The sequence below is a fragment of the Microbacterium sp. SWDP-B6 genome, from assembly GCF_059803615.1.
Genome location: NZ_JAPFGV010000003.1, coordinates 1 through 57671 on the forward strand (window position 1 = coordinate 1; position 57671 = coordinate 57671).

47 protein-coding genes and 1 rRNA gene (1 of these 48 running past the window's edge) are annotated in these 57671 nt (G+C 69.1%); 13 read left to right on the plus strand and 35 right to left on the minus strand.

The annotated features are described in order from the left end of the window. The 9 genes from OPU70_RS06030 to OPU70_RS06070 form a co-directional block, all read right to left on the minus strand. Positions 1-293: ribosomal RNA gene (locus OPU70_RS06030) — 16S ribosomal RNA — on the minus strand; the annotation flags it as partial. A 599-nt stretch (positions 294-892) separates the two neighbouring features. After that, positions 893-2092, minus strand: a complete 1200-nt coding sequence (gene rocD / locus OPU70_RS06035) for an ornithine--oxo-acid transaminase (protein ID WP_498557337.1) — start codon at positions 2090-2092, stop codon at positions 893-895. Then, entirely contained in the window at positions 2089-2976 is an 888-nt protein-coding gene (gene ddaH / locus OPU70_RS06040; RefSeq protein ID WP_042541439.1) for a dimethylargininase, read from the minus strand. Before ddaH ends, rocD begins: the two co-directional genes overlap by 4 nt. 164 nt (positions 2977-3140) lie before the next feature. Then, entirely contained in the window at positions 3141-4187 is a 1047-nt protein-coding gene (locus tag OPU70_RS06045; protein ID WP_231567594.1) for an NAD(P)-dependent alcohol dehydrogenase, read from the minus strand. A 1-nt stretch (position 4188) separates the two neighbouring features. Next, complete coding sequence (locus tag OPU70_RS06050; RefSeq protein ID WP_042541438.1) at positions 4189-4419, minus strand: helix-turn-helix transcriptional regulator; 231 nt, start codon at positions 4417-4419, stop codon at positions 4189-4191. Continuing rightward, positions 4419-4865, minus strand: coding sequence for a hypothetical protein (locus OPU70_RS06055; RefSeq protein WP_228385585.1), 447 nt, complete (start codon positions 4863-4865; stop codon positions 4419-4421). The genes OPU70_RS06050 and OPU70_RS06055 overlap by 1 nt, the downstream gene beginning before the upstream one ends. Positions 4866-5097: 232 nt before the next feature. Next, a complete protein-coding gene (locus OPU70_RS06060; protein WP_498557338.1) occupies positions 5098-8808 on the minus strand; it encodes a proline dehydrogenase family protein in 3711 nt (1236 codons plus the stop codon). Between the two features lie 132 nt (positions 8809-8940). Further along, positions 8941-9765, minus strand: a complete 825-nt coding sequence (locus OPU70_RS06065) for a Rossmann-fold NAD(P)-binding domain-containing protein (protein WP_194285964.1) — start codon at positions 9763-9765, stop codon at positions 8941-8943. A gap of 4 nt (positions 9766-9769) precedes the next feature. Then, the gene (locus OPU70_RS06070; RefSeq protein ID WP_042541436.1) at positions 9770-10330 is read right to left on the minus strand and encodes an acyl-CoA thioesterase; all 561 of its coding nucleotides are present in this window, start codon (positions 10328-10330) and stop codon (positions 9770-9772) included. Between the two features lie 130 nt (positions 10331-10460). Between OPU70_RS06070 and OPU70_RS06075 the strand changes: the two genes are divergently transcribed. Further along, the gene (locus tag OPU70_RS06075) at positions 10461-10967 is read left to right on the plus strand and encodes a GNAT family N-acetyltransferase (protein ID WP_042541435.1); all 507 of its coding nucleotides are present in this window, start codon (positions 10461-10463) and stop codon (positions 10965-10967) included. A 113-nt stretch (positions 10968-11080) separates the two neighbouring features. On the opposite strand, the gene OPU70_RS06080 is transcribed toward OPU70_RS06075, so the two are convergent. From OPU70_RS06080 to OPU70_RS06090, 3 genes are read right to left on the minus strand one after another with little or no spacing between them, the layout of a single operon-like run. Next, positions 11081-12832, minus strand: a complete 1752-nt coding sequence (locus OPU70_RS06080) for a cytochrome b/b6 domain-containing protein (RefSeq protein WP_498557339.1) — start codon at positions 12830-12832, stop codon at positions 11081-11083. Positions 12833-12834: 2 nt separating this feature from the next. Then, positions 12835-13806 carry an electron transfer flavoprotein subunit alpha/FixB family protein gene (locus tag OPU70_RS06085; RefSeq protein WP_498557340.1) on the minus strand — a complete coding sequence of 324 codons (972 nt, stop codon included), beginning with the start codon at positions 13804-13806 and terminating at the stop codon, positions 12835-12837. A 1-nt stretch (position 13807) separates the two neighbouring features. Beyond that, positions 13808-14584 (minus strand): electron transfer flavoprotein subunit beta/FixA family protein, encoded by a 777-nt coding sequence (locus OPU70_RS06090; protein ID WP_079113604.1) that lies wholly within the window; start codon positions 14582-14584, stop codon positions 13808-13810. A 131-nt stretch (positions 14585-14715) separates the two neighbouring features. Between OPU70_RS06090 and OPU70_RS06095 the strand changes: the two genes are divergently transcribed. From OPU70_RS06095 to OPU70_RS06105, 3 genes are read left to right on the plus strand one after another with little or no spacing between them, the layout of a single operon-like run. After that, positions 14716-15252, plus strand: coding sequence for a MarR family winged helix-turn-helix transcriptional regulator (locus tag OPU70_RS06095; RefSeq protein WP_309691505.1), 537 nt, complete (start codon positions 14716-14718; stop codon positions 15250-15252). A gap of 1 nt (position 15253) precedes the next feature. Continuing rightward, a complete protein-coding gene (locus OPU70_RS06100; protein WP_079113606.1) occupies positions 15254-15736 on the plus strand; it encodes an SRPBCC family protein in 483 nt (160 codons plus the stop codon). Continuing rightward, the gene (locus OPU70_RS06105; RefSeq protein WP_309691509.1) at positions 15733-16176 is read left to right on the plus strand and encodes a YdeI/OmpD-associated family protein; all 444 of its coding nucleotides are present in this window, start codon (positions 15733-15735) and stop codon (positions 16174-16176) included. The genes OPU70_RS06100 and OPU70_RS06105 overlap by 4 nt, the downstream gene beginning before the upstream one ends. 127 nt (positions 16177-16303) lie before the next feature. Here the strand turns inward: OPU70_RS06105 and OPU70_RS06110 are convergent, their stop codons facing one another. From OPU70_RS06110 to OPU70_RS06125, 4 genes are all read right to left on the minus strand, one after another. Further along, on the minus strand, positions 16304-17080 hold the full coding sequence (locus tag OPU70_RS06110) for an enoyl-CoA hydratase (RefSeq protein ID WP_042541428.1): 777 nt from the start codon (positions 17078-17080) through the stop codon (positions 16304-16306). 46 nt (positions 17081-17126) lie between these two features. Continuing rightward, positions 17127-18014: a 3-hydroxyisobutyrate dehydrogenase gene (mmsB, locus tag OPU70_RS06115; protein ID WP_311877967.1), complete on the minus strand. Its 888-nt coding sequence runs from the start codon at positions 18012-18014 to the stop codon at positions 17127-17129. After that, positions 18011-19216 (minus strand): acyl-CoA dehydrogenase family protein, encoded by a 1206-nt coding sequence (locus tag OPU70_RS06120; protein WP_042541426.1) that lies wholly within the window; start codon positions 19214-19216, stop codon positions 18011-18013. Before OPU70_RS06120 ends, mmsB begins: the two co-directional genes overlap by 4 nt. A 68-nt stretch (positions 19217-19284) precedes the next feature. Further along, on the minus strand, positions 19285-20787 hold the full coding sequence (locus OPU70_RS06125; RefSeq protein WP_042541425.1) for a CoA-acylating methylmalonate-semialdehyde dehydrogenase: 1503 nt from the start codon (positions 20785-20787) through the stop codon (positions 19285-19287). A 170-nt stretch (positions 20788-20957) separates the two neighbouring features. Here OPU70_RS06125 and OPU70_RS06130 point away from each other — a divergent pair, with 170 nt between their 5' ends. Together OPU70_RS06130 and OPU70_RS06135 are read left to right on the plus strand one after the other, a co-directional pair. After that, complete coding sequence (locus tag OPU70_RS06130; protein WP_498557341.1) at positions 20958-23018, plus strand: beta-galactosidase; 2061 nt, start codon at positions 20958-20960, stop codon at positions 23016-23018. Further along, the gene (locus OPU70_RS06135; protein WP_498557342.1) at positions 23018-23983 is read left to right on the plus strand and encodes an aldo/keto reductase; all 966 of its coding nucleotides are present in this window, start codon (positions 23018-23020) and stop codon (positions 23981-23983) included. The genes OPU70_RS06130 and OPU70_RS06135 overlap by 1 nt, the downstream gene beginning before the upstream one ends. A gap of 57 nt (positions 23984-24040) precedes the next feature. On the opposite strand, the gene pulA is transcribed toward OPU70_RS06135, so the two are convergent. Continuing rightward, complete coding sequence (gene pulA, locus OPU70_RS06140; protein ID WP_498557343.1) at positions 24041-30073, minus strand: pullulanase-type alpha-1,6-glucosidase; 6033 nt, start codon at positions 30071-30073, stop codon at positions 24041-24043. 498 nt (positions 30074-30571) lie between these two features. After that, positions 30572-31756, minus strand: coding sequence for a thiolase family protein (locus OPU70_RS06145; RefSeq protein ID WP_498557344.1), 1185 nt, complete (start codon positions 31754-31756; stop codon positions 30572-30574). Between the two features lie 200 nt (positions 31757-31956). On the opposite strand from OPU70_RS06145, the gene OPU70_RS06150 reads away from it, so the two are divergent. After that, positions 31957-32544: an antibiotic biosynthesis monooxygenase gene (locus OPU70_RS06150; protein WP_042541421.1), complete on the plus strand. Its 588-nt coding sequence runs from the start codon at positions 31957-31959 to the stop codon at positions 32542-32544. Between the two features lie 129 nt (positions 32545-32673). On the opposite strand, the gene OPU70_RS06155 is transcribed toward OPU70_RS06150, so the two are convergent. Continuing rightward, entirely contained in the window at positions 32674-33573 is a 900-nt protein-coding gene (locus OPU70_RS06155) for a LysR family transcriptional regulator (RefSeq protein WP_042541420.1), read from the minus strand. Positions 33574-33667: 94 nt separating this feature from the next. Here OPU70_RS06155 and OPU70_RS06160 point away from each other — a divergent pair, with 94 nt between their 5' ends. Beyond that, positions 33668-34333 (plus strand): type 1 glutamine amidotransferase domain-containing protein, encoded by a 666-nt coding sequence (locus tag OPU70_RS06160; protein WP_455903691.1) that lies wholly within the window; start codon positions 33668-33670, stop codon positions 34331-34333. Positions 34334-34446: 113 nt separating this feature from the next. Here the strand turns inward: OPU70_RS06160 and OPU70_RS06165 are convergent, their stop codons facing one another. From OPU70_RS06165 to OPU70_RS06185, 5 genes are all read right to left on the minus strand, one after another. Further along, the gene (locus OPU70_RS06165) at positions 34447-35406 is read right to left on the minus strand and encodes an aldose 1-epimerase family protein (protein ID WP_498557345.1); all 960 of its coding nucleotides are present in this window, start codon (positions 35404-35406) and stop codon (positions 34447-34449) included. Next, positions 35406-36929 carry an L-arabinose isomerase gene (gene araA / locus OPU70_RS06170; RefSeq protein ID WP_042541418.1) on the minus strand — a complete coding sequence of 508 codons (1524 nt, stop codon included), beginning with the start codon at positions 36927-36929 and terminating at the stop codon, positions 35406-35408. Before araA ends, OPU70_RS06165 begins: the two co-directional genes overlap by 1 nt. An 89-nt stretch (positions 36930-37018) precedes the next feature. After that, positions 37019-38650, minus strand: a complete 1632-nt coding sequence (locus OPU70_RS06175; RefSeq protein ID WP_498557346.1) for a xylulokinase — start codon at positions 38648-38650, stop codon at positions 37019-37021. Beyond that, positions 38647-39366, minus strand: a complete 720-nt coding sequence (locus OPU70_RS06180; protein WP_079113620.1) for an L-ribulose-5-phosphate 4-epimerase — start codon at positions 39364-39366, stop codon at positions 38647-38649. The genes OPU70_RS06175 and OPU70_RS06180 overlap by 4 nt, the downstream gene beginning before the upstream one ends. 217 nt (positions 39367-39583) lie before the next feature. Beyond that, positions 39584-40600, minus strand: coding sequence for a LacI family DNA-binding transcriptional regulator (locus tag OPU70_RS06185; RefSeq protein ID WP_498557347.1), 1017 nt, complete (start codon positions 40598-40600; stop codon positions 39584-39586). Positions 40601-40657: 57 nt separating this feature from the next. Here OPU70_RS06185 and OPU70_RS06190 point away from each other — a divergent pair, with 57 nt between their 5' ends. Then, the gene (locus OPU70_RS06190) at positions 40658-41503 is read left to right on the plus strand and encodes an NAD-dependent epimerase/dehydratase family protein (RefSeq protein WP_042541414.1); all 846 of its coding nucleotides are present in this window, start codon (positions 40658-40660) and stop codon (positions 41501-41503) included. A 37-nt stretch (positions 41504-41540) separates the two neighbouring features. Here OPU70_RS06190 and OPU70_RS06195 read toward each other — a convergent pair whose 3' ends face one another. Then, on the minus strand, positions 41541-42563 hold the full coding sequence (locus tag OPU70_RS06195) for a LacI family DNA-binding transcriptional regulator (RefSeq protein WP_367824267.1): 1023 nt from the start codon (positions 42561-42563) through the stop codon (positions 41541-41543). Positions 42564-42753: 190 nt separating this feature from the next. On the opposite strand from OPU70_RS06195, the gene OPU70_RS06200 reads away from it, so the two are divergent. The 4 genes from OPU70_RS06200 (at position 42754) to OPU70_RS06215 (ending at position 47790) form a co-directional block, all read left to right on the plus strand. Next, complete coding sequence (locus OPU70_RS06200; protein ID WP_498557348.1) at positions 42754-44049, plus strand: ABC transporter substrate-binding protein; 1296 nt, start codon at positions 42754-42756, stop codon at positions 44047-44049. A gap of 69 nt (positions 44050-44118) precedes the next feature. Beyond that, positions 44119-45024 (plus strand): carbohydrate ABC transporter permease, encoded by a 906-nt coding sequence (locus OPU70_RS06205; protein WP_498557349.1) that lies wholly within the window; start codon positions 44119-44121, stop codon positions 45022-45024. A gap of 10 nt (positions 45025-45034) precedes the next feature. Next, positions 45035-45925, plus strand: a complete 891-nt coding sequence (locus OPU70_RS06210) for a carbohydrate ABC transporter permease (RefSeq protein ID WP_079113626.1) — start codon at positions 45035-45037, stop codon at positions 45923-45925. Further along, complete coding sequence (locus tag OPU70_RS06215) at positions 45922-47790, plus strand: glycoside hydrolase family 127 protein (protein ID WP_498557350.1); 1869 nt, start codon at positions 45922-45924, stop codon at positions 47788-47790. The genes OPU70_RS06210 and OPU70_RS06215 overlap by 4 nt, the downstream gene beginning before the upstream one ends. A 16-nt stretch (positions 47791-47806) precedes the next feature. On the opposite strand, the gene OPU70_RS06220 is transcribed toward OPU70_RS06215, so the two are convergent. The 10 genes from OPU70_RS06220 to OPU70_RS06265 form a co-directional block, all read right to left on the minus strand. Next, positions 47807-48091 carry a WXG100 family type VII secretion target gene (locus OPU70_RS06220; protein WP_052492986.1) on the minus strand — a complete coding sequence of 95 codons (285 nt, stop codon included), beginning with the start codon at positions 48089-48091 and terminating at the stop codon, positions 47807-47809. Beyond that, positions 48091-48486, minus strand: a complete 396-nt coding sequence (locus OPU70_RS06225) for a hypothetical protein (protein ID WP_231567592.1) — start codon at positions 48484-48486, stop codon at positions 48091-48093. Before OPU70_RS06225 ends, OPU70_RS06220 begins: the two co-directional genes overlap by 1 nt. Positions 48487-48587: 101 nt before the next feature. Then, positions 48588-49898, minus strand: a complete 1311-nt coding sequence (locus tag OPU70_RS06230) for a putative T7SS-secreted protein (RefSeq protein ID WP_498557351.1) — start codon at positions 49896-49898, stop codon at positions 48588-48590. Further along, positions 49898-50188, minus strand: coding sequence for a type VII secretion target (locus OPU70_RS06235; RefSeq protein ID WP_042541407.1), 291 nt, complete (start codon positions 50186-50188; stop codon positions 49898-49900). The genes OPU70_RS06230 and OPU70_RS06235 overlap by 1 nt, the downstream gene beginning before the upstream one ends. Before the next feature lie 175 nt (positions 50189-50363). Further along, positions 50364-51401 carry an ABC transporter permease gene (locus tag OPU70_RS06240; RefSeq protein ID WP_498557352.1) on the minus strand — a complete coding sequence of 346 codons (1038 nt, stop codon included), beginning with the start codon at positions 51399-51401 and terminating at the stop codon, positions 50364-50366. Beyond that, positions 51398-52465 (minus strand): ABC transporter permease, encoded by a 1068-nt coding sequence (locus tag OPU70_RS06245; protein ID WP_042541406.1) that lies wholly within the window; start codon positions 52463-52465, stop codon positions 51398-51400. The genes OPU70_RS06240 and OPU70_RS06245 overlap by 4 nt, the downstream gene beginning before the upstream one ends. Continuing rightward, complete coding sequence (locus tag OPU70_RS06250; RefSeq protein ID WP_042541405.1) at positions 52462-54069, minus strand: sugar ABC transporter ATP-binding protein; 1608 nt, start codon at positions 54067-54069, stop codon at positions 52462-52464. The genes OPU70_RS06245 and OPU70_RS06250 overlap by 4 nt, the downstream gene beginning before the upstream one ends. Positions 54070-54164: 95 nt before the next feature. Beyond that, positions 54165-55163, minus strand: a complete 999-nt coding sequence (locus tag OPU70_RS06255) for a substrate-binding domain-containing protein (protein WP_498557353.1) — start codon at positions 55161-55163, stop codon at positions 54165-54167. A gap of 180 nt (positions 55164-55343) precedes the next feature. After that, positions 55344-56891, minus strand: a complete 1548-nt coding sequence (locus tag OPU70_RS06260; protein ID WP_042541403.1) for a sugar ABC transporter ATP-binding protein — start codon at positions 56889-56891, stop codon at positions 55344-55346. Then, a protein-coding gene (locus OPU70_RS06265; RefSeq protein ID WP_042541402.1) for a LacI family DNA-binding transcriptional regulator crosses the window boundary here: on the minus strand, positions 56888-57671 show its 3' portion. Its footprint extends 236 nt past the window's final position; only the last 784 of its 1020 coding nucleotides appear in the window; the start codon falls outside the window, past its right edge; its stop codon occupies positions 56888-56890. The genes OPU70_RS06260 and OPU70_RS06265 overlap by 4 nt, the downstream gene beginning before the upstream one ends.

Sequence of the window (57671 nt, forward strand, 5' to 3'; positions counted from 1 at the left end):
GCCGGCTACCCGTCGACGCCTTGGTGAGCCATTACCTCACCAACAAGCTGATAGGCCGCGAGCCCATCCCCAACCAACAAATCTTTCCAGTAGCTGACCATGCGGTCGCCACTCGTATCCAGTATTAGACGCCGTTTCCAGCGCTTATCCCAGAGTCAGGGGTAGGTTGCTCACGTGTTACTCACCCGTTCGCCACTGATCCCACAGAGCAAGCTCCGTGTTCACCGTTCGACTTGCATGTGTTAAGCACGCCGCCAGCGTTCATCCTGAGCCAGGATCAAACTCTCCGTAAAAAAGAAATGCATACGACACCGGGAAAACGGTGACGCAGCGAGTTTGATGCTGACCAAAGAGACAAATTCATTGCTGACTTCATCCGAATGCCAACCCCACAAGGAGGTTGGTCTTTGATCCAAAGGAATTCTCACCCAGCCGAAGCTAGACGAGGATAATTTGGCATTTGACAAGTGCACGCTGTTGAGTTCTCAAGGATCGGATGCTCCCACGACCCAGTCATCACAACCAGGCCCGAAGGGCAACTTTTCTATCTTATCTTCGCATTTCCGGCTGTCAAATCGACACGCCGTGATGTTCAGAACCAGATCTGCAGCTCGGGGCTCAAGGCCGCCGAGGCAACTTCACTAGCTTATCCGTTCCGGACTAGCTGTCAAATCGACCGCTTGTCCGTAGTGGAAGCTCCAGCTCAGACAGAAGTGTGTCTGCGATCTGCTCCGAGGAGCTGATCGAGTGGAGGTGGTTCTCCGCTTGAGGGGGGTGAAGCTCTCGGCCTCTCCGCTTCCCTGTGGGGCGAACAAGTAATAAGTTACGTGGGTTCCGGGGTTCCGGCAAATCCGGGTTGTCCGCCGGGCGTGTCGCCCGGCGGACAGGGGAATCAGGCTCCGAGGACCAGCTTCAGCTGCTCGACCGCCCAGTCGAGCTCGGTCGCCCGGATGACGAGCGGCGGCGCGATGCGGATGGTCTGCCCATGCGTGTCTTTCACCAGCACCCCACGGTCGAGCAGCTTCTCGGCGATCTCACGCCCGGTGCCCTTGGCGGGGTCGATGTCGACGCCTGCCCACAGGCCGGCGATGCGCACCTCGGTGACGCCATGACCCTTCAGCGGTTCGAGAGCGGCTCCGAGGTGAGCGCCGAGTGCGCGAGCGCGCTCCTGGAACTCCCCCGATTCGAGCATCTCGACGACCCGCAGCCCGACGGCCGCGGCGAGCGGGTTGCCTCCGAAGGTCGAGCCGTGCTCGCCCGGACGGATGACTCCGAGCACGTCGGCATCGCCCACCACAGCGGACACCGGCAGGATGCCGCCGCCCAGCGCCTTGCCCAGCAGGTACAGGTCGGGCACGACACCCTCGCGGTCGCACGCGAAGGTCTCGCCGACACGTCCGAGCCCGGACTGGATCTCATCTGCGATGAACAGCACGTTCTTCTCGTCGCAGATCTCGCGGATGCGGCGCAGGTATCCCTCCGGCGGGATCACCACCCCGCCCTCACCCTGGATCGGCTCGATCAGCACGGCGGCGGTGTCGTCGGTGATCGCCGCGGCGACGGCATCCGCATCCCCGTAGGGGACCACGTCGAAGCCCGGCGTGTAGGGACCGAAGTCCGCCCGCGCCTGCTCGTCGTCGCTGAAGCTGACGATCGTGGTGGTGCGGCCGTGGAAGTTCCCGGCGGCGACGATGATCCGCGCCCGGCCGTCCGCGATGCCCTTGACGCGGTACCCCCAGGCTCGGGCGACCTTGATGCCCGTCTCGACCGCTTCGGCGCCCGTGTTCATCGGCAGCACCATGTCTTTGTCCGCCAGCTTCGCGAGCGCCGCCGCGAACGGCTCGAGCCGATCGCTCTGGAATGCCCGGCTGACGAGCGTGACCCGACCGAGCTGCTCGGTGAGAGCAGCCACGAGCGCGGGATGCCGGTGGCCGAAGTTCACAGCCGAATAAGCGGCGAGCAGGTCGAGGTAGCGCTTGCCCTCGACATCCGTCACCCAGGCTCCGTCACCGCGGGCGATGTTGACCGGCAGGGGGTGATAGTTGTGGGCGACGTGCGGCTCAGCCGACACCTCGGCGTCGACCGCGGTCACGCCTCACCGCGCAGTTCGAGGGTGCAGCACTTGATGCCGCCGCCGCCGAGCAGCAGCTCGGAGAGGTCGATCATGATCGGGTTGTAGCCACGCTCGCGCAGCTGCTTCTCGAAACCGAGGGCGCGCGGCGAGATGACCACGTTGTAGCCGTCGCTCGCGGAGTTGAGACCGAACACCGATCCGTCTTCGTCGGACACGAGGATCGCATCCGGGAAGCGCTCCTCGAGGACGGCGCGGCTCTCGTCGTCGAAGGCGCCGGGCAGATACGCGATGTTCGCGCGCTCGGGGCCGCCGTTCTCGACGCCCTGCACGGGGTCGAGCACCGCGATCGCGGTGTCGAGGTGATAGAAGCGCGGGTCGACGAGGTTGAGAGACACGACCTCGCGGCCGAACACCTCCCCGACCTCGCGGTGGCTGTCGCCGGTCGAGCGGAACCCGGTGCCCGCGAGGATCACATCGCCGACGAGCAGGAAGTCACCCTCGCCCTCGTTGACCTCTTCGGGGAGCACGGTGTCGTAGCCGGCACCGCGGAACCAGTCCGCGAACGCGGGGGCCTCTCCCTGACGCTCGACGAAGCGGAACTTCGGCACATAGGCGCGGCCGTCGATCAGGAACCCGCCGTTCGCGGTGTAGACCATGTCGGGATACCCGGCGAGGGGCTCGATCAGCTCGACCTCGTGGCCGAGCTCGAGGTAGAGGTCGTGCAGCTTCTGCCACTGCTCGACGGCCCGTGCGGTGTCGGTCGGCTTCGCCGGCTCCATCCACGGGTTGATCGAGTAGTTCACCGTGAAGTGCGACGGCTTGCACATCAGATAGTGACGGTGGTGTGCGGTGCGGACCGGGGTTGCGGTCTCGGATGCCGGCGCGGTGGTTTCGACAGACATGGGGCTCCTCGAACGGATGCGGCGGACGCTGTCCAGGGGCCCGGCGGTCCTTCGACCCGCGTCGCTCGGTGAGAGCCGACGCCAGGGGGAAGATGCGACTCGGGCACGCCAGCATCCATTCTGTCATCCGCCCCTGAACGCCGCCAGAGCGCGGCCCGTCGCGGTCAGGGTCCGTGCACGACCACCTTGCCCACCGTGTGGCCCGCTTCGAGGTGGGCCAGGGCGGCGGATGCCTCGTCGAAGGGGTACTCCCGCTCGACGACCGGCGTGATGCGCCCCTCAGCGGTGAGCTCGAGCAGCTTGGCGAGGATCTCGGGGCGCGGTGTCGCCGCCAGCGGGCGGATGCGGCGACGCGACCCGATCGACAGGAACACCGCCTTGAGGATGCGAGGTATCGGCCCGAGGACGTGCCCTCCGTCGCCTGCCACGAGCACCACCGAGCCGCCGGGCACGACGAGGCGCTGCAGTTCGCGAAGGCCCAGGCCGCCGGCGATGTCGATCACCGCGTCGAAATGCGCGGCCGGCAGGTCGGCCAGCGGTGAGGTGCGGTGGTCGAGGGTGCGCACGGCGCCGAGGTGCTCGACGAGCCGGAAGTTGCGTTCTCCGCACGTGGCCCAGACCTCGGCCCCGCGCAGCGCTGCGAGCTGCACGGCGAATGTGCCGACTCCCCCGGACGCACCGATCACGAGAACGCGCGGGATGTGTCCGGCCGCAGTGCCCTTGGCGGCACGGAAGCCGATCCCCGCACGGTCGAGTGCCTGCCAGGCCGTGCCCGCCGAGATCGTCAGGCACGCGGCGGTCTCGGAGGTGACGTCGGGCGGGATCGGCACGAGACGCGCAGCGGACGCAGCGACATGCGACGCGAGTCCCCCGCCCCCGGTGAGCTCGCCGACGACACGCTCTCCGAGCTCGGCGCCGATCGCGTTCGGGCCCACTGCCACGACGGTTCCGGCGACCTCCATCCCGCGCACCGGGTACTTGGGGCGCGTCAGCCCGAAGATGGGGCGCACGAGCAGCGGATCGCCGAGCATGAGACGCACGTCGCCGGCGTGGAGCGCGGTCGCCTCGACTCGCAGCACCACCTCGCCCGACCGCGGGGTGGGAACGGGGATCTGCTCGAGGCGGAAGCCATCGGCCGAGCCGTAGGTCTCGCGACGCCACGCCGGCATCATCTCGGTCTCGTTCGTCGGGGTCTTGTCGGTCTCGGTCACGTCACACCTCCGTGCTCGTGGGTTGCGGGTACTGGAACAGGTCGTCGAGCCCCACGCCGAAAGCGCGGGCGATCTGGAACGCGAGCTCGAGCGACGGGGAGTACTTCTCCTGCTCGATCGCGATGAGCGTCTGCCTGGTCACGCCGATGCTGCGGGCGAGTTCGGCCTGGGTGAGTCCGGCCGCTTCGCGGTGAGCGCGGATGCGGTTGGAGACGAGCGTGGGCTTGACCATCAGACGAGTCCCCGACGGTAGGCGACGACTCGCGCGACGCTGCCGACCATGGCCGAGACGGCGAACCCCGCGAACATGGTGTTGGCGATCCAGAAGAGGTCGGCGCCCACCGCGCAGAGGGTGATCACGCCGAGACCGGCGATCACGACGAAGGACTGTTCGACCCGACTGCCCATGCGGCTGATGTCGCGGTCGCGGACATCGGACTTGCCGACCCCGTCGGGATCCTTCGCACCGGCGATCATCCCCCAGACGATGCTGAGCACGATCGTGGCCACGATGCCGAGACCGATCGTCCACATCATGAGCGGGAACCAGTCGACATCGGTCACCGGTCCGCCGGCGGCCTGCTGCAGCACGATGACGACATACGCCCCGATCACCACCGCGCCGACGATGAGACCGGCCCAGGCGTTGCGCTCTTCGTAGACCATGATGCCTCCCATGTAAAAGATTCTTGACACGACAGTACGCCTGCGGCATCCGCTGTGTCAAGAATTCTTTACATGCGCGGTCTGTCGGTCGGGTCGCATCGACAGGGGTGGTCGAAAGAGCATCCGAATCGCCCGTTTCGGATGCTCTTTCGACCACGCACAGCGGCGGTAGGTGCGTGGTCGACCGCGGGTGAGGGGATGCCGGAGATGGCGAGGGCGGAACGGATGCCGAAGCGCGACCGCCTCAGATGACCGCGGCGCTCCAGTCGTCGGGGTTGCCGTAACGGTGCGCGGTGATCGCGATCGCCTGCTCGTGCACGAAGGGCAGCAGCTCGATGCGCCCGGCAGAGGTGACCTCGCCGTCGTACACCGCGAGGTCGGGGTCGCCGCCCACAGCCGCGGCGAGCGCACGGTGCAGCGCGGACACGGATTCGCGCGGGCCGACCAGTCGTGCCCGGCTCGGGCGCAGCTCGTCGTCGCCGAGAGACTCGCGCACCCCGCTCGAGTCGCCGCGACGCCGCATCCGCTCGATCCATTCGTCGTCGGTCTCCATGTAGACGACCGCGCCGAGTTCGGCGAGCGCGTGGCGCACTGCCGGGGGCAGCCCGACGGGGGTCGACAGCACGAATCCGGCCCCGGCGCGCACCGCGGCGATGACGACGCGCAGCAGCTCCTGCCAGCCGGCGTCCGCAGTGGCCCTGATCGCGACCGGCACCGGGCGGTAGCGGAACAGGTTGCGCTCGACACCCAGGTGAGACACATCGCGCACCTGGCCGAACTCGCGATCCCACGCGAGGGCGTCCGACAGCGCCGAACGTCGCAGCCACTCGAACGCCTCGAAGCCGAGCGAGGGCTGCGCCGCCTCGATCAGGTCGGTGATGCGCGAGTCGAGCCCACGCAGATGCAGCGTGCTCGACACCGTGCCGGATCCGCTCGAGCGCCAGGACCCGAGCCCGATCAGGTAGTTCGGTCCGCCCGCCTTGGCCCCGGGGCCGACCGATGAGCGCTTCCACCCGCCGAACGGCTGACGCTGCACGATCGCGCCGGTGATACCGCGGTTCACATAGAGGTTTCCGGCCTGCACCCGGTCGAGCCACAGGGCGAGCTCGGCCGGGTCCTGCGTGTGCAGTCCCGCCGTCAGGCCGTACTCGACCGCGTTCTGCAGCTCGATCGCCCGCTCGAGCGTCGGGGCGTGCATGATGCCCAGCACCGGCCCGAAGAACTCCTCGGTGTGGAAGCGCGACCCCGGCTGCACCCCGACGCGGATGCCCGGCCGCCAGAGCCGACCGGTGGGGTCATCGTCCGAGAGGGCGGGCTCGATGAGCCACTTCTCGTCGCGGTCGAGTTCGGTGAGCGCCCAGGCGAGCTTGCCCTCGGGACGCTCGATCACGGGCCCGACCTCGGCCAGCGGATCGGTCGGCCAGCCGACGTGCAGCGACCGAGTCGCATCGGCCAGCTGACGGGCGAATCTCTTCGACCGCCCGACCGGTCCGACGAGGATCGCGAGCGACGCCGCCGAGCACTTCTGCCCCGCATGCCCGAAGGCGCTGCGCACCAGATCGGCGACGGCGAGATCGAGATCGGCCGACGGGGTGATGATCATCGCGTTCTTGCCGCTCGTCTCGGCGAGCAGCGGCAGGTCGGGCCGCCACGAGCGGAACAGGGCAGCGGTCTCCCATGACCCGGTGAGGATGACGCGGTCCACCGACTCGTGCGAGATCAGCTCACGGCCGAGGTCGCCCTCCTCGATGTCCACGAGCGCGAGCACATCGCGCGGAACACCGACCTCCCACAGGATCTCGGCGATGACGGCGGCGCAGCGGCGCGATTGCGGGGCGGGCTTGAAGACGACTCCCGAGCCTGCGGCGAGCGCGGCGAGCACTCCCCCGGCCGGGATGGCGAGCGGGAAGTTCCACGGTGGGGTGACGACGGTGACGCGCGCGGGTTCGAATGCGGCGCCGGCGACGGCATCCAGCTCTCTGGCCTTGGCTGCGTAGTAGCGGGCGAAGTCGACGGCCTCGCTGACTTCGACGTCGGCCTCGGCGAACACCTTGCCGGTCTCGGAGGCGGCGACCTCGATGAGGTCTCCGCGGCGCCCCTCGAGTGCGGCCGCCGCGCGCAGCAGCACCTCGGCGCGTTCGGTGGCCGGCCGCGCGCCCCACAGAGCAGCGGCCTCCCGCACCCCGGCGATCGTGCTCTCGAGCGTGTCGGCGTCGTCGACGCGGGCCGCGTCGATCGTCGAGACACCGAGCGTCGAGTCGGCGATGCGCTTATGGATCTCGCGCGCCCAGTCACGGTTGGCCGGAAGCGACGGATCGCTGTCAGGAGTGTTCGCGAAGCCGGGAGCACCGCCGGTCGCCTCGTCGAGCTCGCGCGGGGCATAGACCGCCGTCTCGAGGAACGGCCCGCCCGTGTCATCCGCACCGCGGGAGATGCCGAGCACCGCCTGGGTCAGACCCTCTTCGGGCGCGGGCGCCACGGGCACCGGGCGCATCGACTCGTGCACCGGCGCCAGTCGGTCCTGGCCGCGCAGCGCGCCCACCCGCAGCGTCGGCGACGTCGAACGATCGAGGGCGTCGAGGAACCTGTCCCGCTCGCGCACGAAGAGCGACTCGTCGTCGCCCAGCCGGAACGCGGCGGAGAGGAAGTTGTCACTCGACGCGTTCTCTTCGAGCCGGCGGACGAGATAGCTGATGGCGACATCGAACTCGCCCGGGTTCACGACCGGCACGTAGAGCAGTACCTCGCCGACCTCGCGCGACACGGCTTGCACCTGCCCCTGCGCCATGCCGAGCAGCATCTCGAACTCGACCGACGGCTGGGAGTTCGAGGCCGTGGTCGCGGCAGCGGCGTCGACTCCGCCCGCTCGAACCCCGCGCTCCCCCGCGAGCAACCAGGCATAGGCGATGCCGAACAGGTTGTGGCCCGCGATGCCCAGGCGCACCGCGTCGACGTTCTCAGGCCGCAGCGCCCAGTCGAGGCAGCGCAGATAGTTGGCGTCGGTGTCGAGCTTGGTGTCGTAGGTGGCCTGAGCCCATCCGTGCATGCGAGCCTCGACCCGCTCCATCGCGAGGTTGGCTCCCTTGACGAGCCGCACCTTGATGGGGGCTCCGCCATGGTCGACCCGCTCGCGCGCCCAGGCGGTGAGCTGCTGCAGTGCCGGCAGGGCGTCAGGCAGATACGCCTGAAGCACGATGCCCGCCTCGAGACCGTCGAGGCGGGGATCCTCGAGGATGCGGGTGAACACCGCGATCGTCAGGTCGAGGTCGCGGTACTCCTCCATGTCGAGGTTGATGAAGGTGCGATCCGAGGCGGCCGTCAGATACAGCGGAAGCAGTCGCTCGACGACCGACTCGACGACCTCGTCGAACGCCCACATCGAGATGTGGCTGACGATCGCCGACACCTTGACCGACACGTAGTCGACATCGGGGCGACGGATCAGCTCGTGGATGCCGTCGAGCCGCCGCCGCGCCTCGTCCTCACCCAGCACCGCCTCACCGAGCAGATTGAGGTTGAGCCGAGCGCCCGATTCACGGATCTTCGCGATCGCCGGTCCGAGCTTCGCGGGGCGGGCGTCGACCACCAGGTGGCCGACCATGTCACGCAGCACCCGACGCGCGATGGGCACCACGGGGGTCGGCAGCATCTGAGCGACGCCGCCGCCGAGCCGCACGGCAGACCGCAGGTACCAGGGCAGGAAGTCGGGCACGATCGGAGCGATGCGGTGCAGCTGGGATGCCGCGGCGCTCAGGCTCTCGGGGCGCATGACGCCGTCGACGAATCCGAGCGTGAACGGCAGCCCGTTGGCATCCTGCAGCACACCGGCGAGCCGCTCTGCCGCCGGATCGACATCGGCGGCCGCTGCCTCGATCACCCAGCGGCGGGCGAGCTCGACGGCACGGTCCGCGAGCGAGACGGATTCGGGATCCGCGGTGGGCATCGGGTCGGCCATGAGCTCAGCCTAGGACTGCAGTGCCCGCCTGCCGTTGAGCGACGGTCGCGTCGGGTGGTTCCGGTCGCAGTTCATGCCGTCGCTCGTGCGAAGGCACGCCACGGAGGGCGACCGGAACCGGGGCGGAAGCGCTCAGAGCGCGGCGATCATCTCGTCGTAGCCCGCACGGAAGGTCGGATACTCGAGATCGCCGAGGAACTCCTGCAGCAGGCGCCCCTCCAGCACCGTCCCGCCGCCGACCTCCGGATCGAGGTGCGGGGGCGGCTCGACTCCGAGGCGAGAGGCGATGTGCGCGACGACGTCTCCGAGCAGCACGGGCTCGCGGTCGACGGCATGGATCAGCGGGGGCGCGGAGTCGGCCCGCAGCATCGCCTCGAGCAGCCGCACGAGATCGGTCTCGTGGATGCGGTTGGTGCGGCGCGTGTGGTCGACCGCTGCGCCCTCGCGCACCCGCCGGATGAGGAAGTCGCGACCGGGTCCGTAGATGCCGGCCGGGCGCACGATGCGCGCACCGAACAGCTCCATCGCCAGGTGCTCGCCCTCGACCAGATCGCCGCCCCGCTCGCTCGACACCTTCGGCGCATCGCGCTCGGTCAGCGGTGTCTCGCCGGGGCGTCCCTCGAACACGCGCGTCGACGAGACGAACACGACCCTCTCGGGCATCGTCGGCAGGGCCTTCGCGAGCCCCCGCAACGCCGGTGGATAGATCGAGTCGCCCTCGGTGCTCGGCGGCAGAGTGATCACGACCGAGTCGAACTCCGGCAGCTCACGGTCGAGCGGATGCCGCAGATCCGCCTCGATGGTCGGGAACGGCATGTCGCCCGCGCTGCGCCGCATGGCCGTGACCTCTGAGCCCTGTGCGACGAGCCGTTCGCCGAGGCGGATGCCGAGCTTGCCGCATCCGACCAGCAGCACCGAGCCCGGCGTGCGCGTCTCGAGACCCCACGGATCGGTCACGGCGTCAGCTCCACACGCTCGGCGCCGGGGTGCGCACGGGAGGCAGAGCGGATGCTGCGGCCCAGTCGTGCACCCAGGAGTCGATCTCGGGCACACCCTCGGGCTTGCCGACGGCGGCGAACAGCTCTTCGTTGCTGACCGTGCCGCCGGTGCGACGCAGCATCCTCGATCGCACGATGACGCGGGCGTAGATCTCGCCGCCGACGACCGCCCTGTGCTCGAGGAACACCGCCTTGTCGTCATGACCGATGAAGCGCGACTGCACCTCGAACCGCTGCCACAGCTGCAGCGACTTGCGGAACGTCACGGTCTCGCTCGAGACGACGGCATACCAGCCGCGTTCATTCATGGCGTCGAACAGCCCTGTGCGGATCAGCAGATCCCACCGGCCGAGGTCGAAGAGCGACAGGTATCGGCCGTTGTTCATGTGACGGAGGATGTCGATGTCGGTCGGCAGCGTCGTCAGCCGGATGCTGCTGACCGATGCTGCGTCGAGGGTCTTGCCTCGCCGCACGCGGCGACGGGCGGAGAGGATCACGAGGAGAGTGCGCCAGATCACGTTCACGAGGACTGATCGTAGCCATCGGCGAACGAATCACGAACATCGTTGTGCGATCCCTCCAGCCGCTCACCCGCGGTCTGGGAACGCTCCCGCTCGATTTCCGGTTCGCGGAGGCCGCGCGTAGAGTCGCGCTATGAGCGCCGAAGCCCAGCCTGAAGTCATCGTCCGTCCGGTCCGTGATGTGGATGCGGAAGCCCTTGGTCGCGTGCACGCGCAGTGCTGGCACGAGACCTACGACCACCTGATCAGCAAGGCAGCCCTCGAGAAGGTCTCGCCCCGTCGCATGGCCGAGCTGTGGACGCACTGGGCCGCTCAGGGCCCCGAGTTCACGATGCGCGCCGCCCTCGTCGACGGCGAGATCGTCGGCTTCGTCGGCTCCGGCCCTGCCCGCGACAAGGACGCGCCCGCGTTCCGCGAGCTGTACTTCATCTACCTGCTCGACGCGTACCACTCGACCGGCATCGGCCAGAAGCTCTTCGATGCGGCCGTCGAGAAGGACGAGCCCCTCTACCTGTGGGTCGCGGAGGACAACCCCCGCGCACATCGCTTCTATACGCGCAACGGCTTCGCGCTCGACGGCGCCAGCCACACCGAGCCGTTCCTCGGCGAGACGCTCACCGAGGTGCGCTTCGTGCGCTGATCTCTGCGTCTCGTGACCACCGCGTTCACGATGCAGCACGACACGGCCCCCGCCCATCGGCGGGGGCCGTCTCTGTGTGCCCGGTTGCAGTCTGTGCGGAAGACAGGATCGTGTCAGCGGCCAGACACGGTGCCGAAGAGCTTCGCGATCGGGGCGATGACCAGCGGGCGGGCGGCGACCCAGCCGAGGGCGATCACCACCAGGGAGGCCACGAAGACCCAGAAGCCCGTCCAGCCGACGGCATCCGACGACGCGTACATGTGGTTGAGGTTGCGCAGGAAACCGGTGAGGAACACCAGCGCGACGTGTCCGATGATGAACACCACGAAGTAGATCATGACCGGGAAGTGCAGCGCACGGGCCCACTCGATCGGATACGCCCTCGACAGCCGCTCGGCCTTCTTGGGCCACATGCCCGACATGCGGAATCCGGTGGCCGCAGCGAGCGGCGCCGCGATGAACACGGTCACGAAATAGGCCAGCTGCTGCAGGCTGTTGTAGTTCACCCAGCCGTGCTCGGTCGGCCAGTCGAAGGACACGTACTGCAGCGCCGCCGACAGCGCGTTGGGGATGACCTCCCAGCTGGTCGGCACGATGCGCGCCCAGTGTCCGGTGACGAACAGCAGCACGACGAAGATCACGCCGTTGACGAGCCACAGGATGTCGAGCGCCTGGTGGAACCAGATCGTCAGGCTGACCTTGCCCTTGGGGTCGCCTCGCGGGGTCCAGAAGGCGGTCGGCCGCTTCTCGTTGCGGATCCGCAGACCCGACCGGATGATCAGCACCATCAGGAACACGTTGAAGAAGTGCGCCCAGTTGGTCCACGGCGCGAACCCGGGCTCGACGGCGACGGCCGGCTCGTATTCGCCGGGAAAGGCCGCGAGGAAGTCCTGCATGACGGGGAAGCTCAGCAGCGCCCGCACGAAGGCCACGGCTGCCGCGGCCAGGATGCCGAGGGCCGCGGCCCCGAGCAGACCGGCGATCGCCTGGGTCCAGGAGGGTCGAGGACGAGCGGATGTCGGAGCGGTCGCCGTGATGTGACGCGGCGCGCTGCCGTTCCAGACCGTCTGCGGGGTGGGCAGCGGCATCGAGGGATCGCCGAGGGCGAAGGATGCGGCTGCCGGGGCCACGGCCGTGGACGGACCGGCGACCGAAGTATCCTCCCGGTCGTCGGGCGAGGACGGCGAAGCAGACGGAGACGAAACGCGCTCGATGACCACGGCTTCAGTGCCGGCGGGCGGCCAGGGCTCGCCTCCCGGTGTGCGCGGAAGACCGCGACGCACGGATGACGCGGTGGCGGCCGCGCTCGCAGCGTGGCGCGTCTCGTCTCGTCGCTGCGCTCCTCGCTCGACGCCCGGGGAGGGAGCGGCGCTCTCGACGACCGGGGAGGGAGCGGCGCTCTCGACGACCGGAGAGGCGACAGCCGCAGCGACGGCCGGGGGCGCACTCTCCTGCTCGTCGAGCGATGACGGCGACGCCGACCGAGACGAAACGCCCTCCGCACCGATAGGCACCACACCCGCGGGCGGCCAGGGCTCTCCACCCGGCGTGCGCGGAAGACCGCGACGCACGGATGCGGTGGGAGCGCTCGCAGCGTGGCGCGTGTCGTCTCGTCGCTCCGCTCCTCGCTCGACGACCGGGGAGGCAGCCTCCACCGGGTCGACGACCGGCGAGGCGACCGCCGACTCGACGACCGGCGAAGCGCTCTCCCGCTCGGCGACGACCGGGGACGCGCTCTCCTGCTCGCCGAGCGAAGACGGCGACGCCGACACGTCGCCTTCGCCGACGTCGACCGCGAGCCCGGGAGGCCACGGCTCGCCGCCGGGCACGCGCGGGAGTCCGCGCCTGAGCGTTCGCGTCGCCATGGCTACTTCTTCCGCGCCTCGAGGCCCGCGATCACCTGCGGGACGATCGTGAACAGGTCGCCGACGATGCCGAAGTCGGCGACGTCGAAGATCGGCGCCTCGCCGTCTTTGTTGATCGCGACGATGTTCTTGGCTGTCTGCATGCCCGCACGGTGCTGGATCGCACCGGAGATGCCGAGAGCGACGTACAGCTGCGGCGACACCGAGACACCGGTCTGACCGACCTGATGAGACTGCGGGATGTATCCGGCATCCACGGCGGCCCGCGATGCGCCGACGGCCGCACCGAGCGCATCGGCGAGCTCTTCGACGAGCACGAACTTCTCTTTCGACGCGAGTCCGCGGCCGCCCGAGACGACCCGGGTCGCCCCGCGCAGCTCGGGCCGGGACGACGTGGCCTCGACCGCTTCGACAGCGCCGACGGTGGCGGCAGGGGAGCCGGATGCCGCGACGGTCAGGGCTTCGACGGTCGGCGACGCGACCGCCTCTGCCCGAGCGTCGACAGCGCCCTGGCGCACGGTGATCACCGGAGTCCCGAATGTGGGGGCCGAGTCGGTGAGGTAGGCGCCGCCGTACACGGAGTGGTTCGCCACGATGCCCTCGTCATCTCGCGAGACGCCTACGGCATCGACCGACAGCGCCAGCTTCGCGCGCACCGCGAACCGGCCCGCGACGTCGCGCCCCGCGATCGAGTTCGAGATGAGCACGGCATCCGGTCGCACCTGCTCGAAGGCGGCATGCAGCGCATCGACGATCGGCACCGTGAGGATCGTCTCGTCGGCGTCGGCCGTCAGCACCACGGATGCTCCCGCCTCGGCGACCTTCGATGCGGCATCCGCGGATCCGCCGACGACGAGCGCGACCGGTGCGCCGACGGTCGAGGCGGCGCCGATCAGGGCCGCCGTGCTGCTGGCGGGGTTGCCTGCCGGGTCGAGGTCGACGACGACGAGGATCGGGTTCTCGGGGTAGGTCATGTCACACCAGCCTGTTCTGCACGAGGTAGTCGACGAGCTTCTCGGCGGCATCGCCCTCATCGACGATCTTCACGCCGGCCGCACGAGGCGGCTTCTCGGCGACCGACGTCATGATCGTGCGGGGAGCCGCGCCCGGGTCGGCCGAGACGCCGAGGTCGTCGAGGGTCAGGACCTCGAGCGGCTTCTTCTTCGCCGCCATGATGCCCTTGAAATTCGGGAAGCGCGCGTCGGGCAGCGCTTCGGTGATCGAGATGACGGCGGGAAGGGATGCCGAGATCGGCTGCGCTCCGGCATCCGCCCCTCGCGTGCCCGTGATGCCCTCAGCCGTGATCTCGACGCTCGTGAGCGCGGTCGCGTGCGCCCAGCCGAGGTGCTCGGCGAGCATCGCGGCCATCACTCCGCCCGAACCGTCGGTCGACAGGTTGCCTGTGATCACCAGGTCGGGTGCGCCGCGGCGGATCGCCGCCGCCAGGGTCTCCGCCGTGAGCCCGAGATCGGCTCCGGCGAGCTGCTCGTCGGCGATGTGCACGGCCGAGCCTGCGCCGATCGCGAGCGCCCGCCGCACCGACGCCGTCGAGCCGCCGGGAGCCATCGCCACGGCGACGACCTCGGTGCCCTCGTTCTTGTCGGCATGGCTCAGCGCGACCTCGAGCGCGCGCTCGGTGATCTCATCGAGAACGACGTCGCCGGCACCTCGCTCGGCGAGTCCTGTCTCGAGATTCAGCTTGCGGTCGCCGTAGGTGTCCGGCACCTCTTTGACCAGGACGAAGATCTTCATCGATTGCTCCTCACGACTGCGTCGATTCTAGTCCCCTGATACTGAGTCCCACCCGACGAGCGACTGAGGACCACTCGCCGTTCCGGCGGGCGCATCCCCGGAGTCCCGGCCCGATGCCCTACCGTAGAACCGTGGTCCGACCCCGTCCTCTGCCTGTCGATCCGCTCGCTGAGGCGAAGCGGCAATGGCTCGCGCACGGTTGGTCGGATGCCGCCGACGGCATGACCGTGGTCACCTCGGTGATGCGGGCCCAGCAGCTGCTGCTCGCCAGGGTGGATGCCGCTCTCAAGCCGTTCGCCCTGAGCTTCGCCCGCTACGAGATGCTGCGCCTGCTGGCGTTCAGCCGCTCGGGCCGCCTGCCGCTGTCGAGCGTGGTCGCCCGACTCCAGGTGCATGCGACGACCGTCACGAGCACGGCCGAGCGTCTGGTGCGTGACGGGCTGATCGTGCGCGAGCCGCACCCGCACGACGGCCGCGCTGCACTGCTCGCCCTGACCGACTCCGGCCGCGAACTCGTCGAACGCGCCACCTCCGCCCTCAACGCCGATGTCTTCGCCGACCCCGGGGTCAGCAAGGCGGACGCGACCGAGCTCGTCGCGATCGTGGCCCGCATGCGCAAGGCCGCCGGCGACTTCAGCGACCCGAAGCCGCAGCCGGACGCCCTCTGACATGGCCGAGTTCGTGCTCGAACGCGTGATCTCGGCTGCTCCCGCCCACGTCTTCGCGATCGCCCTCGACCCCGGGCTGCATCTGCGGTCGATGGCACGGTACGGCGAGACGATGGTCGAAGGTCCGGCGGGCGGCGTGTTCAGCGAAGGGTCGACCGTCACCTGGCGGGCACGGCACTTCGGCATCCCGTTCCGTCTGCGGTCGATCGTGTACGACGTCGATCCGCCGCGCGGGTTCCGCGACCGGCAGATCTCGGGACCCTTCGGCGCGTTCTGGCACGAGCACGTGTTCCAGGAGCACCCGCGGGGCACGCTGATGCGCGACACGATCAGGTTCCATTCGCCGTTCGGCCCGATCGGACGACTGGTCGACCGGCTCGTGCTCCGCGAGTACATGCGTCGCCTGATCGAAGCGCGCAACGACCAGCTGGCCGCAGAGGCGGAGGCCGAAGCAGACGGGCACGGGCGTACACTGCCCGCATGAGCGAGCTGCGCGTGCACACGACCCTCGAAGGCCGCGGTCCGGCCGCGGCGATCATCCTCTCCGACGAGCAGGTCGCGTCGTTCGGGGCGGGCAAGACCTTTCCGGTCGCCGTCACGATCGGAGGACGCACCGCACGTCTGCGCCTGGCCCGCATGGGCGGGCAGAACATGATCGGCTTCAGCAAAGCCGTGCGGGCCGACCTCGGTGTGGAGATCGACCAGGAGGTCGAGGCCGTCATCCGTCTGGATGCCGCCGAGCGCCAGGTCGACATCCCGCCCGCCCTCGCCGCGGCCCTCGATGCCGACCCTGCGCTGCGCGGGGCCTTCGACGCGCTCTCGTACTCCGTGCGCAAGGAGCATGCCCGCACCGTGGCTGACGCGAAGCAGGACGCGACCCGCGACCGCCGCGTCGAGAAGATCGTCGCCGCACTGCGCGGCTGAGCCGCCCGCCGCTCGTTCACAGCTCAGCATCAACCGCTGACCGGCGTGCCAGATCGGCGCCGACGGGACTCTATGGCGCCATGCATGCTGAATTGTGAACCGCCGGGCGCCGCCGCCTCCGCGGAGGTCAGCGGTTGCGGAAGTCGGGCGCACGCTTCTCCCGGAAGGCCGACATGCCTTCCTTCTGGTCCTCGGTGTCGAAGAGCGCGGCGAACGCCTTCTTCTCATGGGCCAGACCGTCGGCGAGCGTCGTCTCCATCGCGGCGTCGAGGGCGGCTTTGGCGGCGAACACCGACGGCAGCGACTTCGACGCGATCGTCTCGGCCAGCGTCGTCGCCTCCGCGAGCAGCTCGGATGCAGGCACCACCCGCGAGACGAGCCCGGAGCGCTCCGCCTCTTCGGCGCCCATGAACCGGCCGGACAGCACCAGCTCGGCCGCCTTGTAATAGCCGACGGCGCGGATCAGGCGCTGCGTGCCGCCCATGCCGGGGATGACGCCGAGATTGATCTCGGGCTGGCCGAACTTGGCGGTATCGGCGGCGAGGATGATGTCGCACATCATCGCGAGCTCGCATCCTCCCCCGAGCGCGAAACCCGAGACGGCGGCGATCACCGGGGTGCGCACCGCGGCGAACTCGTGCCAGACGCCGAAGTGGTCGGTCTCGAGCATCTCGGCGGCCGACATCGACTCCATCTCCTTGATGTCAGCACCCGCAGCGAACGCCTTCTCCGACCCCGTGACGACGATCGCGCCCACGCCGTCGTCGCCGTCGAACGCCACAGCCGCAGCCGTGACCTCCTCGGCGAGGCGGCTGTTCAGCGCATTGAGGGCCTCGGGACGGTTGAGGGTGATCCACCCGACTCGTCCGCGCTGCTCGACCAGGATCGTCTCGTACTCGGTCATCGTGAAACCCTCTCCGTCGTGGTCATCTCAGTATGTCGCGAGTGCGTCACACAGAGCCGTCGCGGATGTCGGTGATGATGCCCGAGAAGTCGCGGGTCGCGCCGTCTCCTGAGGCGAATGCCGCGTAGAGCTGCTGTGCGAGACGTCCCATCTGCGCATCGGTCGACGTCTGCTCGATCGCCTGCAGCGCGAGCCCGAGGTCCTTCGCCATGAGGGCACCGGCGAATCCGGGCTGGTAGTCGCGGTTCGCCGGGCTCGTCGGCACCGGCCCGGGCACGGGGCAGTTGGTCGTGATCGACCAGCACTGACCGGATGCCTGCGAGACCACGTCGAACAGCGCCTGATGCTCGAGCCCCAGCCGCTCGCCGAGCACGAACGCCTCGGCGACCGCGATCTGCGACACCGCGAGGATCATGTTGTTGCAGACCTTCGCCGCCTGCCCGAGTCCGGGGCCACCGCAGTGCACGATGCGCTTTCCCATGGCCTCGAGCAGCGGCAGCGCGGCCGAGAAGTCGTCGTCGGAGCCGCCGACCATGAAGGCGAGTGTGCCGTTCTCGGCGCCCACGACTCCGCCCGACACGGGGGCGTCGACGTTGCGATGCCCCGCGGCGAGCGCCAGCGCATGCGCCGCACGGGCCTCATCGACCGCGATCGTCGACGACTCGATGAAGAGGGTGTTCGGGCGGGCGGCGGCCAGCAGCTCGGTGCGGTAGGCGTCGATCACATGCCTTCCGGCGGGGAACATCGTGATCACCACGTCGGCGTCGCGCACGGCATCCGCTCCGCTCGCTGCGACCGGGATGCCGACGGTCTGCGCCGCCTCGACCGCAGCCGGCACCAGGTCGAACCCGTGCACCTCGTGCCCCGCCGCGACCAGGTTCTTCGCCATCGGCAGGCCCATGTGGCCGAGCCCGAGGAAGGCGATGCGAGTCATGATGCGCTCCGCATCCGGTCTTCGCCGCTCCGCTGGAGCGACGCCGACCCCGCGGGTCGGAGCATCTCGCGGCCGACGATCAGACGCATGATCTCGTTGGTGCCCTCGAGGATCTGATGCACCCGCAGGTCGCGCACGACCCTCTCGATGCCGTAGTCCTGCAGATAGCCGTATCCGCCGTGCAGCTGCAGCGCGCGGTTGGCGACGTCGAATCCGGCATCCGTCGCGAAGCGCTTGGCCATGGCGCAGCGCATCGTCGCGTCGGGCGCCTGCTCATCCACCGCCGAAGCGCCGTCCCTGACCATGAGGCGAGCGGCCTGCAGGTCGGTGCGCATGTCGGCGATCGCGAACATGATCGACTGCTTCTCGGCCAGCGGCTCGCCGAACGCGACGCGCTCGTGCACGTACTGCACCGCACGGTCGAGGGCCCACTGCGCACCGCCGAGCGAGCACGCCGCGATGTTGAGACGGCCGCCGTTGAGCGCCGACATCGCGATCGCGAAACCGCGTCCCTCGTCGCCGAGCATTCCGGATGCGGGGATGCGCACGCCGTCGAGGATCACCTGGCGGGTCGGCTGCGCGTGCCAGCCCATCTTCTTCTCGGGCGCGCCGAAGCTGAGGCCCTCGGCGTCTCCGGGAACCAGGAAGGCGCTGATGCCGCGGGCACCCGGCTCGCCGGTGCGCGCCATGACGACGTAGACCGCGGCCTCGCCGGCGCCCGAGATGAACTGCTTCACGCCCGTGAGCAGGTAGTCGTCTCCGTCGCGCACCGCACTCGTGGCGACGTTCGCGGCATCCGATCCGACGCCCGGCTCCGTCAGGCAGTACCCGCCGAACGCCTGCATCGCGGTGAGCGCGGGCAGCCACCGGCCGCGCTGCGCGTCATCGCCGTAGGTGTCGATCATCCAGACGACCATGTTGTGGATGGAGATGTAGGCGGCGACCGCGGGGTCGCCCTTGGCGAGCTCTTCGAAGATCGCGACCGTGTCGGAGCGACTGAGGCCGGTGCCGCCGAAGTCCTCGCGCACGTAGATGCCGCCGAGACCGAGTTCGCCGGCCTTGCCGAGCGACTCCCGCGGGAAGATGTGCTTCTCATCGCGCTCGGCCGCGAACGGGGCGAGCTCGGTGTCGGCGAAGTCCCGGACGGCGTCGAGAATGGCCTCGCGCTCTTCGGCGGTGGTGGTGACGGTTGTCATGGTCATGTCATCTCCTGGGGTCGTGCGTTTCGTCTCGGTCGGCTTCGCCGGCCTCGCTCAACGAACAAGAATCGTCAGTGCATGGTGGGGATCACGAAGCTCGCGCCGTCGCGGATCCCCGCAGACGGCCAGCGGCTCGTGACGGTCTTGGTCTTCGTGTAGAAGCGGAAGGCGTCGGCGCCGTGCTGGTTGAGGTCGCCGAATCCGCTGCGCTTCCACCCGCCGAACGTGTAATAGGCGATCGGCACGGGGATCGGCACATTCACACCGACCATGCCGACCTCGACGCGGGCGGCGAAGTCGCGGGCGGCGTCGCCGTCGCGGGTGAAGATCGCGACGCCGTTGCCGTATTCGTGCTCGGATGCCATGCGCAGCGCCTCCTCGTAGTCGGCGGCCCTGGCGATCACGAGCACCGGGCCGAAGATCTCCTCGCGGTAGATCGCCATGTCGGTGGTGACGTGGTCGAACAGCGTGGGGCCGAGATAGAAGCCCTGCTCGTGCCCCGGCACGGAGAACCCGCGCCCGTCGGCGAGAAGCGTCGCGCCCTCGTCGACGCCCTGCTGGATATAGCCCTCGACCCGCTCGACGGCAGCGCGCGTGACCAGCGGCCCGTAGTCGACGTCGGCTGAGAGCGACGGTCCGATGCGCAGCTGCGCCACACGCTCGGTGAGCTTGGCGGCGAGAGCGTCTGCGGTCTCCTGCCCCACCGGCACCGCGACCGAGATCGCCATGCAGCGCTCGCCCGCCGAGCCGTAGCCCGAGCCGATCAGCGCGTCGACGGCCTGGTCGAGATCGGCGTCGGGCATCACGATCATGTGGTTCTTGGCACCGCCGAAGCACTGCGCGCGCTTGCCGTGCGCGGCGGCCGTCGAGTAGATGTACTCGGCGATCGGCGTCGAGCCGACGAAGCCGACGGCCCGGATGCGGTCGTCGGTCAGCAGGGCATCGACGGCCTCCTTGTCTCCGTGCACGACGTTGAGCACGCCGGCGGGGAGTCCTGCCTCGAGGAACAGCTCGGCGATGCGCACAGGCACCGAGGGATCCCTCTCGCTGGGCTTGAGCACCACGGCGTTGCCGGCGGCCAGCGCGGGCCCCGCCTTCCACAGCGGGATCATGGCGGGGAAGTTGAACGGTGTGATCGCCGCGACGACGCCGAGGGGCTGCCGCATCGAGTAGACGTCGATTCCCGCACCGGCGCCGGTCGAGTATTCGCCCTTGAGCAGGTGCGGAGCCCCCGCGGAGAACTCGATGACCTCGAGGCCCCGCTGGATGTCGCCCTTCGCGTCGTCGACGGTCTTACCGTGCTCGCTCGCGAGCAGCTCGGCGAGCGACTGCATCTCGCGCTGCACCAGATCGAGGAATCGCAGCAGCACGCGAGCGCGCTTCTGGGGGTTCGTCGCGGCCCACTCGACCTGCGCGGCCTCGGCGTTCGCGATCACGTCGGCGACCTCGCCCGCGGAGGCCAGCGGCACGCGCGCCTGGACGGATCCGGTGCTCGGATCGAACACGTCGGCGAAGCGGCCCCCTTCTGGGGTGAGGTGCTTTCCGCCTAGGAAGTGGGGAATGGTACGAGTCATTGTGCGATGTCCCTTCGCGCCGTCGTTGGCACTATGACGATGGTACTTCGGGATCCGTCGATTTACTAGGGCGTCCTTGTATCGCAACCCCCAGGGTCGTGCTCTTTCCAGGAAAGCGCTTCCCGAGTAGGGTCGTCAGGACCGGTCATCGACCTCGACCCTGGAGACCCATGCACTACGGCGCCGACTACAACCCCGAGCAGTGGCCACGAGAGGTGTGGCCCGAAGACGTGCGGCTCATGCGCGAAGCGGGCGTGACGATGGTGAGCCTCGGCATCTTCTCGTGGTCGCGCATCCAGCCCGCCGAGGGTGAGTTCGACTGGGAGTGGCTCGACGAGATCATCGGGCTGCTGCACGAGGGCGGCATCCAGGTCGACCTCGCCACCGCCACCGCATCCCCTCCCCCGTGGGCCACGACCGCCTACCCCGAGATGCTGCCCCAGGATGCCGACGGCTCGACCTTCTGGCCGGGCAGCCGACAGGCCTTCGCCCCCTCGTCACCGGTGTACCGCCGCCTGGCCGCCGAGCTGGTCACGGCGCTCGCCGAGCGCTATGCGCATCATCCGGCCGTCGTGCTGTGGCACGTCAACAACGAGTACGGCTGCCATCTGCACTACGACTACTCCGACTCGGCGCGCGACGCCTTCCGGCTGTGGCTGCACCGCAGGTACTCGACGATCGACGCCCTCAACCACGCCTGGGGCACCGACTTCTGGTCGCAGCGCTACACGGCGTTCGAGCAGATCCTGCCGCCGCGCAAGGCGCCGTACAGCATCAATCCGACGAGCGTGCTCGACTTCAAGCGCTTCACCTCCGACACCCTGCTCGAGCTGTACGTCATGGAGCGCGACATCATCCGCGCCTCGGGTGCCACCCAGCCGATCACCACGAACTTCATGGGCGCGTTCCCGCCGGCCGACTACTGGAAGTGGGCCGCCGAGGTCGACGTGATCAGCGACGACAACTACCCCGACCCCAACGACCCCGAGTCGTTCCGCGGGGCGGCGTTCGCGCGCGAGCTGATGCGCGGCCTGAAGCCCGGCGTGCCGTGGATCCTCACCGAGCAGTCGACGAACGCCCTGAACTGGCGACCGACGAACGCCCCGAAGGCACCCGGCCAGATGGCGGCGATCAGCGCCCAGGCGGTCGGGCGCGGCGCCGACGGCATCATGTTCTTCCAGTGGCGGCAGTCGCGCCGGGGCAGCGAGAAGTTCCACTCGGCGATGGTGCCGCAGGCGGGGCTCGACACCCGCACCTGGCGAGAGGTCACAGAGCTCGGGGGTCAGCTCGCCCAGCTGCCCGACCTTCCTGACGTCTCGTCGCGGGCGAGGATCGCGCTCGTCTTCGACTGGGAGAACTGGTGGGCCATCGACGGCCGCGACCACCCGATCGCGCTCGACTACCTCACACTCGCGCACCGCTGGCATGCGGCACTGCACAGACAGAACCTCGCTGTCGACATCGTGAACACCACGAGCGACCTCAGCGCGTACTCGCTCGTCGTCGCACCGCAGCAGTACCTGCTCGGCGACGAGGGCGCGGCCAATCTGTCCGCCTATGTCGAGCAGGGCGGGAACCTCTTCATCTCGGCGTTCAGCGACGTGGTCGACCAGGACGACGCCTTCCGCGAGGGCGGGTTCATCGTCTCGCTGCGGGATGTTCTCGGAGTCGCGCTCGAGGACTTCGGGGCGCTCGTGCCGCCCGAGTCCGTGCGCTCGGCGGATTCGGCCGGAGAGGTCGCGAGCCACGCCGTGCCCGACGGGCCCGGCCAGTCGGAGGCACCGCTCGAGGGACCAGCGGGCCGGATCGTCGGGCAGTACTTCGCGGAAGAGCTGATCGTGCAGGATGCCGAGGTGCTCGGCCGCTTCACCGAGGGTCGCACCGCGGGGCGCGCGGCCTTCACTCGCAAGCGGGCAGGTGCCGGGAACGGCTTCTACCTCGCGACGATCCCCGACGATGCGGGCATGACCGCAGTGCTGGGCTGGCTCGCCTCCGAGGCCGGGGTCGCCGCCGAGATCCTCGGGCTCCCCGGGCACGTCGAGATCGCGCGCCGCGGCAGTATCCTCACCGTCATCAACCACAGCGCCGAGCCGATCGGCGTCGACGTGATCGGCACCGATGTGCTCACGGGCTCGACCGATGCACGCCGCGAGCTCGGCGCGTTCGGATGGGCGTTCATCGACACGAGCGACTCGCCACCACCGCACCACTCGCAGAAGGAGAACAGCTGATGCAGTACACCCGTCTCGGACGAGCCGGCGCTCGAGTGAGCCGCCTGGCCCTCGGCACCATGAACTTCGGTCCCGTGATCGATGAAGAGGCCTCGCGCGCCATCCTGGATCGCGCGGTCGAGGCCGGCATCGACTTCATCGACACCGCCGACGTCTACGGCGGAGGCCGGTGGGGCGACCACCCCGGGCAGTCGGAGGAGATCCTCGGACGCTGGATGAAGGACCGCGGCACCCGCGACGACCTGATCGTCGCCACCAAGGTGTTCGGCGTGATGGGCCCGCGATCGAACGATCGGGGTCTGTCGGCTGTGCACATCCGAGCCTCGGTAGACGCATCGCTGCGGCGACTCGGCACCGACCGCATCGACCTGTACCAGATGCACCACATCGACCGCGAGGTGCCGCTCGACGAGACGCTCAGCGCCTTCGCGACGCTGCGCGAGCAGGGCAAGATCACCTATCTCGGCAGCTCGAACTTCGCCGGCTGGCACCTCGCGCGCGTGCACGAGATCGCGGCGGCATCCGGCTATCCGGCCCCGGTGACCGAGCAGTCGCTCTACAACCTCACCGAGCGCACCGTCGAGCTCGAGGTCGTGCCCGCCGCGGAGCAGTACGGCATGGGGCTGCTGCCCTGGTCGCCGCTGGCCAGCGGACAGCTCGGCGGGGTGCTCCAGAAGACCGATCGCTCCCGGTCGAGTCTCGACGCGCTCGGCGACCGTCGTCCTGCGATCGAGCGCTACGAGACGTTCTGTGCCGAGCTCGGCATCCGCCCCGGTGTCGTCGCGATCGCCTGGCTGCTGCACCAGCCGGCCGTGACCGCTCCCGTGATCGGCCCGCGGACGATCGACCAGCTCGACTCGGCCGTCGAGGCGCTCGACGTGACGCTGGATGCCGAGACGCTCGCCGAGCTCGACCGCATCTGGCCGGGTCCCGGCGGTACCGCTCCCGAGGCCTACGCCTGGTAGCGAGCCGCACGAAGACCGGATGCCGGGGACATGAGCCCGGCATCCGGTCTCCTCGTTCTAGTAGACGATCACGGGCAGACTGCGCGAACCGCGCGAGTCCTGCCACGGTTCCGTGCCGTCGAATCGCACCGTGAGCAGGTGGATCCCCCGCCCGAGCTTCGGCACCGAGACCGTGGCCCTGCCCTTGTCAGCCGGCGTCAGCTCGATCGTGGCGACGACCTTGCCGCGGTCGTGCACCGTCACAGTTCCCACCGGGGCGCTGCCGTCGTCTGCGGTGACGGTCACCTTCACGGTCGCGCTCCTGCCCGCCTTCACGAGAGTGTCCGACGTGGCACGCACGCGGGTGTCGATCGGCTGCACCTGGTCGTCGACGAGCACGGCGACCGAGCGGGCGGGGATCGTCACGGTGCCGGTCGCGGCGTCCCAGGTGGTGGTCTTGACCACGGCATCCGCTCCGTTCGCCTGGGCCGGCGTCAGTGCGAACGAGCGCCCGGCCAAGCCGGTCACCGTCTGCGTGACCGGCGAGGGCGAGGAGTTGAACGCGACGAGTGCTCCGTCGAGCTCTGCGTCGGCATCGGGACCCGCCAGATCGTCGATCTGCATGAGGATCACGCCGGGCGCTGCGCCCGCTCCGCCGTTCGGGAACGTGACCTTCTGCTGGATCAGCTCGGCCGAGCCGAGACGCAGCAGGTCGACCTCGTCGCGGATGCGCAGCAGGTCGAGAGCGGATGCCTCGGCTGCCGCCATGTCGGCGGGGGCGGGCGTGAGCGCGGGGTCGGCGAGCAGCGGCGCCATGATCGGCCACTTCTCCTCATTGTCGGCGGCTGTCGGGAGCCCGGAGCCGAAGGTCGACTCCTGACCCGTCCAATCGATGCGGTTGAACCAGTCGCCCGAGTTGTAGCTGTTGCGGTCGAGGGACTTCGACCGCAACAGCTCGGTGCCGGCGTGCCAGAACGACGGAGACTGCGAGAGCGTCACGGTCGCGAGCTCCAGCGTGTTCATGCGCACGCGGTCGGCCATCGGGGTGTCCACCGGCAGCTTGAGAACCGAGAGGTCGTAGAGCGTCTCGTTGTCGTGCGCGTCGACGTAGTTGATCGTCTCGTCCGGCTGGTCGGCATAGCCCGCCGCCGAGCCGCGGTAGTCGATGGCCTCTCCGGCCGTCACTGCGCCGTCGCTCGTCGTGAACGTGAAGTCGCGCAGATTGCCTGCGAGCCCGAGCTTGACCAGATCGGTCTCGTGCCCGAGGTCGGCGAGCGCCTGCTCGACGGTGCCGTTGATCGGATCGCCGTTCGGATCGGTTCCGAGACCCGTGCCGAACCCCTGCCGGAACGTCGACGAGGCATCGACCGGGCTGCCGCCGTGCACGGCATCGCGCAGCCGGTCGTTGAACGTCCCGATGCCCGTGCCTCCGAGCTGGCCCTGTGTGGCCTGCTCGAACAGGGCGTTGTCGGCGACCTCGCCGAAGTTCCAGCCCTCGCCGTACAGGTGGATCGCGGATCCGTCGACGCCGTCCTTCTTGAGCGTCAGCGCGTCGAGCGCGTCACGGATCGCCTGCATGTTCGTCGTCGAGTGGTGCCCCATGAGGTCGAACCGGAAGCCGTCGACCTTGTAGTCGCGCGCCCAGGTCACGATCGAGTCGACCATGAGCTTCTCTGCAGCGAGGTGCTCGGTCGCGACGTTCTGGCAGCACGTCGAGGTCTCGACGCCGCCCGCCGCATTGAGCCGGTGGTAGTAGCCGGGAACCACCTGGTCGAGCACCGACTTCTCGGCCTGACCGGATGCCGCGGTGTGGTTGAACACCTGGTCGAGGACGACCTGCAGGTCCATGTCGTGCAGCGCGCCGACCATCGACCGGAACTCGCTGACCCTCGCCCCGCCGTCGGCATCGACCGCGTACGAGCCCTCGGGCGTCGAGTAGTGGTACGGGTCGTAGCCCCAGTTGAATCCGTCGGCATCGGCAACCGCCTGGATGCACGCCTGCTGCGCCGAATCGGCGGGGCCGAACGAGGCGAGGTCGCAGTCAGGCATCGCCTGCACCGCTCTGTCCTCCTCGATCGACGCGATGTCGAACGACGGCAGCAGGTGCACGGTGTTGATGCCGGCATCCGCGAGCTGCGTGAGCTGATCGGTGCCTGCGCTGTCACGGGTGAAGGCGAGGTAGGTGCCTCGCTCCGCAGCCGGAACCGTCTCGTCGCTGATCGAGAAGTCCCTGATGTGCAGCTCGTAGATCGCGCGGTCGACCGCCCGCTCCACGATCGGCGACGGCGTCTTCTGCCACTGCTTCGGCTGCCAGGCCTTGTCGTCGAGATCGATGGCGACCGAACGCTGCGAGTTCCGCGTGAGGGCGATCGAGTACGGATCGGTGACCTGGTTCGTCTCGATGGCCCCGGTGGTCGGAGCGTAGACGACGACCTCCCAGAGGTATTCGTCGCCCTTGAGATCCTTCTTGCCCTTCACCGACCACACACCCGACGCGGCATCCCATGTGGCCTCGTGGCGCACGGGGTCGCCCTCGGCACCCTCGTTCCAGGTGAGCAGCGTCGCGCTCTGCGCGGTCGGCGCCCACAGCCGGAACGTCGGGTTCTTGCCCGAGAACGTCACACCGAGATCGACGTCGTCGAGTGCAGCCGCGTAGACGTCGTCGAGCACACCCGCGATCTGCACGCCGGTGAACGCGGTGAGCGCTCCTGCCTCGTCACGCTGGGCGACCGCGAGCTGCGTGCGCAGCAGCGCCGCGGCATCCGCATCCGTCACCCGCAGGGCGAGGTAGCCGTCGAGCGCCGGGAATCGGGTGAGCTGTTCATCGGTCAGACCCCCGTCGATCACGTCGAGCGCGATCGGCTCCGCTCCCGCGACCTCGCCGTCGACCACGGCGAGTGACGCGTCTGCCGAGGGATAGAGCTGGAAGGCCGTCCTCTCTACGGACCCGAGCGTGGCCGGCCATGCGATCGTCTCGGCATCGACCCAGTGCGCGCGCTGCTCGCCGACGCCGGGGAGCTGCGGGGTGTCGCTGCCGACCTCGAGCACGTGCGTCGCCAGCGTGTAGCGGAACGACGTCACCGTGCCCTCGGTGGCGCTGAACGAGATGTTCGCGCCGTCGGGCACTCCGTCGGCTCCGTAGTTCTCGGCCCAGCTCAGGCCGTGCGCGACCTTGAGCTCGTAGGCGCCGGTCGGCAGATCCGCGGTCGAGAGCTCGTAGACGCCGTCGCGGTCGCCGTCGGCCATCAGGGTGCCGAGGCAGTCGGGCGACCAGTCGGCCGCACACCCGAGCTCGTCCTGCAGAGAGCCGGGCAGCGTCACGATGGGGCCGTCTGCCGTGGACTGCACGATGTTCGTGCGCGGGTCGAAGTAGAAGGTGATCGGCCCGCCCGCATGGGCGAGAGTGACGTTCGCGCCGTCCGGCACACCGTTCGCTCCGTAGTTGATCGCCCAGCTGCCGTTCACCGCAGCCTTGTACTCGTAGTCGCCCGCCGGCAGGTCGAAGGTCCCCTCCCACACGCCGTCGGCACGAAGGGTCAGCTTCGCCTTCTCACACGCCGGATCCCAGTCGCCCGCGCAGCCCATCTCGGAGTTGAGGCTGCCTGGCACCGTCACCATGTCGATCGGCGACTCGGGCTCCTCGCCCACTTCGAGCGTCACCGCGTTGCCGACCGAGGCATAGGTCGAGGCGGCGGCGTGATTGCCGGCGGCGTCGGTCGTCACCGCCCGATACTCGAGGAGCGTGCCGTTCGCGAGATCGCGGATGTCGTGGAAGACACGCGGATCGGTGTCCTCCGCCGTGCCCAGGGCCTGCCACTCGTCAGAGCCGACGACGCGCCAGGCGAAGCTGGTCTGCGCCCACTGGTCGGCGATGTCGGCCTGCACGGCGGACTGACCTGAGACGCCGGCGCCGGCGGCCGGCGCGGACACCGAGACGGATGCCGCCTCGGTCGGCGCCGTGACGGTGGAGTCGGCCTTCCAGACCACGGCCGACAGGGCCGGCACCGTGATCGAGGCGGCGGCGCCGGCATCCGTGGTGAGGGGTGCGGCGTCACCGTAGAGCACCTCGTAGGAGGCGTCGGCGGTCAGCGTGGCGAGGTCGACCGTCTGCGCGGTCGTGGCGTTGTTCACCGCGACCAGGTGCTCGACCTTGTCGTCGGCATCCACCCGCGAGAAGGCGTAGACGCCTGCGCCGGACGCCGCGTAGCGCTCGATCTGCGCGCCCTCGCCGAGAGCCGGGTTCGACTCGCGGAGCTCTGACAGCGCGGCGATGTGCTCGTAGAGCGCGGCATCCGTCGCGTAGCGGTCGACGGAGCCTGCCTGCTCGCCCGTGATGAGGTTCTGGTCCGCGTACTCGGCCACCTGGGTGGCGAACAGCGACTGCCTGGCGTTCTTGTCGCCGCCGGCGCCCGTGAAGCCCTGCTCGTCGCCGTAGTAGACGACGGGCTGGCCGCGGGTGAGGAACATGAGCTCGTGCGCCAGCTCGTCGCGCTGCAGCGGAGCATCCGTCGACTGCAGGAAGGATCCGACCCGCCCCATGTCGTGGTTGCCGAGGAACGTGGGCAGGGCGGTCGACGACGAATCGGGTGTCGTGTAGCGGTCGTCGCCCGCGAAGAGGGACTGCAGGCCCTTGGCCGAGTTGCCGGACGCATAGCTGACGGCGGAGGACTGGAAGGTGAAGTCGAGGATCGAGTTCATGTCGGTGTCGCGCACGTAGGGCGCGAGCTTCACCGGATCGGCGTCGTAGACCTCGCCGAACATGAAGAAGTCGTCGTTGCCCTGCTCATGCGCGTAGTCCAGGACGTCAGCTGTCCACTTCTCCCAGAACTCGAAGTTCACGTGCTTGACGGTGTCGATGCGGAAGCCGTCGATGCCCAGGTCGATCCACTTGTCGTACACCTCGACGAAGCCGTTGACGACGGTCGGGTGCTCGGTCATCAGGTCGTCGAGTCCGTCGAAATCGCCGTAGGTGACCGACTCGCCCGACCAGGTCGAGTTGCCGCGGTTGTGATAGAGCGTCGGGTCGTTCAGCCAGGCCGGCACCTTGACGTCGGTCTCGCTGTCGGCCACCACCGGCGTGTGCGGGAAGCTGGTCGCCGGATCGAGCTCGGGGAAGCCGCCGGTGCCCGCGTGGTCGGCCGGGTCGAACGCCGTGCCCGCGGCATCCGTGTAGGGACTCGTCGCCTGGTCGATGTAGGAGTACTGGCCCTCGGCGTAGTCGATCACGTCGGCGGTGTGGTTGGTGATGATGTCGAAGTACACCTTGATGCCGCGGGCGTGCGCGTCGGCGATCAACGCCTGCAGCTCCTCGTTGGTGCCGAGGTGGGGGTCGATGCGCGTGAAGTCGGTGATCCAATAGCCGTGGTATCCGGCCGAGGCGTTCGCACCCTCGCCCTGCACCGGCTTGTTGGCGAAGCTGGGCGTCAGCCAGATCGCCGAGGTGCCGAGGCCCTCGATGTAGTCGAGGTTGTCGCGGATGCCGGCGATGTCGCCGCCCTGGTAGAAGCCCTTGTCAGTGGGGTCGAACCCGGTGGTGAGCCGATCGCCCTCGAGGCCGCCGGCGTCGTTGGAGGTGTCGCCGTTCGCGAAGCGATCCGTCATCACGAAGTAGAACTGCTCGCCGGCTCCTGCCTGACGTGCCGGGCTCTCGACCAGCGCGTCGTCGTCTGCCGTGTAGCCGCCGCGCAACTCGGTCGCCTCGAGACCCACCCGCTTGAGGGTGTCGTCGAACGTGAAGCGCAGGGTCGTCGGGCCCGCGACCGTGAGGGGGATGTCGTCGGCGCCGCCGTCGAGGCCGTACGCCTCGTCCCAGCCGTCGTTCAGCGCGACCTTGTACTGCCAGGTGCCCGCCGGCACCTCGAACTCGGCGGAGTAGACGCCCTCGGCGCCCGTGGGCTCGAGCTCGGTCTCGGCGCAGTCGGGCGCCCAGTCGGCAGCGCAGCCGAGTTCGGACTGCAGCGATCCCACGAGGGCCACGGTTCGATCGGCGGCGGAAGCGGGTGGTGCGCCCAGGGTGCCGGCAGCGCCGAACCCCGAGACGACGAGCGCGGCGGCGGCGAGAAGGGCGAGCGGACGTGAGGCGGTCGTCTTCGACCGAGCCGGCTTGAACAAGTGATGCTCCCTGGATGGCGGGCGGACACGACGACGTGCCCGAGGGCTTGCGAGTGAAGCTAGCAGGGCGTCGCTCCGGACTGCAAGCGCTTGCAGGAGTGCTGTGGCGAAAAGTCAGGGGTGCGCGGGGCGGTGCTGGTCGAAAGTCGCAAACGCTTCCAGAGTGGCGAATCTCGGACGACGAGGATTTCTCGCCGCGTTCACCGTCCGGACACCTTCGCCGACTACAACTGCACATGCGCGGACACAGACTCAGACCGGATCGGGTAGTCACGTCATCCGCGCCTACGGTGAGCGTCTGCTCCCGAAGAGACCCCCGTCGAATCGGGTCGGCGGGGGTCTTCTCTGTCTTGTCCGTCTGCGTGCGGGCGCTCCGCACGTCCGTGTGCGCTCCGCACGTCCGAATTCACCGGATCTGGACTCGGCTGGCGCGCATCGACTCGGCACGGGTATGCCGGATGCCGGTGCGGATGCCGGGGCGAGTCCCGGATGCCGTGGCTAGAGGCGCTCGATGATCGTGGCGTTCGCCATGCCGCCGCCTTCGCACATGGTCTGCAGGCCGAATCGTCCGCCGACCGCGTCGAGCTGGTCGATGAGGGTTCCGAGCAGGCGGGTGCCCGACGAGCCGAGAGCGTGCCCGAGGGCGATCGCTCCTCCGCGTGGGTTGAGTCTCGCGGCGTCTGCCCCGAGCTCGGCGGCCCAGGCGAGCGGCACCGACGCGAACGCCTCGTTGACCTCGTAGGCGTCGAGGTCGTCGATCGTGAGTCCGGTGCGCTCGAGGATGCGCCGCGTGGCGGGGATCGGCCCGGTGAGCATCATCAGCGGGTCGTCTCCGACCACCGTGAACGCGTGGAACCTCGCACGCGGCGTGAGCCCCAGCGCGTCGGCACGCTCTGCGCTCATCAACAGTGCGGCGGATGCCCCGTCGGTGAGCGGTGACGAGTTGCCGGGCGTGATCCTCCAATCGACCTCGGGGAACCGCGCGGCGAGCGCGTCGGTGCGGAACGCCGGGTTCAGCCCCGCGAGCCCTTCGGCCGTCGTACCGGCGCGCACGGTCTCGTCGACCGCGGCATCCGGCGCCTCGGTGACCGGGATGATCGTGCGGTCGAAGAAGCCGCTCCCCCAGGCATCCGCCGCGCGGCGATGCGACTCTGCCGCATAGTCATCGAGTGCAGCACGATCGAGGCCCCAGCGCTGGGCGATGAGCTCGGCCGAGACGCCCTGGTTCACGAGGCCTTCGGGGTAGCGCTCACGCAGGCGGGGCGACATCGGGCTTCCGCCGGCTGCGGACGAGCCGAGCGGCACGCGGCTCATCGACTCGACACCTCCGACGATGACCGCGTCGTAAGCCCCGGCCATGATCCCCTGCGCGGCGAAGTGCACCGCCTGCTGACTCGACCCGCACTGACGGTCGATCGTCGTGGCGGGGATCGACTCGTCGAAGCCCGCGGCGAGCACGGCCTGACGGGCGATGTTCGACGACTGATCGCCCACCTGGCTCACGCAGCCGAGCAGCACGTCGTCGATCTGCCGCGATTCCAGACCGTTGCGTTCGAGGATCGCGCCCAACGCGCCCGCCGCCAGATCGACGGGATGCACACCCGACAGGGCGCCGCCCGGCTTGCCCCGCCCGACGGGGGTGCGGACGACATCGACCAGGACGGCTTCGCTGCGCGTGCTCATGCCTCCTATTCTCACCCTGTCGCGGGGCCGAGTCGCCGGACGGCGGCATCGGATGGGTGAGATGACGTCTTCGCGCGCCGCGAAAACGGACGGCGGCCCCCGGCATCCGAAATACAATCGTTGGTGCGCCCGCACCCTGGCGCATCCCCCACCGTCGAGGCGCCCGTGATCCGGGCGACCGCACTCTCCGAGGACCCACCATGTCCAGCGAACCCATCACCGTCTCCATCCGCCGCGAGCTCGACCCGGAGCATGTCGCCGAGGCCACTGCCTGGGTGCAGACCGGCGTGAACCTCGCGCACCGGTACCCCGGCTTCCTCGGATCCGGATGGGTGCGCGACGGCGAGGACTCGCACGTCTGGCACATGCTCTACCGCTTCTCCGACGAGAAGTCGCTCGTCGCCTGGGAGCAGTCCGGCGAGCGCGAGTGGTGGAAGTCGACCGGCGAGCAGTTCGTGCGCAGCGAGCGCGTGCGCCGCCGCAGCGGCATCGAGGGATGGTTCGACGAGCCGACCACCGACACGATCACCCTCCCTCGGGCCGACGGCTCGACGACCACGGTCGCGATGGTCAGCACTCCCCCGCGCTGGAAGCAGGCCGTGTCGATCTGGCTCGGGTTCTTCCCGCTCAACCTCGCCTTCACCTACGCGATGAGCCCGATCCCCGGCTGGAACGAGCTGCCGATCTGGTTGCGGGTGCTCGCGACGACGGTCGTGCTGACCCCGATCATGACCTACTGGGTGCTGCCCTGGGTCACGCGCACGCTGCGCCACTGGCTCAACCGCTGAGGCGGCCGGCTCGGCGGCGGTCCGGGCGGGCTGCGGGGTCGAAAAAGCACCGGAAACCGCCGTTTCGGATGCGCTTTCGACCACGCACGCCATCGCGCGAGCTGAGGGCGGCAGGCTGAGGGCGGCAGGTCAGAGGTCGGCGACGGCGGCGCGCAGCGCCTGCTCGACCACCGCGACCCCCTCGGCCAGCGGCCCCGGTCGTCGCACGAGGTGCAGGGTGTTGATCGGCGGGTCGTCGGTCGGACGCAGGTCGACGAGCCTCCCGTCGGCGAGCTCGTCGGCGATCAGGTAGGTCGGCAGCACGGTGACGCCCGCTCCGGCGACGGCAGCGGCGGCGAGCGCACGCAGATCCGGGAAGACGAGAGCGGGTTCGCGGTCGAGACGGATGCCGAAGACATGCCGCCAGTACCGGCGGAGGATCGGCACGTCGCGGTCGTAGGCCAGCAGGGGCACGTCGGTGACAGCGTCCCGCGTGAGGACGGGGGAATGCGCGATGCCGAGCGCCGGTGCCGCGACGAGTGCGAACTCCTCGTCGAAGAACGGCACGGACGGCAGCCCCCGCCCGCGCGGACGCACCGCCGAGATGACGAGGTCGAGGCTGCCGACCCTGAGCTGCTCGAGCAGATCGTCGGCCAGGCCGGTGGTCACCGCGAGCCGCATCCCGTCTGCCACAGCGGGGGCGAGAGCGGGCGCGGCGACGCTGGCCAGGAACTCGGCGGCGCCACCCAGTCGCACGATCGGCGGTTCGGCGGCGGGGCGGGTGCCGAGAGCATCCGCCAGCGCGTCGAGCGGACCGGAGAGCCGGGCTGCGAGCTCGTCGGCGCGCGGCGTCGGGCGGATGCCGCGGGCATGGCGCACGAACAGCGGCTCGCCGACGCTCTCCTCCAGCGCCTGAAGCTGCGTCGTCACGGACGACTGCGCGAGGCCGAGTGTGCGCGCCGCCGCTGACACCGACCCCGACCGGTGCGCGGCGAGGAAGGTGCGCCACAGCCCGAGGTCCTGCAGCCCATCGGAATTCCGATTGCTCATATCGGCAATCTATCGGAATCGGTTCTCGATCCTCGCGGTTGTCCCGGATACCGCATCCGCACGGCATCCGTCGTCCGACCCCTTGGGAGCATCCATGTCATCCGTCCTCTTCGTCGTCACCGGCGCCCGCACCTGGACCCTGTCCGACGGCACCGAGCACCCCACCGGCTACTGGGCCGAAGAACTGCTCGCCCCATACCGACTGCTCACCGCAGCAGGTCATGACGTCGTCTTCGCGACTCCCGGCGGTGTCGAGCCGGTGGCCGACTCGTCGAGCCTCGGCGAAGGCGATGCCGCGGCCCTCGCGCAGATCCCGGGGCTCACCACTCCCCTGGTGCTCGCCGACGTCGACGCCGCCGACTACGCGGCCGTCTACTACCCGGGCGGCCACGGCCCGATGCAGGACCTCGCAGTGGATGCCGACTCGGCGGCGCTCATCTCGGCGACCGTCGCCGGCGGCCGCCCGCTGGCCGCCGTGTGCCACGGTCTCGCCGCTCTGCTTCCCGCACGCGATTCCGCTGGCGAGCCCCTGGTCGCCGGGCGCCGAATCACCGGCTTCTCCGATGAGGAGGAGCGCATCGGCGGACTCGCCGATCGCGCGCCGTTCCTTCTCGAGACCGCGCTGCGCGGTCTCGGCGCCGACGTCGAGGTCACCGATCCCTGGAGCGATCACACGATCGTCGACGGCCTGCTCATCACCGGACAGAACCCGCAGTCGTCGGCATCCGCCGCCCAGGCGCTGGTCGCGGCTCTCGCCTGACGCCGCGCCGTCCGCGCGCGCGTGGGTGGTCAGAAACGCACCTGACACAGCTCGTTCGGATGCGCTTGTGACCACTCACGCCGCGGGAGCCCGCCCGGCGGCCGCCGAGCGACTCAGACGGCGGAGATCCGCCAGGATGCGGCGTGCGTGGCGCCCGGTTCGAGCACGACCAGGTCGGTCGCCGAGTTGAAGGCATCGGGCGGGCAGGTCATCGGCTCGACCGCGAGGCCGATGCGGTGGATCGCATCGATCCCCGGGTTGTCGGCCGTGTGCACCTGCACCCACGGGCAGCGCTCGTCGAACGTCATCGCGACGCCGGTTCCGGCATCCGTCACGAGCCGCACCTCGGCGACTCCGCCGTCACGGGCGAGACCGGTGAAGGCGTGGTCGATGAAGACGTCGCCGATGCGGCGCGCTGCGCGGAAGTCCCATTCCGGATGCTCCGCCACGGCCTCGAGAGCAACCGGGTTCAACCGGTCGGGCGTGACGGTGAGCACCTCGGATGCCGGCAGCGTGAGCGTCCAGTCGTCCACCCGGCCCTCGGGGCCGGCGACGAGATAGGGATGCGGTCCGGTGCCCCAGGGTGCAGCATCCGCCCCGAGGTTGCGCGCGGTCACCGTCTGACGCAGCCCGTCGATGTCGATGCGGTACTCGGTCTCGACCTCGACGCGGAACGGGTACCCCGTCTGCGGCTCGATCACGGCCGCGAGCACGACGCGGTCGTCGAGCACGAGGCGATCCTCGAACTCCGCCCACGCGAGGAGGCCGTGCAGCGCCTGGCCGCGGGCGGGTTCGGTGAGCGCCAGCTGCTGCTCGGCGCCGCCGAACGTGTAGCGGCCGTCGACGATGCGGTTGGGCCATGGCGCGAGGGTGGTGCCGCGGTATCCGGGCCGCACCTCGTCGGCGTCGAACGGCACGACCAGATCGCGCCCCTCGAACGTGAGCACACGCAGCGATGCGCCGACGCTCGCGATCACGGCCTCGTAGCCGTGACCTGCGATGCGCAGCTGCCGGCCCGAGCGCGGTCGCGCTGCGGTCGCCACATCGACGGCGGCGGAGGAGACGTCGGTCATCACAGCCCCTGAGCCAGTCGGTAGTAAGCCTGGTTCCAGCGCACCTGCTTCTGGAACTCGGGCAGGGTGGTCGCATCGTCGATCACGAGCAGCTCGACCTCGGCCATCTCGGCGAAGTCGCGGAAGGCCTCGAGCCCGACGGCCGTCGACATGACGGTGTGGTGCGCGGCACCGGCGGTCAGCCACGCGGCGGCGCTCGTGGTGAAGTCGGGCTGCGGCTTCCAGACAGCGCGGCCGACCGGGAGCTTCGGCAGCGACTGGCGCGGCGGCACGTTCTCGACGACGTTCGCGGTGAGGCGGAACCGGTCGCGCATGTCGCTCAGCGCGACGACGATCGCGGGGCCGGGGTCGGCGGTGAAGACCAGGCGCACCGGGTCGTCCTTGCCGCCGATGCCGAGCGGGTGGATCTCGAGCGTCGGCTTCGCGGTGGTGAGCGACGGCGAGACCTCGAGCATGTGCGCGCCGAGGATCAGCTCGTCGCCGGGGGTCATGTCGTAGGTGTAGTCCTCCATGAGGCTCGCCCCACCGGGCAGCCCCGCACCCATCACATTCGCGACGCGCACGAGGATCGCGGTCTTCCAGTCGCCCTCGGCACCGAAGCCGTATCCCTCGGCCATCAGGCGCTGCACCGCGAGACCGGGCAGCTGCGTCAGCGCGCCGAGGTCTTCGAACGACGTGGTGAAGGCGCCGAAGCCCCCCTCTTCGAGGAACGTCCGCAGACCGATCTCGATCGCGGCCCCGTCGCGCAGAGACTGGTGGCGGTCACCACCGCGGCGCAGCTCCGGCACGACCTCGTACAGCTCCTCGTACTCGGCCACGAGGGCGTCGATCTCGGAGTCGGATGCCGCGGCGACGGCATCCGCCAGATCGTTCACGCCCCAGGTGTTGACCTGCACGCCGAAGCGCAGCTCTGCCTCGGTCTTGTCGCCCTCGGTGACGGCGACGTAACGCATGTTGTCGCCGAAGCGGGCGAGCTTGAGCGAGCGGGAGGCCGCGAGGCCGGCGGCCGCACGCTGCCACGTCGCGATCTCCTGACGCACCCGCGGGTCGCTCGCGTGACCGACGACGGTCTTGCGCGGCACGCCGAGGCGCGTCTGGATGTAGCCGAACTCGCGGTCGCCGTGCGCGGCCTGATTCAGGTTCATGAAGTCGAAGTCGATGTCCGCCCAGGGCAGCTCGACGTTCGCCTGCGTGTGCAGGTGCGCGAGCGGCTTCTGCAGCGCGTCGAGACCGGCGATCCACATCTTGGCGGGGCTGAACGTGTGCATCCACGCGATCAGGCCGATGACCCGGTCGTCGGCGTTCGCCTCGAGCGCGGTGCGCTTGATGGCGGCGGCATCCGTCAGCACCGGCTTCCAGACGATCTTCACGGGAACCTCGCCCGCCTCGTCGAGGATGCGGGCGATCTGCTGCGACTGGTCGGCGACCTGGGCGAGCGTCTCGGGGCCGTAGAGGTGCTGGCTGCCGGTGAGGAACCAGACCTCGTAGCCGTCGAGCGAGGTGGTGAGCGGGGTGCGGGTCATGAGAGGCCTTTCATATTCGGTCGTTGAGCGAGGAGCGAAGCACCGAGACGAAACGCGAAGAGGTGCGCGCTTCGCCTCGCTCCTCGCGCTCAGCGACCGGGACGGAGAGCGGTGGTTGCGGCGGCCTCGATGGCGAGGCCGGCACGGTAGCGATCGAGGTAGGCGGCGAAGCCGGCGACGTCGGCAGGGTCGGGGTCGGCGACCGAGAGGGATGCCGTCGCGAACACGTCGCGTTCGAGGTACTCGCCCAGCGAGGCGGACTCGGCGTGCGCGAGGTACGACGCGAGCACGGCGATGCCCCACGCGCCGCCCTCGGAGGCGAGCTCCCCGACAGCGACCGGAGCACCCAGCGCTCCGGCGAGGAAGCGCTGCGCGACCCCGGCCGTGCGGAACATGCCCCCGTGCGCGAACATGCGGTCGAGTTCGACGCCCTCGGCGGTGAGCACCTGCATCCCCAGCGCGAGCGTTCCGAAGACGCCGTAGAGCTGCGAGCGCATGAAGTTGCCGAGCGTGAAGGCGCTGCCGGGCGTGCGCACGAACAGCGGACGCCCCTCGGTGAGACCCGCGATCGGCTCGCCGGCGAGGTGGTTGTACGCCAGCAGCCCACCGGCATCCGCCTCACCGTCGAGAGCCTCGCGGAACAGCGCGTCGAAGACGGCGTCGTCGCTCAGCGGCTGCCCCGCTGCCGCGGAGAAGCGGGTGAAGAGACCGGCCCAGGCGGCGAGTTCGCTGGCACCGTTGTTGCAGTGCACCATGGCGACGGCGTCGCCGGCCGGCGTGGTCACGAGGTCGAGCTCGTGGTGCACCTCGGTGAGCGGTCGCTCGAGCACGACCATGGCGAAGATGCTCGTCCCCGCAGAGACGTTGCCCGTGCGAGGAGACACCGAGTTGGTCGCCACCATGCCGGTGCCGGCGTCGCCCTCGGGCGGGCAGAGCGGGATGCCGGGCTTCAGCGCACCGCTGGGGTCGAGCAGCGCTGCGCCCTCGGCGGTGAGGGAGCCTGCGGCCGCTCCGGCCGGGAGCACTGTCGGGAAGAGGTCTCGTGCGGTCGCCGGAAGGCGGTCGGCGGCGCGGGCGTCGTATGCCTGCAGCATCCGCTCGTCGTAGTCGCCGGTGCTCGAGTCGATCGGGAACATGCCGGAGGCGTCGCCTACGCCCAGCACCCGTTCGCCCGTGAGCCGTTCGTGCACGTACCCGGCGAGGGTCGTGACGAAGTCGAGCTGCGGCACATGCGCCTCGCCGTCGAGCACCGCCTGGTGCAGGTGCGCGATCGACCAGCGCAGCGGGATGTTGACGCCGAGCAGGTCGGTCAGCTCGGCCGCCGCGGCACCCGTGTTGGTGTTGCGCCAGGTGCGGAACGGCACGAGCAGCTCGCCCTGCGCGTCGAACGCGAGGTAGCCGTGCATCATCGCCGAGATGCCGATCGCGCCGAAGGTCTCGGGACGCACGCCGTGGCGGCTCTCCGCGTCGGCGGCGAGAGCGGCGTAGGCCGCCTGGAGTCCGGCCCAGACCTCGTCGATCGCGTACGTCCAGAGGCCGTCTTCGAGCCGGTTCTCCCATGCGAACGAGCCGGTGGCGAGCACCTCGGTGGCATCCGATCCGATCAGGCACGCCTTGATGCGCGTGGAGCCGAGCTCGATGCCGAGGCTCGTGCGGGCGGCGAGGATGTCGTCGCGGGCTGCGGTGCGGGTCGTGTCGGGCGTGGTGGTCGTGTCGCTCATCGTCGGGCGTCCGAGTTCTGTCCGTAGACGTTCTGGTAGCGGTGGAAGAGGCTGTCGATCGCCTCCTGCGGAATCGGGATGAGGGGGCCCGCCTCACGGGCGTAGTGCACGGTGCGGGCGACGTCCTCGACCATGACGGCGGCCTTCACGGCATCCTTCGCGTCGACTCCGATCGTGAAGGGGCCGTGGTTCTGCATGAGCACCGCGCGGCTGCGGTGGCCGCTGAGGGTCTGCACGATTCCGCGACCGATCGAGTCGTCGCCGATGATCGCGAACGGGCCCACCGGAATCGGACCGCCGAACTCGTCGGCCATGGCGGTGATCACGCACGGGATCTCCTCGCCGCGGGCCGCCCAGGCGACGGCGAACGTCGAGTGGGTGTGCACGACGCCCCCGACGGTGGGCATGTGGCGGTAGACGTAGGCGTGGGCCGCGGTGTCGCTCGAGGGCGCGCGCTCACTGCCGGCGGTTCCGGCGATCACGGCACCGTCGAGGTCGCACAGGATCATGTTCTCGGGGGCGAGGTCGTCGTAGCTCACGCCCGACGGCTTGATGACGAACAGGTCGGCGCCGGGCACGCGGCCGGAGACGTTGCCGCCGGTCCAGACGACGAGGCCGTTGCGGACCAGTTCGGCGTGCAGGCGGGCGACATCTTCGCGGACGGCCTGGATCGATGCGTCGATCTCGGCGGAGAAGACGGGGGCTTCGTTGCTCACGGGTACCTCAGGGTCGGCGGTGGTCACTGTGACCGGTCACAGAAGTGTGTCACGGGGTCGCGGGGCCGGTCAAGGGACACAGCTCGGTGGTCGGCCGTTCACAATTCAGCACGAGCGCGTCGGCGTCACGTCGTCGGCGCCGGAATCACGCGGATTCGGCGACCGTGAGGGGGCGTTCATGCTGAGTTGTGAACCCGTCGCACCCCGGCGGGGCAGGTCACCCCCGGGGCGGGGCGACCGAATCCCGGGTCACGAGCACGGGAGCCACGGGCGGGAGATCGGATGCCGGCGCTCCGTCGCTGTCCGCCAGCACCGCCGCCACCGCACGGCGCGCCAGCTCGGAGAAGTCCTGTCGCACGGTCGTCAGCTTGGGCCAGTAGTAGGCGGCATCCGGGGTGTCGTCGAAACCGACCACGCTGATGTCGCCCGGCACCGAGAGCCCGACCTCATGCAGCCCGCCGAGCAGCCCGAGCGCCATCTGGTCGTTGGCCGCGAACACAGCCGTCAGGCCCGACTTCCGCACGGCGTCGACAGCCGCGTAGCCCGAGCCTGCTGTCCAATCGCCCTCGAACACGGGGCCGGCGGCGAGCCCACGCGCGGCGAGCTCGTCTGCGAATCCCTGTGTGCGGGACTCTGCTTCGAGCCAGTCGGCGGGCCCGGCCAGGTGCGCGATGCGCGTGTGCCCCGCGTCGGCGAGCGCCGCGACGGCGAGCCTGGCTCCCGCGGCCTGGTCGACCGAGAGGCCGCGGGCTCCTCGGTCGGCCGCGTGCAGCGTGACGACCGGCACGCCGATGCGCAGCTCGTCGAGCGCATCGAGGGTGTGGGCGTGCGGGGCGACGACGACGATGCCTTCGACGCCCTGCATCACGAGGTGGTCGACCGCGGCGATGACCGCGTCGGCGTCTCCGGCATCCGCGAAGGCCGCACTCAGCCAGTAGCCGACCTCGCGGGCTGCGGCCTCGAGCGCGGCGATGCTGCGCGAGGGCCCATAGTGCAGGGCGTCGGTGGCCAGCACACCGAGCGTGCGGGAGCGCCGCGTGCCCAGTGCCCTGGCGGCGTTGTTCATGCGGTAGCCGAGCTCGGTCATCGCGGCGAGCACCCGTTCGCGGGTCTCGGCGGCGACCTCGGGGTGGTCGTTCAGCACCCGTGACACCGTCTGCCGAGAGACCCCGGCGAGCACGGCGACGTCACGCACGCCGACAGTGCGACGGGGCTCGCTGCTCGTGTCACTCACGCCGACGAGTGTATGCCGAGCGGCCCCGGCGACTCTTCTTCGTGCCACTCTGGTGACATGCGCATCGCACTCACGGGATCATCGGGCAAGCTCGGCAGCGTCGTCGCGCGGGAACTCCGCGCCCACGGATACGAGGTCATCGGCATGGACGTCGCCGGGGTCCGCGGCCCGGACTTCGTGCAGGTGGACCTCACGGATTACGGCCAGGTCGTGGACGCTTTCACGGCCGTCGGCGATCGACACGAGGGCATCGATGCCGTCGTGCATCTCGGCGCGATCCCCGCCCCCGGCATCCGCAGCGACGTCGCCACGTTCCACAACAACATGCCCGCCACGTTCAACGTGTTCTGGGCGGCGGTGCGCCTCGGCATCCGGCGCGTCGTCTACGCGTCGAGCGAGACCGTGCTCGGCCTGCCGTTCGACGTGCCTCCGCCCTACGTGCCCGTCGACGAGGACTACCCCGCCCGCCCCGAATCGGTGTACTCGCTGGTCAAGACGCTCGAGGAGCAGCTGGCGAGGGAGCTCGTGCGCTGGCATCCCGACCTCTCGATCACGGCGCTGCGGTTCTCGAACGTGATGAACCCGGAGGACTACGCCGAGTTCCCCGACTTCGACTCCGACGCGTCGCGCCGCAAGTGGAACCTCTGGGGCTACATCGACGCCCGCGACGGCGCTCAGGCCGTGGAGCGCGCGCTCGAGGTCGCGGCCCCCGGGTTCGACAACTTCATCATCGCGGCCGCCGACACGGTCATGTCGCGTCCGAATACCGAGCTGCTCGCCGAGGTCTTCCCCGACGTCCCTGTCGCGCGCGAGTTCGGCCCGAACGAGACGCTGCTGTCGATCGACAAGGCCCGCCGCATCCTGGGCTTCGACCCGCAGCACTCCTGGCGCGACCACGTCTGACCGGAGACGCGACCGACGGTCGGCAGGAGAGGGCGGCTCAGCGCCGGGCGATGGTCGATCCTCTGATCACCAGGCGCACCGGCAGATGGTGCGACCCCTCCCCGATGTCGATCCCGTCGATCGCGTCGAACACCCGAAGCGCCGCCTGACGCCCCAGCTGCTGCAGGTTGGCGTCGATGCTGGTGAGCTCGGGCCGCGCGTTCGTCGCGAGCACTTCCCAGTTGTCATAGCCGATCACCGCGAGGTCGTCGGGAACGGTGCGTCCGAGATCCCGCGCCGAGTCGAGCACGCCGCGAGCGATCTGGTCAGAGCCGCAGAACACGGCGTCGATGTCGGGATGCCGGTGCAGCAGCATCGCCGCGGCGTCCCGCCCCCAGTGCTCCGTCCACTCCGAGAACATCGGCTCGCCGACGAGCTCGAGGCCGGCTTCGGCGAGGGCGGCCCTGGCCCCGGCGAGGCGGTCTTGAGCTGCGGCATACGTCGGGTCGCCCGAGATATGTGCGATGCGCCGACGCCCGCACGCCAGCAGATGCTCGATCGCCAGTCGTCCGCCCGCGTAGTTGTCCGGAGTCAGTGACAGGTCGCGAGGGTCGTCGGACGGCGCGTACGCGTAGACGACCGGCACGGGGATCTCCTGCCCGAGCGAGGGTCGAGCATCCGTCTGTCGGCCGACGACGATGATGCCGTCGACCCGGCGGCTCAGGAGCTCGCGGAGATGATGCTGCTCACGGATCGCGTCGCCCCGCGCATCGCACAGGAAGACGTTGATGCGGCCGGCGCCGAAGGCGTCCTCGGCGCCCATCAGGATCGGGATCATGAAGCGACCCTCGAGGTCGCTGGTGAGCAGGCCGACGGTGCCGGTGCGCCCGGCGAGCAGACCCCGAGCCATGGCGTTGGGCGTGAAGGACAGCTCTTCGGCGATCGCCCGCACCTTGGCGCGCGTCGCGGCCGAGACATCGCCTCGATCGTTCAGAGCCTTCGACGCCGTCGAGATCGACACTCCGGCGCGCGCGGCGACATCACCGAGGGTCACCGCCCGTGCTGCATTCGTGTCGCTCATCACTCCCCCTGTTGCTGAAAGGTTATCGGAACAAGGGTTGACGCCCCCGCTGAAACCACGCTATACCTTTCGAAAGGGTTTTCGTAGATTTCGGAGAACCTGATCTCCACCTCATCTCCACACCCGGCGCTGCACTGTCGAAGCGCCACACCGCACCCGCTCGAGGACGAGCCCAGAGGAGCCCCCGCCCATGAACACCACCCGTACACACGCCGCACGCCGGGCAGCAGCCGTCGTCGTCGCGGCCGGCCTGCTCGTCGGCGGCCTCGCCGCCTGTGCACCCGCCGCTGACGAGGCGTCGAACGAACCCATCCCTGCCGAAGGCACCGATGACGGCACGACACTCACGCTGTGGACCCGCGCTCCCATCGAGCGCCAGGCCGAGCTGCTGGTCGACGCCTACAACGCCGGCCACGAGAACCAGGTCGAGCTCACGGTCGTCCCCAACGACGACTACGTCGCGAAGGTCGGCGCCGCCGCCGGTTCCAGCGGTCTGCCCGATCTGTTCGCCGCCGACATCGTCTACGTGCCCAACTGGGCGCAGCAGGGCCTGTTCCAGGACATGTCCGAGCAGATCGATGCGCTCGACTTCAAGGACGAGATCAACCCCGGTCACCTCTCGGCGGGCACGGTCGACGGCGCCGAGTACGTGCTGCCCTTCGCGCTCGACCTCTCGATGCTGTTCTGGAACAAGGAGCTGTTCGCCGAGGCAGGCCTCGACCCCGAGAAGGCACCCGCCACACTCGAAGAGTTCGCCGAGGCGGCCATGGCCGTGCAGGCGCTGAACAAGCCCGACACCTACGGCACGGCGACCGGCCTCAACTGCGGCGGCTGCCTGGTCTTCACCTGGTTCCCCTCGATCTGGGCATCCGGCGACGAGGTCATGAACGAGGACGGCACCGAATCCCTGCTCGACGGCGACTCGGCGCAGGCCGTCTATGACACGTGGACCGAACTGCAGGATGCCGGGGCGATCCTCCCCTCCTCCACCGATGAGGCCGGCCCCACCTGGACCGCCGCGTTCAGCGAGGGCAAGGTCGGCGTGATGCCGTTCCCGGCGACGCTGCTCCCCTCCCTCGAGTTCGACGCGGGTGTCGCCGGCATCCCCGGTGTCGACGGCGGCGCCTCGACGTTCGTCGGCGGCGACGGCATCGGCATCTCGAAGGACTCGAAGAAGGCCGCGCAGGCCTGGAACTTCCTCAACTGGATGATGTCGGAGGAGGCGCAGGTCGAGGTCCTCGCGAAGGACGGCAACGCCGTCTCACGGGGTGACCTCGCCGACAACGAGTACGCCGCGGCCGACCCTCGCCTGGTGACGATCAACGAGGTCGCGTCCCAGGGCGACACCCCCGTGGCGCTGAACTTCCAGCAGGCGTTCAACGCTCCGGGCAGCCCCTGGCTCACGCTGGTGCGCAACGCCGTGCTGAACGGCGACGACTCGGTGCAGGCCGACAACGAGGAGATCACCGCGATCCTGTCGCAGTGATCCGCCGCGGGGGCGGCACTGCACCGCCCCCGCATCCACCTCGCCAGTCCCCGATCGAAAGAGACCGAGATGACCTCGACCGCACCTCCGCTGCGTCGCCGCCGGCCGCGTACCGCCTTCGGCGGCCCGGTGCAGGGCTTGCTGTATGCGGCCCCGACGGCGATCTTCGTCGCCCTGCTGTTCATCGTGCCGCTCGTGCTCGTGGTGCAGATGTCGGCCTCCGACTGGCCGCTGCTGAGCGGCAACCAGGGCATCAACTTCCCCGAGAACTACACGGATGCCGTCATGCACCGTCTCTTCTGGGATTCGATCCGCTTCACCCTGCTCTACACGGTCATCACGACGGTCATCCTGATCGGCCTCGGACTCGGCCTGGCCCTCCTCGTGCAGGAATCCACCAGGTGGAAGGGCCTCCTGCGCACGGCGTTCCTGATCCCGAGCGCCCTGGGCCTCGCATCCGCCTCGCTGCTGTTCTACGTGCTGTACTCCCCCATCGCCGGTCCGTTCGCGAACCTCATGAAGTCGTGGGGAATCACCTTCCTCGGCACCCCCGAGGGGGCGCTGTGGTCGACGATCTTCCTGATCGTCTGGCGCTACGCGGGGTTCTACATGCTGCTGATGCTCGTGGGGCTGCAGGGCATCCCCGACGACGTCTACGAGGCCGCGCGCATCGACGGCGCCAACCGCTGGCAGACGTTCCGCGACATCACGGTGCCGCTGCTCAAGCCGACTTTCGCCCTCACGACCGTGATGTGCGTGACCGGGTCGCTGCTGGCGTTCGAGCAGTTCTACATCCTCACCAAAGGCGGCCCCGACAACAGCACCATGACCGTGGTGCAGCTGATCTACAACGTCGCCTTCCAGGGGCAGAACAGCCTCGGCATCGCGGGCGCCCTCTCGGTGATCGTGCTGCTCGCGCTCATCGTCATCAACGTCTTCCAGCTGCGCGCGTTCCGCCGCACGGATGAGAACTGAGCTGAGAACCATGTCCCAGACCCTGACACGCACCATCGTCGCCCCGAATCATCAGCCCACCGCGCCGCGATATCGATCGAAGGCGGCCCGCGTCGTCTTCGGCATCCCGTACTGGGTGTTCACCACCGCCCTCGCGGTGATCTTCCTCTACCCGCTCATCTGGACCGGCGTCTCGTCAGTCAGCCCGATGGCGGGCACCAGCCAGACCGACGGCTGGGGCTTCGGCAATTACGCCGCCCTCGGCGAGTACCAGGCGGGCATCTGGGTGTACCTCGGCAACTCGCTGTTCGTCTCGGTGCTCACCGTGGCGCTGACGCTGTTCATCTCTCTGCTGGGCGGCTACGCGTTCGCGCGCTTCTCGTTCCCCGGCAAGAACGCCCTGTTCCTGCTGACTCTCGCGATCCTGATGGTGCCCTACGCGACGCTGCTCATTCCGCTCTACGTGATCCTCAACTCGGTCGGCCTGCAGAACTCGCTCGTCGGCGTCGCGCTGGTGATCACGATGTTCCAGCTGCCGTTCTCGATGTTCATGATGCGCATCTCGTTCGAGTCGATCCCGAGGGAGATGGATGAAGCCGCGATGGTCGACGGATGCTCCAGCTGGGGCGCGCTGTGGCGGGTGCTGCTGCCCGCGGTCAAGCCGGGGCTCGTCACGGTCGGCCTGTTCGCGTTCCTCACCGCGTGGAACGACTTCATGGCCCCGCTGATCCTCATCAACGACACCAATCGCATGACGCTGCCTCTCGCGGTGGCGAACCTCCGTGGGCAGGTGCAGGGTGTCGTCGACTACGGCGCCACCGAGGCGGGCGTCGTCGTGCTGGCGCTCCCCTGCATCCTGCTCTTCCTGATCCTGCAACGACACTACGTGCGCGGCTTCATGTCCGGCGCCTTCAAGGGATGACCATGTTCGACACCACGACACCGGCCGCTCCGGTGGTTCCCACGCGCGGACGCCTGCGCCCCCTCGGCCTCGACGAGGCGCGCATCACCGGAGGGTTCTGGGGCGACCGCCAGACCGTGAACGGCTCAGCCACTCTCACGCACATCGAGTCGCGCCTGGAGTCCGAGGGCTGGCTGCCCAACTTCGACCTCGCCGCCGCCGGCACGCTTCCCGCCGGGCGCCGGGGGCGCGAGTTCGCCGACTCCGAGATCTACAAGTACCTCGAGGCGCTCGCGTGGGAGATCGGGCGCACGGATGCCGCGGCCGACAGCGATCTCGAGCAGCGGTTCCGCCGCGTGGTCGACCGGGTCGCCGCCGCGCAGGAGCCCGACGGATACCTCAACACGATGTTCGGCCGCGACGGTCAGGGCGAGCGCTGGTCGGCCCTGCAGTGGGGGCACGAGCTGTACTGCCTCGGACACCTCTTCCAGGCGGCCGTCGCCCGGGCGCGCACGAGGCCTGACGCCGATGACGGACTCGTGGCCGTCGCCCGCCTCGCGGCCGAACTCGTATGCCAGGAGTTCGGCGTCGACGGGCGCGACGCGATCTGCGGGCACGCCGAGGTCGAGGTGGGCCTGGCCGAGCTCGGTCGCGCGCTCGGTGAGCAGCGCTACATCGATCAGGCCGCGTTGTTCGTCGAGCGGCACGGCCGCGGGTCTCTGGGCGAGATCGAGTGGGGGCAGGAGTACTTCCAAGACGACGTGCCCGTGCGCGACGCCCAGGCGTTGCGCGGGCACGCGGTGCGCGCCAACTACCTCGCCTCCGGAGCGACCGACGTCGCGATCGAGAGGTCGGATGTCGAGCTGCTCGACGCCCTGCGAGGTCAGTGGGATCGCACGGTCGAGCGCCGCACGTACGTGACCGGCGGCCAGGGGTCGCATCACCAGGACGAGGCCTTCGGTGACGACTGGGAGCTGCCGCCGGACCGCGCCTACTCCGAGACCTGCGCAGGGATCGGCTCGATCATGTTCTCGTGGCGTCTGCTGCTCGCGACCGGTGACGTCCGGCATGCCGACCTCATCGAACGCACCCTGTTCAACGTCGTCGCGACCTCCCCGGCCGACGACGGCCGCGCGTTCTTCTACGCCAACACGCTGCATCAGCGCACGCCGGGCACGCCGGCGGACCCGGATGCCACGTCGGCGCGAGCCTCGTCGTCGCTGCGCGCCCCGTGGTTCGAGGTGTCGTGCTGCCCGCCGAACGTGGCGCGCACCTTCGCGAGCCTCGCCGCCTATGTGGCCACGGCGGATGACGACGGCGTGCAGCTGCACCAGTACGCGCCGTCGACCGTGCGCACGACGCTGCCGGACGGCCGCGTCGTGGCGTTCGAGGTGTCGACGACCTACCCCGTCGAGGGTGACGTGCGGATCATGATCGCCGAGGATGCCCAGTTCACGCTGACGCTGCGCGTGCCGTCGTGGGCATCAGGAGCGACGGTGCGCGTGCACAGCGGCGGCGAGGTCACGGAGTCCCCCGCACCCGCCGGTGGGGTCGAGATCACTCGCGCGTTCCGCGCCGGCGACGTCGTCGAGCTCAGCCTGCCGATCGTGGCGAGGGCCACGTCACCGCATCCGATGGTGGATGCCGTGCGGGGCAGCGTCGTGATCCAACGCGGTCCCGAGGTGCTGGCGCTCGAGTCGATCGACCTCGGCAGTGACGTCGGCGACGCGGTCGTCGCCGGGGACCCGATCGAGCGAGATGGCAGGGTCGTGCTGCCCGTGCGACACCGGTCGACCGATGAGGTCAACGAGGTTGCTCTCGTTCCGTACCACGACTGGGCTCAGCGCGGTCCGTCGACCATGCGCGTGTGGATCCCGACGGTGTGACGACGCTCAGGGGGATTCAGCTCCACAGGGTGGCGACATGGGCTTCGGCGTCGCGGGTGCGTGCGTGCGCGCGGGCTGCGGCGGTCGCGGCGCTGGTGAGAGCGGTCTGCATGCCGTCGGCGCACTCGGTCCATTCGCGTTGAGCGCGGGAGTACGCCTCGTGGGCTTGCCCGGTCCACAGCTGTCTCAGCCCGAAGGCCTCAGACTCGAGTTCGTCGAGCAGACCGCGGATCCGATCTGCGGTGTCAGCGAGAACCGCGATCGACTGAGCGAGCGGCTGGTGATCGACGCGGATGCGCATCAGCTGTCACCCTCTTCGGATCCGGGTTTCGGCCAGCTCAGGTGCAGATCGCGGAGCTCGTACGGCTGAGACACGTCGTCAGTGAGGAAATACGTATAGAAGACGACGGCTGCTTCATCGGCGGTGAAGACCTCGTGCGGATAGACCGTGGTGCTGTGGCGACCGTCGTCGTAGTGGATCACCTCGGTGGGTTCCCCCGTGCGGTGACCACCGGGCTTGCCGATCGCGTACTGGTGGGGGGTGCCGTCGGCCTCGATGCGGCGCACCTCCAGCGCCAGCGCGTCAGCGGTTCCCGCGCACTGCATATACTCCTCGCTGAACGGGATGCTCTCCAGCAGGTCCGCACCTTCGGGCGCACGCCACAAACTGTAGGCCCAGAACGAGGATCCGTTCATCTGAAGCAGAACAAACCGGATCTGTTCGGAGTACGGACGGAATTCATCGAGGAGCGCGCCGCGGGAACGCCCATTCCTCTGGGTGATGTGTGTGGGCTTCGTCACTTGACTTCCTTCAGTATCACTTTGGTGATCTGTATTCTCTCGCCGTTGACGACGGCTGTAGCCGGGCGATCGGGACTGACGGTGCTGTCGAACCCTCTCTGGTATGCGTCACGACTCCCGGTTCCTCCTTTGACCTCCACGCCGGTGTAGGTGCCGTCGGGATTCTTGTATAGGCCGTCGTAGTATCGGTGCTGCTCGGCCGTCGCGCCGGGCTTGTAATACCCGTCGATGGTCGCACGCACCTTGTCGCGGATGATGTCGTACCCGGTATCGCTAGCGACTTCGTCCAACCCGATCTTCTCGGTGTCGACCCAAGGGCGTTGCCCGTCGCCGTTGTACTGGCCCTTGATGTCACGACCCCCGTACTCGGGGTGAGGTGGCGGGCGCTCCGCGATGCGGACTGCATCATCACCGGTCGCCTCGTTCATCCAGCGAGCGCTGGCATGTCCCGCGGCGACAAGGCCTGCTCCGGCGACGCCCACTCCGGCCCACGCGACGCCGCCGCCGGGCACAGCCCCCACCCCCGTGAGCACGAGTGCGCCTCCGCCGCCGATCATCGTGCCGCCACCGACCACGAGGGCGACTCCGCCGAGCAGTTCGAGAAGTAAGTCGGGGTGGTTGAGGAGAGCGTTGCCCATCGAGGCGACGAAGTTCAGCTGCTCTCTCGCCGGGTTGAGCACGGCGGTCTCGAACACCGCCGCGCCGATCGCCCCCGCCACTGCCCAGTTCGTTGTGCTCTCGGTCTGCTTCGGCGTCTCCAGGGGCGCCGCGTCCGCCGCGTCATGGATGGTGTTCGCGGCATCCATGGCGTAGCGATCCAGCACGCCCCTCGCGTTCGTCAAGACGTCTACCGCCTGTGCGCGCAGGTCCGCCCCGCCATCGATGAACGGGACGTCGAGTTCGACGTGCCGCAGGCCGAGGTCGCGCTCCAGCTCCCGCACTTTCACCCGGTGCGCCTGACGCGAGACGACCGTCGCCGCCTCCGCCTGCTCCCACAGGTCGATCGCGCGCGCCGCCTCATCCTGCGCCCATCGCAGAGCATCGCCATAGGCCGACAGAGCGGCGGCGCCACTCATCAGGTACTCGCCGCACCTCTGCCACGACGACCACACATACTCCGCCCGCTCGAGGTACTTGTCGTACGGGTACCCGGTCCACGCGGAATCGACCTCGAGGCCTCTCAACCCGTCCCGAAGCGCAGTGGCGGCCTCTGACCGAGACCGCCACGCCGACGCGACCGTGTGCGCTGCGGCATGAGAACCGGGCACTAATACGACCGGGTCATTCGTCATCCCCAGTTCGGGCATCAGTAGTCGCTCTCGGCCCAGATCATCTGGTCGAGTTCACTGCTCGACGCCTCGTCTCCCCGGTCGAACACCTCAGCCGTCTGCCGCAGATTCTCGGCGAGCATGTCGACATCCCCGAGACGACGCCCCAGAGCCGTCGTCCAGGTTTCACCGAACCGCGCCACTGCCTCGTCGAGAGAGCCCGCTCCCAGCCCCGACGACTGCGCGACCACCGGCGATCCGAAGTCTCCCCGCACGCTCTCCGCCTGCGTCGCGAGAGCTCGGAGCTCGTCGGTCTCCACATCTGTCATCGCGCCCCCACATGTCCGCATGACGATGTTACGTAGTCATATGAGGTGAATTGCGGTCTCCACGTGCTACATACCGGTGTTCAGGAATGCCGCGCGGTCGACGCGTGACACTGCGGGAACGCAGAAGACCCCTTGTCCACCGGACAAGGGGTCTTTCACGTCATTCGAACGGAAGCTACTCGCGTTTTCGCGTCACCGCACGCTGCAGCAGCACGAACACGAGCAGGATGCCGCCGGTGATGATCGTGGTCATCTCGGGAGGGATCCCGCCGTCGCGTGTGATCAGCACGTTCATGAGCCCCAGCACCAGCGCTCCGACGACCGACCCGAGCACATAGCCGTACGCGCCGGTCAGCACGGTGCCGCCGATGACCGCTGCGGCGATCGCGTCGAGTTCCCATCCGATGCCGGTGATGTTCTGCGCGGTTCCGAGTCGGGCGGTGTACAGCACCGCCGCGAGACCGGCCAGCCCGCCGCTGATCACGTAGACCAGCACCTTGGTGCGCTGCACGGGAAGCCCCATCAACAGCGCCGAGCTCTCCGACCCGCCGATCGCGTAGACCGTGCGCCCCGTGCGAGTGCGGTGCAGCACGAAGAACGCGGCGGCCACGACGATCACCGCGACGAGCACCGCGGGGGTGATCACGAGGTCGTTGACCTTGGGGCCGTCGATGATCTTCAGCTGCGTGCCGATCCAGCGGATCGGCGATTCCTCGCCGAGTCGCTCCGGCTTGGTGCTGAGCAGCGACGCGAGGCCGCGACCGAGGAACATCATCGCCAGCGTCGCGATGAACGGCTGCACGTTGAAATACCTGATCAGCACGCCCGAGACGATGCCGAAGAGCACGCCGATGCCGATCATCGCGATGATCACGGCGAACGCGTTCCATCCGGCGTTCGAGAGCATGACTCCCGCGACCGAGGAGACCGCGATGATCGAGCCGACAGACAGGTCGATTCCGCCGGTGAGGATCACGAAGGTCAGCGCGACGGCCAGCACGATGAGGTGCGCGTTGTTGATCAGCAGGTTCGACAGCGTGTTGAACTGCAGGATGCGGCCGTAGGCCACCTCGCCGAAGATCACCATGCCGACGAAGATCGCGACCGAGGCGATCGTCGGCAGCACCGACGGGTTCGACGTGATCATGCGGCGTATGCGCTCGACGATGGTCTCGGTCGCCTGCGGAGCCGGGGTGGCGGTCACGACGCTCATGCGGACACCTCTTCCTTGGCGAGGACCTGTTCGACCGGTCGGGTCTTGCGGCGCGAGCGGAACCAGCTGCGCACCCGCTGCGACTGCAGCAGGCACAGCACGACGATCACGATGGCCTTGAACGCCGGCGTCGCCGACGACGAGACCCCGAGGTACAGCACGGTCTTGTCGAGCGTGGCGATCAGCAGCGCGCCCACGAACGCGCCGCTGAGCGAGAACTTGCCGCCGGCCAGCGACGCGCCGCCGATGACGACAGCGAGGATCGCGTCGAGCTCGAGCTGATACCCGGTGCGCGAGATGTCGACGGTCATGACGCTGCCGACCGACATGATCCCCGCGATCCCCGCGAGGATGCCGCTCATGATGTACGCCGTGAGCAGCAGGCCCTTCGGCTTGATGCCCGCCATGCGGCTGGCGCGGGGGTTGATGCCGATCGCCTCGATCATGAGACCCAGCGCACTGCGCCTGACGACCCAGCCGACGGCGATCACGATGAGCACGGCGAGGATGAACACCACGGGGATGCCGATCACGAAGCCGTTGGCGATCCACCGGAACGCGTCGTTCGACGCCGTGGTGTTCTGCCCGCCCGTGATCACCTTGGCGATGCCTCGGCCTGCGAGCATGAGCACGAGGGTCGCGATGAACGGCTGCAGTCCGACGTAGGCGACGAGCAGACCGTTGACCGCCCCGAGGATGCCGGTGATCACCAGCGCGAGCCCGACCGCGGCGAGCGCCGCACCGAAGGAGTCGCCGGCGGCGCTGAGGAACTCCATCGAGACGGCCCCGGCGACGGCCATGAGCGAGCCGACCGAGAGGTCGATGCCGCCGGTGGCGATCACGAGCGACATCCCGATCGCGATCATCATGATCGGCGCCGCCTGGCGCAGGATGTCGATCAGGTTGCCCACCAGGTTGCCGTTGTTGGGGTTGATCGAGAGCGCGAGGTAGGTCGGGTCCTTGATCACGTTCAGGGCGAGCAGTGCGAGGATCGCGACGATGCCCCAGAAGAACGGCTTGTGGATCAGATCCCGCCAGATGGTGGTGCCGGCTGACGCGGTCATCGCGCTGCCTCCTTGTCGGTCGTGGGGGCGATGCTATCGGGCACGGCGCCGTCTGTGTCGTCGAGCGTCTCGGCCGCGGCCTCCACTCCATGAGCGGCGATCACATCGACGATCACCTGCGCGGTGACGTCGGGGCCGTTCTGGATCTCGCCGATCTTGCGGTGGTCCTTCAACACGACGATCCGTTCGGAGAGACGCACGACCTCTTCGAGTTCGGACGAGATGAACACCACGGCGACGCCGTCTTCGGCGAGCTCGGCCACCGCCTCCTGGATCTCGGCCTTGGCGCCCACGTCGATGCCGCGGGTCGGCTCATCGAGGATCAGCAGCTCGGGCTGCGTGGCGAGCCAGCGCCCGAGCAGCACCTTCTGCTGGTTGCCACCGGAGAGGTTCTTGATCATCCGGTCGGGGTCGGCCGGGCGGACGTTGAACTGCTCGATGTAGCGGTCGACGATCGCATCCTGCTCCTTGCGGCTCATCGGCCGCGCCCACCCGCGCTCGGCCTGCACCGCGAGGACGATGTTCTCGCGCACGGTCAGGTCTCCGATGATGCCCTCGTCGCGACGGTTCTCGGTCGAGAAGGCGATGCGGCGGGGCAGCGCGTCGGCCGGCGACTTGAGGTCGACCCGGTGACCGTGCAGCTCGATCGTGCCCTCGTCGGTGCGGTCGGCCCCGTAGAGCAGTCGCGCGAGCTCGGTGCGTCCGGAGCCCAGCAGACCGGCGAAGCCGATCACTTCGCCGGGGCGGATGTCGAGGTCGGTCGCCTCGACCGCGCCTCGTCGTGCGATTCCGGATGCTGCGAGCAGCGGCTTCTCGTCCGCGTCGCGCGGTGTACGGCGGCGGTTGCCCCCGAGTGACGTGAGCGCGTCGAGGTCTTTGCCGATCATCTTCGAGATGAGGGCATGGCGGTCGAGGTCTCGGGTCAGGTACTCGCCCTCGTACAGTCCGTTGCGCAGCACCGTCAGGCGGTCGCTGATCGCGTAGACCTGATCGAGGAAGTGCGAGACGAAGAGGATCGCGACGCCCTGGTCGCGCAGCGCCCTGATCACGGTGAAGAGGCCGTCGACCTCGGCGGCGTCGAGGCTGGAGGTCGGCTCATCGAGGATGAGCACCTTGGCCTTGATCGCCATCGCGCGGCTGATGGCGACGAGCTGCTGCAGCGCGATCGAGAGAGTCGAGAGCGGTCGGCGCGTGTCGAGGTGCCCCAACCCGAGTCGGGAGAGAGCGTCGGTCGCGGCGCGGTGGGTGGCCGTCCAGTTGATGCCGAACACTCCACGCAGCTCGTGTCCGAGCATCACGTTCTCGCCGATCGAGAGGTTCGGGGCGAGATTGACCTCCTGGTAGACCGTCGAGATCCCGGCATCCTGCGCGTCGTCCGCACCGCCGAAGCTGCGCTCCTGACCCGCGACGACGATCGACCCCGAGTCGATCTGGTAGACACCGGTCAGTGCTTTGATCAGGGTCGACTTTCCGGCGCCGTTCTCTCCCATGAGCGCGTGGACCTCGCCCTGGAACAGCCGGAAATCGACCCCGTCGAGGGCTTTCACGCCCGGGAACTCGATGGAGATCCCCCGCATCTCGACGATGGGCAGTGCTTCGTTCATCGCTGTCTCTCCGTCCGCAGAACCCGGGTGGAGCAGTGCTCCTGCCCCACCCGGGTTCGCTGCCGGATCACTCCGGCGTCGGGTTCGGTGCTCGGTCAGTATTTGCGGTCGGCGAGCACGGCCTGGGCCGCCTCGGCGGAGTCGAACGCCTCGCTGGGGACGACGATGTACGACTCGACCTCTTCGCCGGCGAGAGCCTTCTCGACGACCTCGAGCGCGGTCTCACCGAACAGCGGGTTGTATTCGTGCACGTAGCTGAGCTGACCGTCGGCCAGTGCCTGCATGGCGTTCTTGGTGCCGTCGATCGTGGCGATCTTGACGTCTTCACCGACGACGAGGCCCGCCTCCTCGGCGGCCTGCGCGGCACCGAGGCCCATCTCGTCGTTCTGTGCGAACACGAGCTGGATGTCGTTGTTCGAGGACTTCAGCATCGTCTCGAAGACGCTCTTGCCCTCTTCCGCCGACCAGTTCGCGGTCTGCGCGTCGAGCTTCGTGAGCGACGAGTCGCCCAGGCCCTCGTCGAAGCCCGTGTTGCGCTCGTTCACGACGCCGACACCGGCCGGGCCCTCGAGCACGACGTAGTTGCCGCCGTCGGGGAACGTGGCCGCAGCCCAGGTGCCGACCTCCTTGGCGACCTCGACGTTGTCGGGGGCGATGCGCGTGACGTAGAGGCTGTCGTCGTCTGGTTCGATGCCGCGGTCGAGCAGGATCACGGGGATCTCCGCCTCCTGCGCACGCTTGAGCGAGTCCTCCCAGCCGGAGGCCTCGGTGGCCGACAGCAGGATGACGTCGACGCCCTCGTCGACGAACGACGTGAAGGCGTCGATCTGCGACTTCTGGTCGAGGTTCGTGGCGGGGGCGTACTTGAGCTCGTATCCGGCGTCCTCCGTGAAGGTGTCCTGGATGTTCTGCTCGTTCGCCTCGCGCCATGCGCCTTCGGGGCCGACAGCCACGAAGCCGACGGTGGTGATCTCCTCTGAGCCATCTCCGCCGTCGCCGCCCGAGTCGCCGGACGAGCAGGCCGCAAGGCCGATGGTGAGTGCGCCGACTGCTGCCAGGCCGAACGCGACGCGGATGCGCTTCTTCGCGGACATTTCTTCTCCTCTTTGAGATGCCGGCGGTCACTCCGGCGGTGGCGGACCAGTCATGGTCCTGACGTGATTGCAGGACAGCTGCTTCGCGTGTCCTGCCGTGATGTTACCGGGAACAATTTCTGAAACACAAGACTTCGTTACCAAATCGGACCGATCACGGTCGGTGGATGTTGTTACCGATCACAGTTCAGCGCTGTGACTCAGCTCGGCGGCGATCATCTCGACCACCGTGTCGACGGTCACACCCGGACCGTTGCTGAGCTCGCCGATCTTCTCGCGGTCCTTCAGCACGACGATGCGATCGCTCAGCCGCACGACCTCTTCGAGCTCTGACGAGATGAACACGACGGCCACGCCGTCTCCGGCCAGCTGGCTGATGCGGCGCTGCACCTCGACCTTGGCCGCGATGTCGATCCCCCGAGTGGGCTCGTCGAGGATCAGCACGTGAGGGCGCACCGCCAGCGCTCGAGCGAGGAGCACCTTCTGCTGCGTTCCCCCCGACAGGAGACCGACCGGGCGGTCGAGGTCCGCAGGGTCGAGATGCAGCGCCTCGACGTACGTCTCCACGAGACCCCTCGACTCGGCGTGCGAGAGAGGACGAGTCCATCCGCGCAGCGCCTGCAGCGAGAGGATGATGTTCTCGCGGGCCGTGAGCTCGCCGATGATGCCCTGTGTGCCCCGATTCTCGGCCGACAGCGCGATGCGGTGCCGCAGCGCTGCCGAGGGGCTGCGCAGCTGCACGCGTTCTCCGTCGACCCAGAGCTCTCCGCTGTCGGTGCGCACCGAACCGCTGAGCAACGACGCGAGCTCGGTGCGCCCCGACCCCCGGAGCCCCGCGAGCCCCACGATCTCACCCCTCTGGATCTCGACGTCCATGCGCTCCAGCTCGCCGCGTCGACCCACACCGGACGCCTGCATGGCCGGCTCCCCGTCGTACGCGTAGTGATGAGCCTTGCGCTCCGAGCCGAGGGCCCTCAGGCTGTCGATGTCCTTGCCGAGCATCTTCGAGATCAGGTCGGCTCGGTCGAGGTCGCGCGTCGCGTATTCGCCCACCCGTCGCCCGCCGCGCAGCACCGTCATGCGGTCGCTGATCGCGAACGCCTGCTCGAGGAAGTGCGAGATGAACAGGATCGCGACGCCGCGTTGCCGCAGACCCCGGATGACCCGCATCAGAGTGGCGACCTCGGCGACGTCGAGGCTCGAGGTGGGTTCGTCGAGGATGAGCACCCTCGGGTCGTCGACGACCGCACGAGCGAGAGCGACCAGCTGCTTCTGCGCCGGTGTCAGCATCGACAGCGGCGTCTTCGGGTCGAGGTCGTCGAGTCCCAGCCTGGCCAGCGCCTCGGCGGCATCCGCCCTGGTCCTGCGCCAGTCGATTCCGAATCGGCCCCGGCGCTCCCGCCCGAGCATCACGTTCTCGGCCACGCTGAGATTGGGGCTCAGCTGCGCCTCCTGGAACACCGTGGCGATGCCGGCCGCTCGACTGTCGGCAACTCCCGAGAAGCGACGCGGTTCGCCGTCGACGACCACCGCGCCCTCGCCGGGAGAGAGCGTGCCGGTGATCACCGCGACGAGCGTCGACTTGCCGGCGGCGTTCTCGCCCATCACGGCATGCACCTCACCGGGGAGCAGGCGGAAGTCCACGGCGTCGAGCGCGCGCACGCCCGGGAACTCGACCGTGATGCCCTCGAGCCGCACCACCGGCTCGGGACCACGGTCGGGGGTCACCGCACCTCCCTGGGCGCGGCCGACGATCCGCGGGCGACGAGCTCGGTCGGGATCCGGGTGAGCGCGGGGATGTCACGACCCTCGATGGCCGCGCGCAGCATCTCGACCACCGCGACGCCCAGTGCGCCGAAATCCTGGCGCACCGTCGTGAGCGGAGGGATGAAATGCCGAGCGAGCGGGATGTCGTCGAACCCGACCACGCTGAGGTCTCGCGGCACCTCGAAGCCCCTGTCGTGCAGCCCGTGGATCAGGCCCATCGCCATGTCGTCGTTGGCGGCGAAGATCGCCGTGTAATCCGGCAGCCGGGTGAGACCCTTCGCGAAGTCGTAGGCGAAGTCGGCCGACCAGTCTCCGACCACGATGGGCCGTTCACGGATGCCCCACGACTTGGCCCTCGTGTGAAAGGCGCGCTCTCTCGCTCTCGCATCGAGCCAGTCCAGTGGGCCGGAGAGGTGCAGGATGTCTCGGTGTCCGAGCGCGACGAGGTGATCGACCACCGACGTCGTGCCGGCGTGCTGGTCGATCGACACCGTGAGAAAGGTCGGATCGGCGTCGGCCTTGACCACGAGCATGGGCACGGTGATGGCGATGCGCCGCAGAGCGGCCACCGACGACGAACGTGGCGCGATCACGCACAGCGCATCGACCCCCTGCGTCACGAGGTGGTCGACCGCTTCCTGGGGAGACAGCGCATCGCCCTCGTGCAGCGCGATCGGTGTGACCGAGTACCCCGTGGCGCGCGCCGACAGCTCGACGGCCCGCAGGATGCTGGTCGGGCCA

Coding starts and splice junctions, on each gene's coding strand:
- OPU70_RS06055 (WP_228385585.1), bottom strand. CDS start 4,865: ATGGGAGGCATCATGGTCTACGAAGAGCGCAACGCCTGGGCCGGTCTC.
- OPU70_RS06175 (WP_498557346.1), bottom strand. CDS start 38,650: ATGAGCGACACGACCACCACGCCCGACACGACCCGCACCGCAGCCCGC.
- OPU70_RS06225 (WP_231567592.1), bottom strand. CDS start 48,486: ATGAACGGATCCTCGTTCTGGGCCTACAGTTTGTGGCGTGCGCCCGAA.
- OPU70_RS06130 (WP_498557341.1), top strand. CDS start 20,958: ATGCACTACGGCGCCGACTACAACCCCGAGCAGTGGCCACGAGAGGTG.
- OPU70_RS06075 (WP_042541435.1), top strand. CDS start 10,461: ATGAGCGCCGAAGCCCAGCCTGAAGTCATCGTCCGTCCGGTCCGTGAT.
- OPU70_RS06060 (WP_498557338.1), bottom strand. CDS start 8,808: ATGGCCGACCCGATGCCCACCGCGGATCCCGAATCCGTCTCGCTCGCG.
- OPU70_RS06145 (WP_498557344.1), bottom strand. CDS start 31,756: ATGAGCACGCGCAGCGAAGCCGTCCTGGTCGATGTCGTCCGCACCCCC.
- OPU70_RS06250 (WP_042541405.1), bottom strand. CDS start 54,069: ATGAACGAAGCACTGCCCATCGTCGAGATGCGGGGGATCTCCATCGAG.
- OPU70_RS06190 (WP_042541414.1), top strand. CDS start 40,658: ATGCGCATCGCACTCACGGGATCATCGGGCAAGCTCGGCAGCGTCGTC.
- OPU70_RS06135 (WP_498557342.1), top strand. CDS start 23,018: ATGCAGTACACCCGTCTCGGACGAGCCGGCGCTCGAGTGAGCCGCCTG.
- ddaH (WP_042541439.1), bottom strand. CDS start 2,976: ATGTCTGTCGAAACCACCGCGCCGGCATCCGAGACCGCAACCCCGGTC.
- OPU70_RS06120 (WP_042541426.1), bottom strand. CDS start 19,216: ATGACCATGACAACCGTCACCACCACCGCCGAAGAGCGCGAGGCCATT.
- OPU70_RS06205 (WP_498557349.1), top strand. CDS start 44,119: ATGACCTCGACCGCACCTCCGCTGCGTCGCCGCCGGCCGCGTACCGCC.
- OPU70_RS06125 (WP_042541425.1), bottom strand. CDS start 20,787: ATGACTCGTACCATTCCCCACTTCCTAGGCGGAAAGCACCTCACCCCA.
- OPU70_RS06240 (WP_498557352.1), bottom strand. CDS start 51,401: ATGAGCGTCGTGACCGCCACCCCGGCTCCGCAGGCGACCGAGACCATC.
- OPU70_RS06200 (WP_498557348.1), top strand. CDS start 42,754: ATGAACACCACCCGTACACACGCCGCACGCCGGGCAGCAGCCGTCGTC.
- OPU70_RS06215 (WP_498557350.1), top strand. CDS start 45,922: ATGACCATGTTCGACACCACGACACCGGCCGCTCCGGTGGTTCCCACG.
- OPU70_RS06210 (WP_079113626.1), top strand. CDS start 45,035: ATGTCCCAGACCCTGACACGCACCATCGTCGCCCCGAATCATCAGCCC.
- OPU70_RS06085 (WP_498557340.1), bottom strand. CDS start 13,806: ATGACCTACCCCGAGAACCCGATCCTCGTCGTCGTCGACCTCGACCCG.
- OPU70_RS06165 (WP_498557345.1), bottom strand. CDS start 35,406: ATGACCGACGTCTCCTCCGCCGCCGTCGATGTGGCGACCGCAGCGCGA.
- OPU70_RS06105 (WP_309691509.1), top strand. CDS start 15,733: ATGAGCGAGCTGCGCGTGCACACGACCCTCGAAGGCCGCGGTCCGGCC.
- OPU70_RS06160 (WP_455903691.1), top strand. CDS start 33,668: ATGTCATCCGTCCTCTTCGTCGTCACCGGCGCCCGCACCTGGACCCTG.
- OPU70_RS06255 (WP_498557353.1), bottom strand. CDS start 55,163: ATGTCCGCGAAGAAGCGCATCCGCGTCGCGTTCGGCCTGGCAGCAGTC.
- OPU70_RS06100 (WP_079113606.1), top strand. CDS start 15,254: ATGGCCGAGTTCGTGCTCGAACGCGTGATCTCGGCTGCTCCCGCCCAC.
- OPU70_RS06235 (WP_042541407.1), bottom strand. CDS start 50,188: ATGACAGATGTGGAGACCGACGAGCTCCGAGCTCTCGCGACGCAGGCG.
- OPU70_RS06245 (WP_042541406.1), bottom strand. CDS start 52,465: ATGACCGCGTCAGCCGGCACCACCATCTGGCGGGATCTGATCCACAAG.
- OPU70_RS06230 (WP_498557351.1), bottom strand. CDS start 49,898: ATGCCCGAACTGGGGATGACGAATGACCCGGTCGTATTAGTGCCCGGT.
- OPU70_RS06150 (WP_042541421.1), top strand. CDS start 31,957: ATGTCCAGCGAACCCATCACCGTCTCCATCCGCCGCGAGCTCGACCCG.
- mmsB (WP_311877967.1), bottom strand. CDS start 18,014: ATGACTCGCATCGCCTTCCTCGGGCTCGGCCACATGGGCCTGCCGATG.
- araA (WP_042541418.1), bottom strand. CDS start 36,929: ATGACCCGCACCCCGCTCACCACCTCGCTCGACGGCTACGAGGTCTGG.
- OPU70_RS06110 (WP_042541428.1), bottom strand. CDS start 17,080: ATGACCGAGTACGAGACGATCCTGGTCGAGCAGCGCGGACGAGTCGGG.
- OPU70_RS06090 (WP_079113604.1), bottom strand. CDS start 14,584: ATGAAGATCTTCGTCCTGGTCAAAGAGGTGCCGGACACCTACGGCGAC.
- OPU70_RS06080 (WP_498557339.1), bottom strand. CDS start 12,832: ATGGCGACGCGAACGCTCAGGCGCGGACTCCCGCGCGTGCCCGGCGGC.
- OPU70_RS06155 (WP_042541420.1), bottom strand. CDS start 33,573: ATGAGCAATCGGAATTCCGATGGGCTGCAGGACCTCGGGCTGTGGCGC.
- OPU70_RS06195 (WP_367824267.1), bottom strand. CDS start 42,563: ATGAGCGACACGAATGCAGCACGGGCGGTGACCCTCGGTGATGTCGCC.
- OPU70_RS06220 (WP_052492986.1), bottom strand. CDS start 48,091: ATGCGCATCCGCGTCGATCACCAGCCGCTCGCTCAGTCGATCGCGGTT.
- OPU70_RS06050 (WP_042541438.1), bottom strand. CDS start 4,419: ATGGTCAAGCCCACGCTCGTCTCCAACCGCATCCGCGCTCACCGCGAA.